At 31.7% G+C, this 57671-nt stretch carries 42 protein-coding genes and 1 pseudogene; 25 read left to right on the top strand and 18 right to left on the bottom strand.

The window, feature by feature from the left end; translation table 11 throughout:
• The 3 genes and pseudogenes from ABMY20_RS10765 to ABMY20_RS10775 form a co-directional block, all read right to left on the bottom strand.
• A pseudogene (locus ABMY20_RS10765) lies at positions 1–5053 on the bottom strand (hypothetical protein); the annotation flags it as partial.
• A 48-nt stretch (positions 5054–5101) separates the two neighbouring features.
• Positions 5102–6940 carry a PorP/SprF family type IX secretion system membrane protein gene (locus ABMY20_RS10770; RefSeq protein WP_053056712.1) on the bottom strand — a complete coding sequence of 613 codons (1839 nt, stop codon included), beginning with the start codon at positions 6938–6940 and terminating at the stop codon, positions 5102–5104.
• Positions 6941–6950: 10 nt separating this feature from the next.
• Complete coding sequence (locus ABMY20_RS10775) at positions 6951–9125, bottom strand: gliding motility-associated C-terminal domain-containing protein (protein WP_349265286.1); 2175 nt, start codon at positions 9123–9125, stop codon at positions 6951–6953.
• Positions 9126–9382: 257 nt separating this feature from the next.
• Between ABMY20_RS10775 and cmk the strand changes: the two genes are divergently transcribed.
• Both cmk and ABMY20_RS10785 read left to right on the top strand, forming a co-directional pair.
• The gene (gene cmk, locus ABMY20_RS10780) at positions 9383–10072 is read left to right on the top strand and encodes a (d)CMP kinase (protein ID WP_159490809.1); all 690 of its coding nucleotides are present in this window, start codon (positions 9383–9385) and stop codon (positions 10070–10072) included.
• 90 nt (positions 10073–10162) lie between these two features.
• The gene (locus tag ABMY20_RS10785) at positions 10163–11650 is read left to right on the top strand and encodes an NAD(P)H-hydrate dehydratase (protein WP_349265287.1); all 1488 of its coding nucleotides are present in this window, start codon (positions 10163–10165) and stop codon (positions 11648–11650) included.
• Here ABMY20_RS10785 and ABMY20_RS10790 read toward each other — a convergent pair.
• From ABMY20_RS10790 to ABMY20_RS10805, 4 genes are all read right to left on the bottom strand, one after another.
• Positions 11647–13308 carry a sodium:solute symporter gene (locus ABMY20_RS10790; protein ID WP_159611716.1) on the bottom strand — a complete coding sequence of 554 codons (1662 nt, stop codon included), beginning with the start codon at positions 13306–13308 and terminating at the stop codon, positions 11647–11649. The two genes, ABMY20_RS10785 and ABMY20_RS10790, sit on opposite strands and share 4 nt — an antisense overlap.
• 129 nt (positions 13309–13437) lie before the next feature.
• The gene (locus tag ABMY20_RS10795) at positions 13438–14199 is read right to left on the bottom strand and encodes a hypothetical protein (protein ID WP_349265288.1); all 762 of its coding nucleotides are present in this window, start codon (positions 14197–14199) and stop codon (positions 13438–13440) included.
• A 113-nt stretch (positions 14200–14312) separates the two neighbouring features.
• Positions 14313–16106, bottom strand: coding sequence for a cytochrome c peroxidase (locus tag ABMY20_RS10800; RefSeq protein WP_349265289.1), 1794 nt, complete (start codon positions 16104–16106; stop codon positions 14313–14315).
• Complete coding sequence (locus tag ABMY20_RS10805) at positions 16106–17566, bottom strand: alkaline phosphatase PhoX (RefSeq protein WP_281980254.1); 1461 nt, start codon at positions 17564–17566, stop codon at positions 16106–16108. The genes ABMY20_RS10800 and ABMY20_RS10805 overlap by 1 nt, the downstream gene beginning before the upstream one ends.
• Before the next feature lie 1648 nt (positions 17567–19214).
• On the opposite strand from ABMY20_RS10805, the gene ABMY20_RS10810 reads away from it, so the two are divergent.
• The 3 genes from ABMY20_RS10810 (at position 19215) to ABMY20_RS10820 (ending at position 22183) form a co-directional block, all read left to right on the top strand.
• A complete protein-coding gene (locus tag ABMY20_RS10810; RefSeq protein WP_349265290.1) occupies positions 19215–19424 on the top strand; it encodes a hypothetical protein in 210 nt (69 codons plus the stop codon).
• Positions 19425–19500: 76 nt separating this feature from the next.
• Positions 19501–21510, top strand: coding sequence for a tetratricopeptide repeat protein (locus ABMY20_RS10815; RefSeq protein WP_349265291.1), 2010 nt, complete (start codon positions 19501–19503; stop codon positions 21508–21510).
• On the top strand, positions 21500–22183 hold the full coding sequence (locus tag ABMY20_RS10820) for a DNA-binding response regulator (protein WP_349265292.1): 684 nt from the start codon (positions 21500–21502) through the stop codon (positions 22181–22183). The genes ABMY20_RS10815 and ABMY20_RS10820 overlap by 11 nt, the downstream gene beginning before the upstream one ends.
• An 18-nt stretch (positions 22184–22201) precedes the next feature.
• Here the strand turns inward: ABMY20_RS10820 and acs are convergent, their stop codons facing one another.
• From acs to ABMY20_RS10835, 3 genes are all read right to left on the bottom strand, one after another.
• Positions 22202–24109, bottom strand: coding sequence for an acetate--CoA ligase (acs, locus tag ABMY20_RS10825; RefSeq protein WP_281980251.1), 1908 nt, complete (start codon positions 24107–24109; stop codon positions 22202–22204).
• Between the two features lie 92 nt (positions 24110–24201).
• On the bottom strand, positions 24202–24543 hold the full coding sequence (locus ABMY20_RS10830) for a DUF779 domain-containing protein (protein ID WP_349265293.1): 342 nt from the start codon (positions 24541–24543) through the stop codon (positions 24202–24204).
• Between the two features lie 57 nt (positions 24544–24600).
• Complete coding sequence (locus ABMY20_RS10835) at positions 24601–26100, bottom strand: aldehyde dehydrogenase family protein (protein ID WP_349265294.1); 1500 nt, start codon at positions 26098–26100, stop codon at positions 24601–24603.
• Positions 26101–26301: 201 nt separating this feature from the next.
• On the opposite strand from ABMY20_RS10835, the gene ABMY20_RS10840 reads away from it, so the two are divergent.
• Positions 26302–27222 (top strand): AraC family transcriptional regulator, encoded by a 921-nt coding sequence (locus ABMY20_RS10840; protein WP_073183104.1) that lies wholly within the window; start codon positions 26302–26304, stop codon positions 27220–27222.
• Positions 27223–27268: 46 nt separating this feature from the next.
• Positions 27269–28048 carry a sulfite exporter TauE/SafE family protein gene (locus tag ABMY20_RS10845; protein WP_159490790.1) on the top strand — a complete coding sequence of 260 codons (780 nt, stop codon included), beginning with the start codon at positions 27269–27271 and terminating at the stop codon, positions 28046–28048.
• A gap of 86 nt (positions 28049–28134) precedes the next feature.
• On the opposite strand, the gene ABMY20_RS10850 is transcribed toward ABMY20_RS10845, so the two are convergent.
• A complete protein-coding gene (locus ABMY20_RS10850) occupies positions 28135–28605 on the bottom strand; it encodes a Dps family protein (protein WP_047789721.1) in 471 nt (156 codons plus the stop codon).
• A gap of 116 nt (positions 28606–28721) precedes the next feature.
• Between ABMY20_RS10850 and ABMY20_RS10855 the strand changes: the two genes are divergently transcribed.
• Both ABMY20_RS10855 and ABMY20_RS10860 read left to right on the top strand, forming a co-directional pair.
• The gene (locus ABMY20_RS10855; RefSeq protein ID WP_047789720.1) at positions 28722–29663 is read left to right on the top strand and encodes a hydrogen peroxide-inducible genes activator; all 942 of its coding nucleotides are present in this window, start codon (positions 28722–28724) and stop codon (positions 29661–29663) included.
• A 39-nt stretch (positions 29664–29702) separates the two neighbouring features.
• Complete coding sequence (locus ABMY20_RS10860; RefSeq protein WP_281980248.1) at positions 29703–30449, top strand: hypothetical protein; 747 nt, start codon at positions 29703–29705, stop codon at positions 30447–30449.
• A 47-nt stretch (positions 30450–30496) separates the two neighbouring features.
• On the opposite strand, the gene ABMY20_RS10865 is transcribed toward ABMY20_RS10860, so the two are convergent.
• Positions 30497–32389: a SulP family inorganic anion transporter gene (locus tag ABMY20_RS10865; RefSeq protein ID WP_349265295.1), complete on the bottom strand. Its 1893-nt coding sequence runs from the start codon at positions 32387–32389 to the stop codon at positions 30497–30499.
• Between the two features lie 147 nt (positions 32390–32536).
• Between ABMY20_RS10865 and pyrR the strand changes: the two genes are divergently transcribed.
• Genes pyrR through ABMY20_RS10890 form a run of 5 tightly spaced genes read left to right on the top strand, consistent with a single transcriptional unit; the run spans position 32537 to position 35687 of the window.
• Positions 32537–33091: a bifunctional pyr operon transcriptional regulator/uracil phosphoribosyltransferase PyrR gene (pyrR, locus tag ABMY20_RS10870; RefSeq protein WP_073183111.1), complete on the top strand. Its 555-nt coding sequence runs from the start codon at positions 32537–32539 to the stop codon at positions 33089–33091.
• Positions 33092–33115: 24 nt separating this feature from the next.
• The gene (locus ABMY20_RS10875) at positions 33116–34048 is read left to right on the top strand and encodes an aspartate carbamoyltransferase catalytic subunit (protein ID WP_159490782.1); all 933 of its coding nucleotides are present in this window, start codon (positions 33116–33118) and stop codon (positions 34046–34048) included.
• Positions 34049–34050: 2 nt separating this feature from the next.
• Positions 34051–34383, top strand: a complete 333-nt coding sequence (locus tag ABMY20_RS10880; protein WP_349265296.1) for a hypothetical protein — start codon at positions 34051–34053, stop codon at positions 34381–34383.
• A gap of 41 nt (positions 34384–34424) precedes the next feature.
• Positions 34425–34745, top strand: coding sequence for a T9SS type A sorting domain-containing protein (locus ABMY20_RS10885; RefSeq protein WP_073183117.1), 321 nt, complete (start codon positions 34425–34427; stop codon positions 34743–34745).
• Positions 34746–35687 (top strand): ribonuclease Z, encoded by a 942-nt coding sequence (locus ABMY20_RS10890; RefSeq protein ID WP_349265297.1) that lies wholly within the window; start codon positions 34746–34748, stop codon positions 35685–35687.
• Here the strand turns inward: ABMY20_RS10890 and ABMY20_RS10895 are convergent.
• The gene (locus tag ABMY20_RS10895) at positions 35684–36046 is read right to left on the bottom strand and encodes a CoA-binding protein (RefSeq protein ID WP_047789712.1); all 363 of its coding nucleotides are present in this window, start codon (positions 36044–36046) and stop codon (positions 35684–35686) included. The genes ABMY20_RS10890 and ABMY20_RS10895 overlap by 4 nt on opposite strands.
• Before the next feature lie 95 nt (positions 36047–36141).
• On the opposite strand from ABMY20_RS10895, the gene ABMY20_RS10900 reads away from it, so the two are divergent.
• Positions 36142–38589, top strand: coding sequence for a TonB-dependent receptor (locus tag ABMY20_RS10900; RefSeq protein ID WP_349265298.1), 2448 nt, complete (start codon positions 36142–36144; stop codon positions 38587–38589).
• An 86-nt stretch (positions 38590–38675) separates the two neighbouring features.
• The gene (locus ABMY20_RS10905; protein WP_349265299.1) at positions 38676–41045 is read left to right on the top strand and encodes an outer membrane beta-barrel family protein; all 2370 of its coding nucleotides are present in this window, start codon (positions 38676–38678) and stop codon (positions 41043–41045) included.
• Between the two features lie 58 nt (positions 41046–41103).
• Here ABMY20_RS10905 and ABMY20_RS10910 read toward each other — a convergent pair whose 3' ends face one another.
• Positions 41104–42114 carry a beta-ketoacyl-ACP synthase III gene (locus ABMY20_RS10910; protein ID WP_047789709.1) on the bottom strand — a complete coding sequence of 337 codons (1011 nt, stop codon included), beginning with the start codon at positions 42112–42114 and terminating at the stop codon, positions 41104–41106.
• A gap of 162 nt (positions 42115–42276) precedes the next feature.
• Here ABMY20_RS10910 and htpG point away from each other — a divergent pair, with 162 nt between their 5' ends.
• The 7 genes from htpG (at position 42277) to ABMY20_RS10945 (ending at position 50806) form a co-directional block, all read left to right on the top strand.
• Positions 42277–44187 (top strand): molecular chaperone HtpG, encoded by a 1911-nt coding sequence (gene htpG, locus ABMY20_RS10915; protein ID WP_349265300.1) that lies wholly within the window; start codon positions 42277–42279, stop codon positions 44185–44187.
• 93 nt (positions 44188–44280) lie between these two features.
• On the top strand, positions 44281–46095 hold the full coding sequence (locus ABMY20_RS10920; RefSeq protein ID WP_349265301.1) for a DUF885 domain-containing protein: 1815 nt from the start codon (positions 44281–44283) through the stop codon (positions 46093–46095).
• Between the two features lie 168 nt (positions 46096–46263).
• Positions 46264–47436, top strand: coding sequence for a nuclear transport factor 2 family protein (locus ABMY20_RS10925; RefSeq protein WP_349265302.1), 1173 nt, complete (start codon positions 46264–46266; stop codon positions 47434–47436).
• Positions 47437–47548: 112 nt separating this feature from the next.
• Positions 47549–48877 carry a M28 family peptidase gene (locus tag ABMY20_RS10930; protein ID WP_349265303.1) on the top strand — a complete coding sequence of 443 codons (1329 nt, stop codon included), beginning with the start codon at positions 47549–47551 and terminating at the stop codon, positions 48875–48877.
• 3 nt (positions 48878–48880) lie between these two features.
• On the top strand, positions 48881–49447 hold the full coding sequence (locus ABMY20_RS10935) for a YdeI/OmpD-associated family protein (protein ID WP_253680451.1): 567 nt from the start codon (positions 48881–48883) through the stop codon (positions 49445–49447).
• Between the two features lie 34 nt (positions 49448–49481).
• Positions 49482–50009, top strand: coding sequence for a sigma-70 family RNA polymerase sigma factor (locus ABMY20_RS10940; RefSeq protein ID WP_047789701.1), 528 nt, complete (start codon positions 49482–49484; stop codon positions 50007–50009).
• The gene (locus ABMY20_RS10945; protein WP_047789700.1) at positions 50009–50806 is read left to right on the top strand and encodes an anti-sigma factor; all 798 of its coding nucleotides are present in this window, start codon (positions 50009–50011) and stop codon (positions 50804–50806) included. Before ABMY20_RS10940 ends, ABMY20_RS10945 begins: the two co-directional genes overlap by 1 nt.
• Positions 50807–50915: 109 nt before the next feature.
• Here ABMY20_RS10945 and ABMY20_RS10950 read toward each other — a convergent pair whose 3' ends face one another.
• From ABMY20_RS10950 to ABMY20_RS10965, 4 genes are all read right to left on the bottom strand, one after another.
• Complete coding sequence (locus ABMY20_RS10950; protein ID WP_159490760.1) at positions 50916–53144, bottom strand: TonB-dependent receptor; 2229 nt, start codon at positions 53142–53144, stop codon at positions 50916–50918.
• A gap of 15 nt (positions 53145–53159) precedes the next feature.
• A complete protein-coding gene (locus tag ABMY20_RS10955) occupies positions 53160–54455 on the bottom strand; it encodes a cell surface protein (RefSeq protein ID WP_349265304.1) in 1296 nt (431 codons plus the stop codon).
• A gap of 89 nt (positions 54456–54544) precedes the next feature.
• Complete coding sequence (locus ABMY20_RS10960) at positions 54545–55105, bottom strand: DUF4331 family protein (protein ID WP_159490758.1); 561 nt, start codon at positions 55103–55105, stop codon at positions 54545–54547.
• Positions 55106–55133: 28 nt separating this feature from the next.
• Positions 55134–55784, bottom strand: a complete 651-nt coding sequence (locus ABMY20_RS10965) for a DUF4331 family protein (protein WP_073183147.1) — start codon at positions 55782–55784, stop codon at positions 55134–55136.
• Between the two features lie 195 nt (positions 55785–55979).
• On the opposite strand from ABMY20_RS10965, the gene ABMY20_RS10970 reads away from it, so the two are divergent.
• Both ABMY20_RS10970 and ABMY20_RS10975 read left to right on the top strand, forming a co-directional pair.
• Complete coding sequence (locus ABMY20_RS10970) at positions 55980–56867, top strand: TIGR01777 family oxidoreductase (RefSeq protein WP_159611752.1); 888 nt, start codon at positions 55980–55982, stop codon at positions 56865–56867.
• Complete coding sequence (locus tag ABMY20_RS10975; protein WP_047789694.1) at positions 56860–57537, top strand: GNAT family N-acetyltransferase; 678 nt, start codon at positions 56860–56862, stop codon at positions 57535–57537. The genes ABMY20_RS10970 and ABMY20_RS10975 overlap by 8 nt, the downstream gene beginning before the upstream one ends.
• The last annotated feature ends 134 nt before the right edge of the window (positions 57538–57671 follow it).

Genomic DNA, 57671 nt, shown 5'->3' on the forward strand with positions numbered 1-57671 from the left:
GGTTTTGCCAAATTCCTCCATCAATCCTAAATTGGTAATCATTATTACCTGATGTAACTTCTACACGAATCTCACCATTCCCACTTCCATCATAACATAATGTAGGTGTTAAATCAAAATCTACTGTATTTGGTTCTATAACAGGTACACTTACAGGTACACAAGTTGTACTCGCAATATTAATTTGTACGTCGTCTATAAAATTCCCTACAGTGTTATTTCCTCCAGCTGTTGATAATGCATCAAAAGCAATTATTGTGGTTGATTGCCCTACTGGAACGGTATAACTTCCTGTATAAACTTTCCAAGCGGTGTTATTTGTTTCCATGGTTTCAACAACTCCAGCTGTGGCTAAATCACCTCCTATTTTCACTGTTGCTCTATCTAAACCACTTCTTCCTCTATGCGCTACAGACCAAGTAATTATATCTCCTGGTTGTGTACAATACTCTTGGTATAAAGAAGAAACTGTATTAGCATTTAATTCTGCAAAAGAATTACCTTCATGAGCTGTCACACCATTATATCCATTATGCCAAAGCTCTATTAAATTATCAGACGCCGTAGAGTCCCAACCAGGAATTTCATCTTCATTATACCATTTAAATCTTGTTACTGTTTCTGCTGGTCTTTCAAAGCTTCCATTTTGGAACAATTTGGCTGTACAGCCACATTCGTTACAGTTTCTACTATCTCTAACCATTACAACATAATCAGTTGCTCTTGGTGGTACATTATTAAACACGTTACTAGTTTCCCAATTAGCACCTCCATCAATACTGTATTCGTATGGAGGGATTCCTCCTGTAGCAGTAGCTGTAATAGTTCCTGTTGCAATATTACAAGTTACTTCTTGAGTTACCGATGCTGCCAAGGTTAATTCTTCTGGTTGGCCTATTGTAACATTACCTAAATCAATTACACAACTTGCCACTCCTCCATCAGCTTCTCTTATAAACACATTATATGTTCCTGCTGCTAAACCTACAACTCTATAAGGGTTATCGGCTGTCATTGACCAAGTTGCTCCACCATCTGTCGAATACTCAAAACTTCCTCCTATAACGTTATTTGCTGATATTGTGATTGCCCCATTATCTGAACCATAACACTCACTATCTGTAGAGCCTACAATACTTCCTGAAAATTCATTTCCTGCATTTACCCTAACTCTAATGTCTTCTACACAACTACCTCCATAAGTTACTTCAGCGGTATACCCTCCTACCGGTACATTATTAAATACACCCGTAGTATTTGAGTTTCCGTTTAAAGTATAAGTATATGTTCCTGCAGGAGTAGCTGTTATTGTTACGTTTCCTGTACCATCACAATTATATACCATAGAACTTGTTACATTTGGTGCTGATGGTAAACCATTTATAGTTACATTGTTTAAATCTATTATACATCCACTTGCGTCTATTGCTCTTGTGTTGTATGTTCCTGCAGGGAGCCCTGTTACTGGATTATTTGCTGCTAATGTATAAGTTGCAGCTGAACTTAACTTATAATAATATGTATAATTAGGAGTACCTCCTGTTGGTGCTGTATAGGTTATAGTACCAAAGGTAGTTCCTCCAGAGGTGTTACATTCTAAATCAGTTTTTGTAACACTTCCTCCATTAAGTGGTGCTGGCTCATTTATTACTACATTAGGAATTTCATATAAACACTGATAAGAATTTTTTGATGCCCTTATATAAATGGTATAAGTTCCATCATCTAAACTATCAAAAGCACCTGTAGTGTTCCATGTAGCATTATCAATGCTATATTCTACTGCATATCCTAAATTATCTCCATTAACACTAACATTAATAGTTCCATCTGTTAAACCATTACAAGTTACATCTGTTTCTGAATGAGTAAAAGCTAATTCTGGCTCTACAGTAATTTCTACCGGGTCTGAAATTGTATAACAGTTATTATCATCAATAACAATAAATCGATATATTCCTTCACTACCAACAGGCACATTGTAGGTGTATGGGTTTGTTGCTGGTGTTAAAAACGCAGTATTAGGAATGTCTGATGGGTTTGTATATAAATCTGTTCCCTGACTCGTCCATACAGCAAAATTATAATTATTACCTGACGATGTGTCTAATGTTCCTCCACTTGCAGTTAACTGAATAATTCCGTCTGAACTTCCTGATTCGCAAGTTATATCTTTAGTTTTTAATGCTGTAAGTAATAACTCATCTGGTTCATTAATAACAATCGTTTCTGTAGCGGTACACTGAGGTGTTGTAACTCTCACTGTGTAAGCCCCACCATCTGTAACATTAAAAGTAAAATCGTTATTAGCAGTTGGACCTTCTATTCCTACTACACTTCCACCTTGTAATAATTCATATGTATAATCTCCAGAAACATTATTTACTTGAACTCTTATTTGTGCTGAATCATTAAAACACTGCATAGGTGTTGTAATGACGTCCATATCTATGTCATTTTCCTGAATATTAATAGGAGGAAAAGTATATGTACATGAAGCAGCAGACGCACTGCTTACACGAATTGAAAGGTTATAGTTTCCTGCAGCTGTTAAATTTGAAAAAACATTACTATTTTGAAAAGGAGCATTATAACCTCCTGGACCTGTTAAACTGTATTGATAACCTGCTGGTATATTGTTTACAGTAATAGACCCATTGTTACCACATAAAATATCCTGTGTAATAAAGGTAGGATTTAAAGTTGCTTTGTACACATTGAAGTAGTAACTTTTAGGGCATCTTCCATCATATAAAACATCTAATCGATATTCTCCAGCATCTGCAAAGTTTCTAGAAAATTCTCCGCTTCCTACCTCATTCCATGTACAGCCTGTATTTATATTAGGACATCCTGATTCTGTTACATCGGTACAAGAAGATTCATCCAATTTAAACCATTGTACTGTTGTAGCTGAAGAGGTATCAAATGGTAAATTAATAGTTCTAGAACCACTATCACCACATAAGTAAACTTCAGCTAACTCTTCTCCGTTACTTGCACAAGTTAATACCTGGTCTGCAAATGGTTGTAATGGATTTGGTTCTGAATTATATCCTACAACATGTATGGTTTCTTCAGCATTTATACATCCTGATGCTGCTGAAGCTATCTTATTAACTGTGTACGTTCCTTCATTAGTTACATCAAAAGATGGTACTGTAGTAGTTCCTAATAAAGTGCCTGAGGCATCTCTCCATTCGTATGATTCAAACCCTGCTCCAGCAGTTAATGTTATACTAGAACCACACATTACTTGTGTCGTTTCAAAAGAACATCCTCTTGTATCAACTAAAAAGTTTGAAGTACCAACTATACCAAAATTACAATCATCTAATCCCGAAAAACTAGGCTCATTATTAACAACTACTCCTCCTCTAACTCCTTCGTATCTGGCAAAAGCCTGATTTCTAACCTCATTAGAACACACATCTCTTAATTGACTACAGTGTGTTACTACTTGAACGTGCATACGAATATTATAAAGGGCACCTCCCTCTAAAACCATATTATCTGGTACTGAAATCTCTAATTCAGCTCTATTATCATTAGCTGCGCTTGGTGGATCGTATGCTGTTATAGATACTCCTGGAGGTAAATCTATATCAAAACGTGTTCCATCTGGAGCAACAGAGCCATTTGGTGCTGTAGTTGTCAATAAATCTACATTTTTTGGTAATCTATCTGTAATTATTGTATTTCTAGCATCATCTGTTCCTACATTCTGAAAGCTTATATTATAAAATAATTCACTCCCTAAACCTACAGGTCTACCCTGTATATCATTTCCGCTAGCATCTTCAATTGTTTTTATTAACTGTACTTTAGGCTCTATAATTTCAACCGTCATAGCATTTAAAAATGGAAAATAGGCATCTTGAGCTGTAGTAAATCTTACATCTATAGATGTTTGTCCATTAGCTATTAAAGAGTTTGCTGGGTTATTAAGGTTAAATAAATCTATATCAAACCCCAATGTATTCGTGCTTCGTGGAGTTCTTGTATTAACAAAATTGTTATATTTAGTAATAGAACTATTAAAAAAATTATTCGTTTGATTATTAGATCCTGTTGTTATATTCTCATAGTTATTCGATTGGTTTAAAATTTGAAAACTATCTCCAGTATAGGGCTTATCACCTTCTAAAGCAGCTGTAAGTAACTGAACTCTAACGGGTCCTAAATTTTTAGTTGTAAAACCAGAAAAAGTTACATCTGTATCTACAACTCCATCAATAGTAGAAAAACCGTCAAATAATGAAATGTTTTTACTTGATTCAGTATCGTTTTCATAAACAACTACCATTACCCAACCTGCTGATGAACCAAGTCTCTGTCCAACAGAATCTTGACCAAGAGTTGCTTTAACATTTGCCCCAAAATAATCTCCATTTGGGTTTCCAAGAGTTTGTACTAAAGACGTAACATCCCTATAACATACATATGGCTTTTGAGTAGCTTCTCCATCATCATAAATTATAGTTCCAGTAATATCTTGATAAGGTTGTCCCGGTATTTTAAACTTCATAGTATTGAAGTCATTATCTCTGGTGTTTACTCCATAAGATTCTTCATTCCAATTGTCATAAGGATAAATAGCAGCCCAATACAATCCTGCATATACAATCCTTGAACAACTAGGTAGGTTAAGAGTTGACATACTTGATGAAAAGGTAGTGTTATTGCCTGGTATGCCCATTACATCATCAATATCAATATAGCCTAACTTAAAATCTGTATTAGCACTTCCTCCATAATTAAAGTCATCATTTGGGCCTATGAAACTATAATTATTATCATCTATGCTTAAAATATTATTACCTACGTATGTTATATTTCCTTTAACATTAATACCTCCAACTCCTAACCTGTTATTGAATGGTGTGTCTGACAACTTATTGGCTGTAGATTTCTCTTGATTTTTTTGTATTTTTTTAGCACTCTCCTTGAGTCTTTTTGATACTCTTGCATCTTCGAATAGACTAGATTTTTCTTGTGAAAAACCAACAAGTGCATATAATACAATTATTAGTAGGGTAATTATTCTCTTCATAATATCAATTGGGGAAATTAATTAATCAAGTTCTTTTATTATATTATATTATTTAATTTGAATGATTGCTTTACGATCATAAAAAGCACCATTTAAATTTGTATTGTACATTTTAATCGCTTCCGATCTATCTGTTGTTTTAAAAATGTAGATATGCATGTAGCCTGTTTTTGGATCTACAAAATAATCTGCATCTATGTCATCGTTTCTTAATTCATCTACATTTCTATCAGCTAATGCTTTCTGAGAATTTACGTATACTCGTAAATAATATCCGGGCTCAACTCCTTCGGCCTGCATTGGATAAACCCTTGCTGGTGGTTGAGTCTTTGGCTCTTCATAACTACTAAGCTCTCCTCCTAAGGTAATTTTAACTACGTACACAGGGTCTTTAGTAGTCTTATTAACCTTTATTGTAGAATTATCTTTTTTCTCATCATTCTTTTCAAATAAACGTGTTTTATCATTAAAATCGTCTACCTTTTCTTCTGCCTCCTCTTCTTTAGCAAACCTATCTATGTATACATAGTATAATTTTTTATTAGGTTCAAATACATACTTAGCTTCAATATCTAATCGGGCCCATTTATCTATCAAAGCTTCTGCATTTTCTTTACTTCTAAATTGGTCCGAAACCACATAATACATAGTTCCTCCTCCACCAGAGCGAGTTACAGTACTCTTACGCCATGGTTTATTTGATCTTCTTCTTAATGTGGTATCTTTTGTTTGAGCACTATCTTTAATAATTACTGTATTAGTATTGGTAATTACTTTAGGAGCCGGTTGATTTTTCAGTATTCGTAATACTTCATCTATCTTTTTATTTAGTATATCAATAGAATCCTGTGCTTGTTGAATCTCGTCAGATAAATCGTTATGTTCTGGGTTTTTATATTCTATTTCTTTTTTAGGTGTTCTTTCTGGAAGGTTTACTTTAATATTTCCTGTTCTCCTCTTAGGTCGTTCTCTTGTAAACCTTTTTTTACCAAAATTATAAATAAGTCCAACTTCATTTGTTGCTGCAAAACTACTTTTTTCGTAACTAAATCCTATCGCTAAATTTTCTGAAAGGTTTATTCCAACACCAGCTGAAATTCCATATGTCTTGTCATAACCAGCTTTAACCCAACCTGCTTTAGGTAAATCTACTATAGCGCTCCCTCCAAAGCCAAAATCATCATTCCCTGGTTTTCTAGCGGTTGCTAGGAATCTTACATCAGCTCCTTCAAAAAGCCCTGATGCGTAAGTAAATTCATGAGAGTACATTAGATGTCCCGAAAATGTTTTTTCTCCAAAAGAAGTTGCCATCTCACTTTTTTTAAGATTAAAGTCTACTAAATTCTCGAAAAAGACACCAACATCAAACTTTCCAATAGACAACGTTACTGCTGGTTGAAAATTAACCACAGGATCATCTTGATAATTACTTAAAAAAGTATCGTCATCATCAGTTACTAGAACCTTCCCCCAGTTTAAACTTCTTCTACTATATAAAAAGTTAAATCCAAAAGTTAAATCCATCGTTTCATTTAACTGTAAACGATGTGCATAATTTGCTATAGCTCCAAAATCTTTTACCGACCCTACATCTTGTTGATATACAGCCACTCCTGCTCCAACATTTTCTCTCATTTTCCCTGAATACGTAAGCACATATAAACGGGGATTATCCTCAAAATCTATGTTACTGTTTCTTACTATAGCTGAAAGAGATGTTTTGTTTTCTCGTAATGCAGAAAATGTTGGCACGGTTAAAAAGCGATTAAACTTCATAAAGTTACGAGAACTGAAACTATTATATTGCTGTTCATTACCAGAAGTTTGCGCTTGTATAACAAACACATTTAATATCAATATAATAAGTAAGGTAATTTTTCTAATCATTCTAACCTTTTTAGTGTAAAACAGATATCGTTCCAGCTTTAATCAATTTGTCTTCTCTTATTATTTTATAATAAAAAACTTTTTGATTTCCTAAATCTTCTGTTGGCCAATCATTTTTGTACTCAGTTGTTTTTAAAATCTCTTTACCATTAGCATTATACAACATTACAGTTACTAGTGGTTGAAACGCATATTTGTTTGATATCTTCCATGTGTCATTTTTACCGTCTCCATTAGGAGTTAAGGTGTTGGGTACTATAATTTGATCATCTGGCTCTACAACTTCTACCGTTCTTGTTACCGAACAGTCCCCTACTTTTACTAATACTGTGTAAAAACCTAGCTCTGTTACTTCTAACTGTTCTGTTGTTGATAATGTGGTTCCTGATATACTCTCTCCTTGATACCACTCATATGACTCTCCCCCTGCTGCTGTTATAGTTGCTGAACTTCCTTCCTCCATTACCACAATCTCAGAAGGAGTTATGGTTACCGCAGAATCATCAAACATCACTACGTTTATAGGCTCTAGTTCATTATCACAACCAAAACCTGAATATTTCAACACATATTCTCCAACTTCAGTTACTATTAAGTTTTCAGGATTAGCAGGGGTAACATCATCCGTACCATCTTTAATCCATTGATACGTATAACCTGCTACTACATTATTTATTGTATAAGTTATAGAAGACCCAGCACAAAGTGAGTTTGAAGTTGATGTGCTTCTTATTTCGGGTACTTCAGCCAACTTAACATCCAGCGCTTTAGACGTTCCTGATATAGCCCCTACATTTATAGTTAAAGTATACGAACCATTATCGGTATAGCTACTTAAAAACAGTCCATCACTAGTCTCACCAGATATAGGGTTTCCGTCCAAATTCCATTGATAATTTAGCATCCCTATTTGAGCTGATGTTAGGTCATACATATTACCATCTTCTGCCTCTACCTTAACACCTACTATGCTTAACTCTGTACTTCTAGTATTACATTCCTCATAATTAGTTTCTGTTCTAATGGTTGGTTCAAAAGACGTTACATTTAACAATGTAAACTTTTCAGAATCTACTATGGCATCACATGAAGTTCCTGTACTCTCAGTTACTCGCGCATAATACACTCCTGACTCAGTGGCATTCATACATCGTTGAGTTTTTGCTGTTAAAGGAGTATCAACCTCTTTATACCATTGTATCGTTCCAGAAGATGCATCATGATTTATACATAACTCAATAGTTTCACTGGGTAAAATCACTTTAGTCAAAGCTCCTTCTGCATTTACACTAAAACCTGCTGTTGTTTGTTGTTGTAACACTACATCGTTTGACTTGGTAGTACAGGTTCCTGTATCAATTATCAAATGATACGTTCCAAACTGCCCTGTTGTTGGTGTTGTATAGATTGAAGAATTAGATGATTGTACTAATTTATTGTCTAAGTACCAATTATAGGTTAAACCTGAACGATTTGTGTTAGCTTCAAAAGTATGTGACTCATCTCCACATATTTCTACGGTTGAAGGCCCTTTAATTTGTTTAGCTGTATTATCTAAGATAATTACAGAAGATATTGTTGAAGTTACACTACCACATTTTCCATAATCAATTTTCACTTCATACTTCCCAGGTAAAGTGACCTCTAGTTTAGGTTCCGTTGTAGTGGTAAATAATACATCATCTTTATACCATTCGTAATTACCATTCTGATTAGTATTTAATATAAGTTCTGCTGATCCACTATCACAAAGTATAACGTCTTTATAATTATTTAAAACTAAAGTATCTGTTGAAAATTTATATGCTGCAAACGAATCTGAATCTGGACTGGTCATTACTGGTGAACTAGCAACCAAACGTATCTTGTAATTAGTTCCGTAAGTATTATCAGGCAATTGAAAAGTTCTAGAAAAAGTATGTGAAGAATTTTCAGTAGTTACTGTACCTACATTGATCGGACTTCCCCAATTTCCATCTGCATCAGATAATTCTATCGTAAATACATTATTGGAGTCAAAATCTGAACCCGAGTATTTAAAAACCACATTAAAATCTGTAGCTGCACCATTACAAGCATTAGAAAACTGAATCTCAGGCTTAAGCAGCGTCTGAGATACAGCACTTGTTGCACAATACAGAAGTGTCGCTAAAAGTAATAAAATGCTTTTAGTGTAATTTTTCATCTAAGGGATCCTTTAAGGGGTGTCAAATTTATAGTTTTTCTTAACAAAAACGGTATTAAAATTAACAAAATTTAACGCCGAAATATATAAAATCTATGTGTAACCCACAACTAAAGTTTAAAAACACAAAAAAACAACCAATAAAACACTACAATACAATACTTTAAAAAAAATCAACAATCTTAAACTTAACCACAAAAAAGCAACCTCGTAATATTAAAAATCCACCGTATATTTGCTATCTATTTTTTTGAATCATGACAAAGAAAATCACCATAGCCATTGACGGTTTTTCATCTACAGGAAAAAGTACTATTGCTAAACAATTAGCTAAAGAGCTTAGTTATATTTATGTTGATACTGGCGCTATGTATAGAGCTGTTACTTTATATGCTATGCAGCATAATTATATTTCTAAAAACCATTTTAACTCAGAAAATTTAGTTGCTGATTTACCTAACATTTCTCTGTCTTTTACTTTTAATGAAAAACTTGGTTTTGCTGAAATGTTTTTAAACGGAACCAATGTTGAAAAAGAAATTAGAAGTATTGAAGTTTCTAAATTGGTAAGCAAAGTTGCTGAAGTTTCTGAAATTAGAAAAAAGTTAGTTAGCGAACAACAAGAAATGGGCAGAAACAAAGGGATTGTTATGGATGGTCGTGATATTGGAACTGTAGTTTTTCCTAATGCTGAACTAAAATTATTTATGACTGCTTCTGCCGATAAACGCGCTACGCGTCGCTATAAAGAATTATTAGATCGTGGCGATAATGTAAATTATGAAGAAATTTTACAAAATGTACAAGAGAGAGACAGAATAGATTCTACCCGAGAAGATTCTCCTTTAATTATGGCTGATGATGCTATTGAGTTTGATAATTCTGACATGGGACTTAAAGAACAATTTGAACGTATTATGAGTTTAGTTAATGCTAGAATTCAATAAAAACTTCATATACTATTGATTATAATAAACCCACAAAGAATTTTGTGGGTTTATTTTTGCTTTTTTTATGTAAAGTTGTAAATTTCTAACATGGAAAATCTTCAAAAAATAATCAACGTTACACAAATACGAAAAGCTGACGAACATACTATTAGTAAAAAAGGAATTACTTCTTTTGCTCTGATGGGACAAGCATCTTTAGCCTTTGTAAAAGCTATTGAACCTTTACTAAACCGTTCTCTAAAAATTGCTATTGTTAGTGGGGTTGGTAATAATGGTGGTGACGGATTTGCTATTGCTAGAATTTTAAAAAGTAAGAAATATACTGTACAACCTTTTTTAGTTCAGTTTAAAGATGTACTTAGCTCAGATTGTGATATTAATTTTCAAAAACTTGATGATACTATCACTATAAAATCAACCAGTAGAATTCCTGATTTTTCTGAATATGATGTTATTATTGACGCTATTTTTGGTTTTGGGCTTTCCAAGCCTGTTACTGGTTTTATAAAGCATGTTATTGAAAACATTAATAATGCTAAAAAAACCATATACGCTGTTGATCTTCCTTCTGGTTTATATTGCGATAAGCTTCCTGATTCTGAAACTGTTGTACATGCAGATATAGCAGTGAGCTTTCAAAGACCAAAACTTTCATTCTTTTTTCCTGAAAACGGAAACCATGTAAAAAATTGGAAAACAGTTGATATTGGTTTAGATGAAGATTTTATTCAACAGCAGAAAAGTAACTGTTTTATTTTAAACGAAAAGATTACTGAAATTTTAATACCCCGATTACGTCAATCACACAAAGGAAGTTACGGACACGCTTTATTAATTGCAGGTTCTTATGGAAAAATGGGAGCTGCGGTACTCTCTTCAAAAGCTTGCTTACGAAGTGGTGTAGGTCTGCTAACTAGTTACGTACCAAAATGCGGGTATCAAATTATGCAATCTTCCATTCCAGAAGCAATATGCCTAACCGACGAGAATGAAGAATTCGTGACCCAACTCCCAGAAATTTTCAAATACGACATTCTCGCGATAGGTCCAGGATTGGATGTTAACGAAAAAACAACACAACTTGTAAAAAAATTAGTATCGAAAAGTAGTAGCCCGTTAGTTATTGATGCCGATGCTATTAATATTATTGCTCAAAACGAAGAATTAAAATCGTTACTTCCTAAAAACTCTATCTTAACTCCACATATTAAAGAGTTTGATAGGTTGGTAGGAAAGTCTGACACCTCAACCGAACGTTTTCAAAAGCAACTTGAGTTTTCTGCAAAATATCAATGTATAGTAGTTTTAAAAAATGCATATACTGTGATTTCTTCTCCTGAAGGAAATTTATACTTCAACACTTCTGGAAACCAAGGAATGGCAACAGGTGGTAGCGGTGATGTACTCACAGGAATTATCACAGGCTTATTAGCACAAAACTACACTCCTCTACATGCCGCTTTATTAGGGGTATTTTTCCACGGAAAAGCAGGCGATGATGCCGCTTGCAAAAAAGGATACAACGCCCTAATTGCTTCTGATATTATTGATGCATTACAAATAGAAAAAAGTTAGTTTTCTTTAGACGTTGATTGAATTAGTATTGCTAATAGCATTACTAAACCGCACCCTAAAGCATTCAACCACAAATACGGTAGCCAATCGATGTACCAAACTGCGATAATAATTAATTGCGTAATTATCGCTGCAATAAATACTGCATTTCCTTTTACAAACTTTATAAAAAAGGCTAGTAAAAAAATTCCCAACACATTTCCATAAAAAATAGAACCAATAATATTTACAAGCTGAATTAAATTATCAAATAAATCTGCTATACAGGCGACTAAAATTGCCAAAATCCCCCAACCTAGGGTAAACCATTTTGACATTTTTACATAATGCTCTTCACTATATTCTATTTTCGTATTTCGTTTGTATAAATCAATAGCTGTAGTACCTCCTAAGGCGTTTAATTCAGATGCCGTAGAAGACATGGCAGCTGATAAAATTACTGCTAACAACAAACCTATCAATCCTTTTGGTAAATTATTCAGAATAAAGTGAATAAACACATAGTCTTTATCGTTTGTTTCTACCAATGGATCTACTTTTGAAATAATAGTTTTTGCTTCTTCCTTTAGTACCTTATCTTGTTCATTAAACTCTTGAATCTGCATTACATTTTCAGGTGTTAACCCTTCAAAAATTAGCGCTTTTTTTCTTCCTTCAATAAAACGATGTTGCTCTTCTAATTTTACATATTGTTCTATTGTTTCAAGGTTGGAATTTGCTATTGCTTCTCCTGATTTTGGATTAAAATTTAACGGTGACGGATTAAACTGATAAAATACAAACACCATCACTCCTACTAACAGAATAAAAAACTGCATAGGTACTTTTAACAGTCCGTTAAAAATCAACCCTAATTGACTTTCTCTTAATGATTTTCCTGACAAGTAGCGTTGGACTTGGCTTTGGTCTGTTCCAAAATACGATAACATTAAAAATGTTCCTCCTAAAATACCTGTCCAAACCGTATAACGGTTATTTAAATCCCAAGAAAAATCAAGCACTTTCATTTTATCGGAAGCTCCTGCTATTTCTAACGCCTTAGTAAATGTTATATCATCTGGTAAATACTGTAGTATTAAATAAAATGCTACAAACATTCCTGCGAAAATTACTGCCATTTGTTGTTTTTGTGTAACACTTACCGCCTTTGTTCCTCCTGAAACGGTATAAATAATTACCAAAACCCCAATGATGATATTTAAAGTAATTAAATCCCAACCCAAAACAGCAGACAAAATAATAGCTGGCGCAAAAATGGTGATTCCTGCTGCTAATCCGCGTTGAATTAAAAATAGAATTGCAGTTAAGGTTCGAGTTTTTTGATCAAACCTTCCTTCTAAATATTCGTAAGCTGTATAAACTTTTAATCGGTGATAAATTGGAATAAACACCAAACAAATAATCACCATGGCTATTGGTAATCCGAAGTAAAACTGTACAAAGCCCATTCCGCTATGAAATGCTTGTCCTGGGGTTGATAAGAAAGTTATCGCACTGGCTTGTGTTGCCATAACTGACAAACCAATCGTCCACCATTTACTTTCGTTTCCTCCTTTTATGTAATCTTCAACATTTTTACTTCCTTTGGTTTTCCAAGCTCCATATAAAACAATAAACAATAAGGTTACCGAAAGAACAATCCAATCTACTAGCTGCATGGTTTATTTTGTATATATGTTAGTGATTATGTAAAATAACACGATGTATACTAAATTAGCCACTAAGACTAATGTATACTCTTTTTTCCATACATACTTTTTATCCATACTTTGTTTTTTATTAGTTGATTATTGTTTTGGTTTTTCGTAAAAACTATTGGCTAATGATGCTTCACTTAACAAAGGCATTTTAAACTGAATTGGTTCTCTTCCTGGTTCTGTTGGTTGCCCATTTTCATCTTTAGCATACCAAGTTATGGATTTTGGCAATAACAAACCGTTAACATTTTCCCAATCGTTATATCTTATAATTTTATAAGCATCAGTTGATTCTTTGCTAAAATAAGTAACCGTATACCCTAACCATGCCATTTGTTTTGTTTCTGGATGGTAAAATATAAAATAATTATCATCTGGTGAAGTTCCTACTTTGGCTTTGTATGAAATTTTTATTCCTGGATAGCTAACTCCTTCAAAAGTCAGCGGTTTTGTTTCTGAATACACAATGCCATCATCAGCTAATACAAAAGGCATTGCATAAAAATAAAAATATAGATTGTAATAAAACTCAGGGTTTCCTTTAAACGCTGTTGAATCTTGTTGTTGTAACCACACTTCTTTTCCATCAAACCCTAAAGAATATTCTGGTGAATTCACTACTGTTTTTCGTGAATGTAAATCTGTAGTATGTTCTTCATTTTTTAGTGTGAATGACAATGTTTTCATTTTTTTCCATTGTTCAATCCCTCCATGTTTTTCAAGAATTTTTTCTAATGTTTTCGGGTATTTTAATGTTGCTACCTCTTCTTTTTTAATTGTTTCCTTTTTAACTTCTTTTTTGCATGCTATTGAAACAAGAGCTATAGCGATTAGTACTACTATTTTTTTCATGATAATTGATTTGTTCTAATTGGTCGAAACTACCATTAGAAATTACAGTAAAAATAAAAAACTCTCTAAATATATATTAGAGAGTTTTATGTTAACTATAAAAATTGAATGAATTATTCATCCGTTAAGGCTTCCATAAAAGCTACTAGGTCTTTAATTTCTTTTTCTGACAAATTCAATTTATCTGATGGTAACGTTTGATTTGGTACTTTATATCCTAATCCTTGTCCACCACCTTTATTATAAAAATCAACTACTTGTTCTAAGGTTTCATACACCCCATTATGCATATAGGGAGCCGTTTTGGATATGTTACGAACGGTAGAAGTTTTGAAAAAGTATTTTCGTTCTTCAGTTTTAAATATATCATAAGCTCCTAAATCATCATCTAACCCTGTTTCTTTCATATTTGGAACTCCTATAGACTCTACTTCTGTTTCCGTAAAATTAGGTGGAACTGTCCCGTTAAACACAGGTGGAAAGTGACAAGTGGCACATTTTGCTTTCCCCATAAAAAGATTAAATCCGTTGATTTCAGAAGTTGTTAAAGTGTTTTCTTTATTGTTGATATTTTTATCAAACTTAGAACTAAAATCGCCTAAACTTCTAATATAATTTGCTATTGCATTTCGGATGTTAAAATCAGTTACTTTTCCATATAGATTAGCAAACGACTTTGTATATACACTGTCATTTTTTACAGTTTCTGTCAAGTTTTCTAAATTGGTATGAAACTCATTCTTGTTTTCAACAACTCCCACAATTTGCCCCTCTAAACTACCTGCTCTTCCATCGTGAAAAAAGGTTTGTTGATAAGCAGCATACGGTAAGGTTGGTGTATTTCTTTTTTGTTTTGGAAAAGTTGCTAATCCATCTGTAAAAGCCTTATCTTTAATATGACAAGTAGCACAGCTCATCACACCGTCTTTTGATAAATTCTTATCATTAAATAGTTTTCTTCCTAAAGCTATTTTTTCATTAGACATTGCCTTTTCTAACTGATGATAATCGTTAAAGAAATCAATATTAAATGTTTCTTTAGAAAATAATGAAGTGATGTTGTTGTTGAACGCCATAGTTAAAGGGAACTCTACTTTCCAATCTTCTGAGGTTTTTGCCAACAGCTCCAATTGTTTATGTGTATGATTTTTTATAAAATCATAGCGATTAAACGACTCAAAATTGCCTTCTTGTAACATTTTTTGAGCTGTCTGCAACTCATTTACAAAATCAGTATACAATTTATCTTTTGAAAACTCACTTTTATACGTATTTATAATAAAGAGTAAGGTTTCGTAGTTTGTTTTTGCTTCTAATAAAGATTGCTCTAATACTGGTGAATCAAAACCTGTTATTCCTACCAAAGCTATACGGGCAATTTGATCGCGTAACAGCCATAAAATATGATGCTTTTTTAAATACAACGTGTTGTTTGCCGCTATTAGTTTAAGTCTATTTTTGGTAATATTTACAGCATCTTTTAAAGCAATAACGTCAACCTCGTCTTCATGTAACAGTTCTTCAATAACCTGAAATCCAAAAGGGTTTCTTATTTTTATGTTTGTAGCATCTTCTTCGTCAATTCTTAAAAGATTAGGGCTATTTAAACTCTTATAATTTTCTTTATCAACAAATGATAAAATAGGCTCAATTAACTTAAACTCTTTTCTTGCTAATTTGTATTGATTAAGTTTTTCTGAAACCTCATCAACAGCATTAATTTCTTCTAAAAGAGTAATACAACTATCTAAATGGTGTGAGTAATATTCTTCAACTTTTACTACTAAAGCTTTACTATCAACTTTTGTGTAACTCGCTGTTTTTTCTTGTTTACAACTAATTATAGATACCAGAAAAAGACACATGATAACATGTGCCTTTTGTATTTTTTGAAAATTGTTTGTCATTATCTATCTAATCCTTGAACTACATATAATTGACTTCCTTCTTTTCTTGTTTCCGCTGCATCGTTTGCCATAGGGTCAGTAAATGCTCCTCCATCAGCAGGTTCCCAGCCATGATTTTGAGTAATTAATAAAAACGTATTGCTTACTCCAATAGTTTCAGAAACATCAATCATACCAGTAATTTCCCATGCTTTATCTTGATAAGACGCTCCGTAACCTTGAGCAGAAGCTGCAACCTGATCGCACTCTAACACTTTCTTTACCTCTCCTGTTTTCAAGTTGTATTGATATAAGCTAGCTGCGTGATTCTTTTCACCATCAAAATATCCGTTTGGATCTTCTTGAATATACGCATAGTTTTCTGTAACTACGATATTATCTGGACTATGGAAAGCTTTTGCTTTACCATCTAATTTATCTCCATCTAAAACACAGGTAATTTTTGCTGCTCCAGTAGGATCATTTTCATTTAACTCTACTTTATATACACGCCCATAGATAGTTCCTTTTCCTACTAAACCGTCTTTTTTACGACCTGTTACACAAAAATAAATTTCACGATTGTTTTTAGCAGAACCTCTTCTCCAATCAATATCTTCTAAACGAGAGAATCCCATCACTCCTTTTTCTTTAGCCTCTGCATCTAATAAATCGATATTCTTTTCGGTTAACTCAACAAAAGAAGCATTATAAGTTGTACCTTCTTTCATATCTACCTCATAAGTAATCCCTTCATCAGTTACCTTTAAACCATATAATTTACCTCCTTCTAAATCTCCTCTATCACCTACATACATTCCTAATTGACCTGAAGGTACTTCATTATCTGAATGATCATCTCCAATAAATACAACTGTTTTATCTGCGTACGCATCTTTACCAATTGCCACTGCATTTTCTGTAGACCATTGTCCCATAGCTGTTAACATTTTTGGAGTACTTGCTGCTGAAACATTTTTTAAAGGATCAGTTGCAAAAACCCCTTTAGAAGCTCCTCCCCATTCTCCACCAGATAAATATAATGGACCAAAACCGTGTTCTGCCTCTGTAATTAATGAACCTGAGCACTGTGCTGTACTAGCAGTAGCATTTGCATTTAAAATATATTCACCATGTACAGGCTTAAAAGTTTTATCTAATTTAATACGAGCAATTGAATAATCTGCCTCAATATTATTTATTAAAGTATAAGTTCCATCTGAATTTCTCATTAACCCAGCTCCATCTGCCATAGAACCGTATACAAAGTTTGGTGTATCTTCTAACTTATCTTCAGAAGACAATAAAGGAAAAATGTTTACTCCAGAAAACTCTGATTCTAATTTTAAAAAGTTTGGAGTTTTTGAGTGTGCTTTTAATTCAATTGAATCTCCGTGACTAGGTGTACTATCAGAATCGCAAGATGTTAAAGCTATAGCTCCGCAAACGCCTAAGAACCCTAATTTAAGTAAGTTTTTCATTATTATGTTAATTTTTGTGTTATGTCCGCAAATCAACAACACTTACTTTAAGAAGCTCTTAGCTGTAGTTTAAATCTAGCTCACTAAAAGGTTACCAACTTTAACTAAACTTAAACAACTATTTTTATTCCCACCTCTAAACACTTGTTATTAAAACACAGCTCTTAACTATTTATTAACTTACTTAACTCGTTTATCTTCTGACTATATAGCTTTTTTCTAATAAAAAAAGAGCGCCTTAAAAGACACTCTCAGTTTGAATATTTTACTTTGGTTAGAGTAAAAATCATTTTGTTTTTCTTTTTCTTCATAGAACTTTCCCTACGACGTGATATAATTCCCCATTTTATATCTTAACCTTATTGAAGGTCTAAATTTTAACCGAGACAAAAATAAGTCGTCTAATTTTCTTTTTGGTAAGTCAGTGACTTACTTTTAGTAAGTCACTGACTTACTTTTTCACCAAAATGAGGTAAAAAAGACCTCAAAAGCCAAAAATTTCGTTAAAACAGAAATTATTTAAAATTTTATATATTTGTTTTTTATGAAAAAAATGAATTTACATATAACACAAGAGCTTGTAAGCTTAACATGTAGTTTTCGTGGGAATCCTGATGAAGGAATCTTTCGAAACCGGACGTTGTATGTTAATTATAATGAAAACTCAGATATGATTTGATTATAAAACTAATGATATATAAAGCGTCCAATTAATTTTGGGCGCTTTTTTTATATTTTTTTTGAAAAATGGAATTTTAATTTAAACATACTAAAAACTCTTAATTGAACTCTAAGCTACTAACGTACAAAACGTTACAAAAACACTACTTATCTGGATATTATCCGGACAGTCCTTCTCTACCTTAATAACAACATAATTAACTGATTTACAATAACTTAAACCCAAAAAACACTTGTTTTATTGTAAAAATTTAGTATATTTGTACCATACTTATTAAGATACACTTAATTGGTATTATTAATAAATAAAAATTTAAAACGATGGTATTAACTAACATAAACAGAAGTATCAGCTTAGCTTATAGAAAAGGAGCAGATTACGGAACAAAAAAAGACAAGGATGTTTATTGTGGAGCAAAATATTTAATGAGGAGTTAGCAATTATTCTACACTTATATATAACAAAAAAGCGTCTTTTTAAAAAAGACGCTTTTTTTTATTAAAAAACACATTTTTAACAAGTTAAAACTTGTATAATTCGTTTTTTTTCATTATATTAAGAAGACAAAATAAATGCTATGAAAACATTAAAATTGCACATACTAAATGAAAAAGGACGTTTACTCATTCAACAAGAACGCTTACTAAAATCATCTTCATTATATATAATGTTGTCACTATTTTAGAATTAAAAATCAACTAGCGTTCATTTCAAAATTGCAAACGCTTCCTTTATGACAAAGTAGAATTCCCTGAAGTCTGTTGTACTCAATAGGCCTTAGTAGTAACGCATCTTCATGAATTGATGTTTCAATCAATTTAATTCTACCTACTAACCAAACACTTGGGTTAGATGACTATTGCCTCATTTAAAAAATGATGTAATACACACGAAAATTTATTTCGATGCTATACGAGCTGCACATGCGGCTAGGAAAACTATTGTCAAAATTTAAAAATTGAAATTATGAGAACTTTAAAATTTACACTACTAATAAGCACGTTATTTTTGTTAACTACAAGTTGTACAGACTTAACAGAAGATATTGTACCAAACAACAACGATAATCATATAGAGTTAGTTTATTCTATTGATATTGATAACCCTCTTAATCCACCAGTAGATGGGGATACAGGTGGTACTGGAAACGATAACGATGGAGGTAAAGGAAACTAACCTTTATCAATAAACTAAGCCTTTAACTTTTTGTTAAGGGCTTTTTTTTTAGATTTGTTTACTCTATAAAATTAAGATGATAAAAGATTTTATTCTATTTTTTTTGTTAATTATATTCTCTAAAAATTGCTTAGCAAACAACGTCGACTTTAAATTAGCTCAGAACGATAGTATTAATATTTGGATTAACAATTCCAGAAGTAAAAAATTGGAGGTTAATGACAAAAAAAAACTTCTTTTTAAGGCATATCAAAACATATTAAACTACAATTTAAACAAACCTCTTGAATTAAGTTCTATAGCTTATGAATATTATAAACTAAAAGATACATCGTTATTTAAAGAAGTTAATAATAAAGCTATAAAAAATTCTAGAAAAGGGAAAAACTATTATGCTCTAGGTGATGCTTATTGGAATTTTGCTACATATTATGTTAGAAAACAAAACTATCCTAAAGCATACTATTATTTTAATAAAGGATATGACGCTTTTGATAAAGGAAGCCATAAATATGAAAAAGGAAAAATGTTATTTGGTATGGCTCACATTAAAGGAAGGTATAGAGATTACTATGGAGGAGAAAACTTGACTATTAAAGCTATTGAAATTTTTAAACTTCTAAACAAAAACAAAGATCTTTATATTTCTTACAACCAACTTGCGTTATTGCAAGCAGATGTTAAAGAATATGATAAAGCTCTATTTTATTACAATAAATCTCTTGATTACTTTTCTAAAATAAAAGATAAAAAGAATGTCTATTTAGGAAGTTATAACAACATAGGTAATATATTCAGAGAAAGAGGTAATTATAGAGATGCAATTAAAACTTATAAAAAAGATTTAGATAAAAAAATAAAACCTCTTCATTATGCTACCCTTCTTGACAACATAGCATACACTAAACTTCTTCTAAAAGACACCACAGAACTTGAAAAATCTTTTTTTAAAGCTTTAACTATTAGAGATAGTTTAGGTAATAAAACTGCTATTTTAACTTCAAAAATTCATATTTCAGATTATTACAAATACATAAAAGATACTACTAAAGCTATACTTTATGCTAAAAAGGCTAATGACTTAGCTAAAGAATTAAAAAACGGGGGAGATTATTTAACTACTTTACAACAACTCGCCAATTTAGACACACAAAATTCTAAAAAATACTTAGATCGCTACATAGAGTTTAACGATAGTTTAATTAGTGCTGAACGTAGAATACAAAATAAGTTTACACGTATTGAGTTTGAAACAGATGAATACATTGAAGAAACCGAGCGATTAAGTCAACAACGTATATGGATTATAGTAACTAGTTTTGCTGGTCTACTAGTTCTTAGCTTACTATATTTTTTACGTGTACAAAAAGTAAGAAATGAAAAATTAAAACTAGAATCGGAACAACAAAAAGCTAATGAAGAAGTGTATGTATTAACACTACAACAACAAGCCAAATTAGAAGAAGAACGTGTTAACGAACGTAACCGTATCTCAGCAGAACTTCATGATGGTGTTTTAGGAAAACTTTTCGGTACTCGAGTAAATCTTGGCTTTTTAGCTATGCAAATGAAGCCTGAAACTCAAGAAAAACACCAAGCTTTTTTAGATGAGTTACAAGAGATAGAAAAGGAAATCAGAGATGTTTCCCATAGGTTAAGCGATAATTTTGATAGTTCAAATATTAACTTTACAACTATCTTAACCCAACTTTTAAAAGATAGAAGTACTATTGGTAATTTTTCTTATAAGTTTAACTTTGATAAGACCATTCCATGGAACGAAATTAACGAGGTTACTAAAGCTAACGTATACCGCATCATTCAAGAGGCTTTACAAAACATTATTAAGCATGCTAAGGCAAAAAATGTTACCTTAGACGCTTCTTTTAAGAGAGAAGAGCTTATTATTTCGTTAAAAGACGACGGAATTGGTTTTAATGCCGAGAAAAAGAAAAAGGGAATTGGAATAAAAAATATTACAGCAAGGGTACAAAAATTAGGTGGTACTTTAGAGTTTATTTCTAAAGAAAACCAAGGAACTACACTTGTTATTATAACCCCTTTTAATACTAAAAATGGAAAGTAAAAAGTATAACGCTTTAATAATTGACGATCATCCTTTAATATCAGAAGCTTATAAAAGTGCTTTTGCCTATATCGAAAGTCAAAATGAAAATATTTCTTTTCATATTCAAATAGCAAATAACTGTGGTGCTGCCAATGAAATTATAGAAACGTATTCTTCTTCTAATCGATCTATTGAAATTATTTTTTTAGATATTAGTTTACCCCCTCTAGAAGAAAAAGGTATTTTATCTGGTGAGGATTTAGGTTTGATTATAAACGAAAAACTTCCTGAGTCTAAAATTATTATCTCCACTACTTTTAACGATAATTACCGAGTACATAGTATTTTAAAAAACGTAAACCCTGATGGGTTCTTAGTTAAAAATGACATTACTCCCGTTGAGTTAGTTCATGCTATTGAAGAAGTACTTAACGACCCTCCTTACTACAGTAAAACGGTAATGAAAATGCTGAGAAATCAAGTGTCCAATGAGTATTTTTTAGATGATTTGGATAGAAAGATTTTGTATGAATTATCTATTGGTAATCGTGTAAATAAACTACCCAACATCTTACCCTTATCTTTAGCTGCTGTACAAAAAAGAAAACGACAAATGGCTAAAATATTTGAGGTTGACAATTCTGATGATCGTGATTTGATTTTAATAGCAAAAGAAAAAGGATTCTTATAAGAATCCCTTTTCACTATTTTACAATCTGTTATCAATTATATTCTGTACCACTTCAGGATTTAAGAGTGTAGAAACATCTCCTAAATTATCTAATTCATTATGTGCAATTTTTCGAAGAATACGACGCATAATTTTTCCTGAGCGTGTTTTAGGTACTCCTTCAGTAAACTGAATTTTATCCAACTTCGCTATCGGACCGATATGCTCCGTAATAATTTGATTTATCTCTTTACGTAAGTTATCTTGATTTCTTACCTCTCCGGTTTCTTTCAAAATCACATAACCATATAAAGCGTTTCCTTTTACTTCGTGCGGAAAACCAACTATAGCACTTTCTGCTACGGCAGGATGCTCATTAATGGCATCTTCTATAGGTGCAGTTCCTAAGTTATGTCCTGAAACAATTATTACATCATCTACTCTACCTGTAATTCGGTAATAGCCTACCTCATCACGAAGAGCACCATCACCAGTAAAATACATATTATCGAATGCAGAGAAATATGTTTCCTTATAACGCTGATGATTTCCCCATATAGTTCTTGCCATAGAAGGCCAAGGGTATTTTATACACAATCTTCCGTCAACCTGATTTCCTTTTACTTCTTTTCCGTTTTCATCCATCAATGCTATTTGAATTCCTGGTAAGGGCAACGTTGCGTAAGTTGGTTTTGTTGGAGTGATATAAGGTAAAGGAGAAATCATAATTCCACCAGTTTCAGTTTGCCACCAAGTATCTACAATTGGGCTTTTCTTTTTTCCAACATTATCATTATACCAGTGCCATGCTTCTTCGTTTATAGGTTCCCCTACCGTTCCTAACACTTTTACTGATGAAAGGTTATGGCTATCAACAAATTCTAAATTCTCTTTTGCTAATGCTCTAATTGCTGTGGGCGCTGTATAAAATTGATTTACGTTGTGCTTCTCTACAATTTCCCAAAAACGACCAAAATCTGGATAGCTAGGAACTCCTTCAAACATTACAGTTGTTGCTCCGTTTGCTAACGGACCATATACAATATAACTATGCCCTGTAATCCAACCAATATCTGCGGTACACCAATACACATCATTTTCTTTATAATTGAAAACATTTTTAAACGTATATGCTGTGTACACCATGTAACCAGCTGTGGTATGTAACATTCCTTTTGGACTTCCTGTTGAACCAGAAGTGTATAAAATGAATAATGGATCTTCAGCATCCATAATCTCTGGAACACAATCTTGATAAGCTTCTTCTAATAAAGGTGCTAACCACTTATCTCGTCCTTCTTTTAATTGAATATCTGAATTAATTCTTTTAGCAACTAATACATTTTCTATAGTAGGACAATCTTCTAATGCTTCATCTACAATACTCTTTAAATCAATAGTTTTTGTCCCTCTGTAGGAACCATCTGAAGTAATTACCATTTTTGCTTCGCAATCATTAACTCTCGTTGCTAATGCTGTTGATGAAAATCCTGCAAAAACAACTGAGTGTACTGCTCCGATTCGTGCGCAAGCTAAAACCGAAATAGCTAATTCTGGAATCATTGGTAAGTAAATACAAACTCTATCTCCTTTCTTTATCCCGTGGTCTTTTAAAACATTAGCAAACTTACAAACACGTTTGTGTAGTTCTTTATAAGAAATATGTTGAGCTTCTTCTTTTGGGTTGTTGGGCTCAAATAAAATAGCTGTTTTATCTCCTCTGATATGCAAATGACGGTCGATACAGTTTTCTGTAATATTTAGCTTTGCTCCTTCAAACCATTTGAACTCAGTTTTCTCAAAATTATAGTCCAAAACGGTATCCCATTTTTTCCTCCAAACAAAATGTTCTTCTGCTATTTCTTCCCAAAATAATTCTGGATTTCTAACGGACTTTCTATATACTTGAAAATATTCTTCTAATGTTTTTACGTGGTAGTTACTCATTCTTATACTCCTTTTTATTTTAGCTTAAGCTACTAAAATAAATCATTTTTAATTGTTTATCAATTTATTAATTCTTCTTCTTAAAACATATACTAACCTTCATCTTCCTGTTGCAATAAACGTGAATGTATAATGAAACGAACTCCTAAAGGAATTTCTAATGAAAAACTTGCTCCTCTTCCTTCAGTTACATCAATTGTTAAGTGCGTATGCTTCCAGTATTCATATTGATCTTTATTCATATAAAAGGGGACTTCATCTAACACACCTAACAGAATATCACTTTCATCTAAATACATTTCATCTTTAGGAAAAATCATTGGTGATGATCCATCACAACACCCTCCACTTTGATGAAAAATTAATTCGCCATATTGCTTTTTTAGTTTTTCAACTATTTCTTTTGCTGCATCTGTTATTGCTACTCTTTGCATATTACATTTTTTAATTATAAAATACTGAGCTTTAAAAAGCTCAGTATTTTCAAACAACTAAAAGAACCCTAACTTGTTTTTATCATACGATATCAACATGTTCTTAGTTTGACGATAGTAATCCATCATCATTAAATGGTTTTCTCTACCAAATCCTGATTTTTTATACCCTCCAAATGGTGCGTGGGCTGGATAAGCATGATAACAATTTACCCAAACTCTTCCTGCTTTAATAGCTCTTGGAATTTGATATAACTGATGTGCATCTCGTGTCCACACTCCTGCTCCTAATCCGTACATGGTATCATTTGCTATTTCTAGCGCTTCTGCTTCATCTTTAAACTTTGTCACACACACAACAGGCCCAAAAATTTCCTCTTGAAATACGCGCATCTTATTGTGTCCTTCTAAAATAGTTGGTTTAATATATAATCCATTTGCTAACTCTCCTTCTAGTGTATTAGCTTCTCCTCCACATAGCACTTTCGCTCCTTCTTCTTTTCCTATTTTAATATACGCTTGAATTTTTTCATATTGATCATTTGATGCTTGTGCTCCTACCATTGTGTTTACATCATACGGACTTTTTTGTACTATTGCTTCTGTTCTTGCCACCACTCGCTCCATAAACTTATCATAGATGTCTTCTTGTACTAAAATACGTGAAGGACAGGTACAAACTTCTCCTTGATTAAAAGCAAATAACACCGCTCCTTCAATTGCTTTATCTAAAAAAGCATCATCTTCATCCATTACACTATTAAAGAAGATATTTGGAGACTTACCTCCTAACTCCATCGTAACTGGATTTAAGTTTTTAGAAGCATACTGCATTATTAATTGTCCTGTAGTAGTTTCTCCTGTAAATGCTACTTTATCTATTCTTGGGCTTGATGCCAATGGTTTTCCTGCTTCTGGACCAAAACCATGAACTACATTAATAACTCCTGGAGGAAAAACATCGGCTATTTTTTCCATTAACAATGTTGCTGATGACGGAGTTTGTTCTGCTGGTTTTAATATTACACAGTTACCTGTAGCCAATGCTGGTGGCAACTTCCACGATAACATTAAAAGAGGAAAGTTCCAAGGAATAATTTGCCCCACAACCCCCAAAGGTTCTTTAATGTTCATTGATAAGGTATTTTGATCAAGCTCTGTTGCACTTCCTTCTTCTGCTCTAATGGCAGCCGCAAAATAGCGCCAATGATCTACTGCCAAAGGAACATCAGCATTTAATGTTTCTCGTATTGGTTTTCCATTATCACAGGTTTCTACTAATGCAAACTCTTCTAAATTTGCTTCAATTATATCTGCTACTTTATTTAGCAATGAAGCTCGTTCTGCTGCTGAACTGTTTCCCCAACTTTCCTTCGCTGCATTGGCTGCATCTAAAGCTAGTTCTATATCTTCTTTTTGTGATCTTGGATATTTTGCTATGATGCTATTATCAACTGGAGATTTATTTTCAAAATATTCTCCACCTAAGGGAGATACAAACTTCCCATTGATAAAATTTGCATACGTGTCTTTAAATTTTGGTTTCGTGTAACTCATAAAACTTTGTATTTTTGTTCTTTACTTAAATTAACCATCCCGAAATAACACTTCTCTAATTAACATATATTAAAAATGAATATTTCGTAATTTTTGTAAAATTAAAATATCATATAGTCAATATATTGAACGTATTTATTAAATTGTAACACATATCTATTATCTCAAAAAAAGGATAAATAGATTTTTGTACTATTGATTATGAACCATTTATTAAGTCGACATAAAGAAAGTAGAAAACTTACTACTTTAATAGAGAACAGAACTACGTATAATGCTGAATATGCTGAGTTGAATATTTTTGAGACTCATAAAAGTGCTGAACAGGTTTCTTTGACTTTTGATTTTCCTGTGATTGCAAGTATGCTCACTGGAAAAAAAGTAATGCATTTAGAAGGTATGGAACCTTTTGATTTTTTCCCTGGTGAATCTGTGGTAATGCCAACTAATAAAGAAATGATTATAGATTTCCCCTTGGCTGAAAAAAATAATCCTACTCAATGTTTGGCTTTAGGTATTGACTCTGATAAGATTGATGAGATAGTAGATAAGTTTAATCACAATGTTACTATAGAGCGCGAAAACAATAATTGGAAATTAAACGAAACTTCTTCTCACCTTGTTCATAATACGGATATTAATCATTTAGTTGGACGTTTAGTACATACGTTTACCGATCAAAACAAATCTAAAGACATTCTTCTTGATCTTATGATACAGGAATTGATTGTTAGATTATTACAAACGAAAGCTAAAGCTTTTATCTTAAACGATCCTTCTGACACGCTTACAGACACCCGCATTGGTATGGTTATTAAGTTTATAAAAAACAACCTCACAAATAAAGATATTACTGTAGAATTGTTAGCTAAGAAGGCTTGTATGAGTACATCTCATTTTCATAAAAAGTTTAAAAACACCTTAGGAATTTCTCCTATTGACTACATAAACTCTGAAAAAATTAAATTTTCTAAAAAACTTATAAAACAATCTAAAAACCTACGAATCTCTGAAATAGCTTACAAATCTGGTTTTAATAACATTAGCTATTTTAACAGACAATTTAAAAAAATGGAGATGATTACTCCTCAGCAGTTTAAAAAGTCTTTTATAAAAGAGTAAATCATTAACTTTTTAAAAAAAACTTTTATAGCTACATTTGTTTGATATGATGATATCTCTTTTTCTAGATGTTTTAAGTACTAATTTGTACATAGTCTTACTCTTTTTTATTGTGGCTATTCTATACTCTTCTGTCGGATTTGGTGGTGGTTCCAGTTACTTGGCTGTTTTAGCACTCACTGGCTTACTTTTTACACAAATAAGAGCTACAGCATTACTTTGTAATGTAATGGTTGTTACAGGTAATGTTTTACTTTATATGCAACAAAAACAATATAATTGGAAAAAGGTTATTCCGCTTACTTTATTTAGTATTCCTATGGCTTTTTTGGGTGGCTATTTACGAATAAGTCAAACTTTTTTCTTTATTCTTTTAGGTTTCACACTACTTTTTGCTGCTATTACCATGTGGAGTTCAAACAAAGTAGTTACCAACAGCAATAAAACTACCGATTTAAACATAGCAAAAAATGCAGGTTATGGCGGAATTATTGGTTTTATTTCTGGAATGGTTGGAATTGGTGGTGGTATTTTCTTAGCTCCGTTACTTCATTTAACCAATTGGGACACTCCTAAAAAAATAGCTGCTACAGCAAGCTTTTTTATTTTAGTAAATTCTATATCTGGATTGATAGGTCAATATGTGAACCCTGAATTTTCTATCGACTGGAAGCTTACTTCTATTTTATTAATTACTGTTTTTATTGGTGGTCAAATTGGTAGTAGAATGAGTAACCAATTCTTTAATTCCACACAACTGAAAAAAGCAACCGCTATTCTAATTGCCTTTGTAAGTATTCGGATTTTAATTAAGTATTTATATTAGCCAATTATTCATATTATTTTCTTCTACATAAAAAAAGCAACGTAAACACGTTGCTCTTTCATCCCCTAAACATAGATAACTATTTCTTAGCCTAACCAAGCATTCATCATCCACAATGTTTTTTCTTGTTCTGCAATAAAGTCACTCATCATTGAGTTTGTTCCTTCATCTTCTGCTTCATCAGACAAATCAAGAATTAAACGTTCTATTTTTAATAGTTCTGATAACGAATCAATAATTAATTTTACTGCTTCAACATCATTTGAAATATTTTTTCCTACTGGTACTTTTGATACACTAGTGTAATCTTCAAAAGTATGCAATGGTGTTCCTTGTAATGTTAAAATACGTTCTGCTATTAAGTCTACTTTTTCTTGTGCATCTGTATAAAATTCTTCAAACTTCATATGCAACTCAAAAAAGTTTTTCCCTTTAATATTCCAGTGTAAACCTCTTGCATTTTGGTAATATACTTGAAAGTTTGCTAGTAGGGCATTTAACTCTTTTACTAAGTTTTCAGTTTTTTGTTTATCTAATCCTAAAATTGTAGTTGACATATTGTTTTGATTTTAAGTTTTTTACTTTTTCTATTACAAATTTAAGGCAAGTTTTAACAGTTTTACTATAAACGTAATCGATTGTTTTAATATCTTTATCAAAAATTATTATTGAAATGACTATAACACAATTAAAATATACACTAGCCGTTGCTGAATATAAAAACTTCACCATAGCTGCAGAACATTGCTTTGTCACGCAACCAACGTTAAGTATGCAAATTCAGAAATTAGAAGAAGAATTAGATGCTAAAATTTTTAATCGTTCTAAAAAACCTATTGAATTAACTGAAGTTGGTAAGCGTATTGTAGAACAAGCTAAAGTAATTGTTGATGAAAGTAATCGTATTATTGATATTGTACATCAACAAAAAGGCTATGTAGGTGGTGAGTTTAGACTAGGAATAATCCCTACAATTATGCCTACACTACTTCCTATGTTTTTAAAAACATTTAGTAAGAACTACCCTAAAGTTCAATTAGTTATTGAAGAATTAACTACAGAAGAAATTGTTAGAAAGTTAATGGATGGTTATATAGATGCTGCTATTGCTGCTACTCCATTAGAAAATGAAGCCATAAAAGAGCGTGTTTTGTATTATGAACCTTTTGTAGGTTTAGTTCCAAGTGAACATCGATTATTTAAACAAAAGAAATTAAAAGTTGATGATTTAGAAGTTGATGATATTTTATTGTTAGAAGACGGACATTGTTTTAAAGACAGTGTAATTAATCTTTGTAGAACTAATAAAAGAAGCTCTACGCATCACTTTCAGTTAGAAAGTGGAAGTTTTGATACATTAATAAAGTTATCTAAAGACGGATTAGGAATGACCTTACTTCCTTATTTAAATACGTTGGATTTAAATGAACGAGACAAAACTCATTTAAGAGAATTTGAATCTCCATCTCCTGCACGTGAAGTTAGCTTGATTTATCACAAATCGCAATTAAAAATGCAATTGATTGAAGCTTTAAAAAGTACTATTGACAGTGTAATTAGAGGCGCTATTGCTTTTAGTGATGTAGAAATTATAAGTCCACTTCAGAAAAAATAAACCTCATTAAGCTAACATTTTAAAATAACTGACCTAGCTATGGGATGGAAAATATCATGCGTAATTATTAACTCTAACAAAGAAATAGAGAAAGAAAAACTCTTAAATAGTATCGGTTTTCATAATCTAAAAAAAATAGTTCCTAAAACGTTTGAAGAGGTTATGTTACCTCCTGGTAATACCGTTTATATTACAAAATACAAAGGAAATTGGATAATATGTGAACAAGAATTACCCATAAAATCATTTGAAGAAAATACTTCCTATGAGGAAAATACACTATCTGATTTTTTCCCTGATACAGAAATATGTTCTATTGCTCTTCAAAGCACTGTTAATTTTTGGGGATATTCTGTTACTAAAAATAATCAAAAATTAAGGGTTAAAGGAGGAACATCAGAACTAGGCACCTTTATTGATTTCGGTAAACCTCTTAAAGAGGAAGAAAAACTATTATCTAAGTCAAAAATAGATGAAAATGGAAATAGGTTTTATAATTTCGATGAATTTACTGAAGGAGAATTTACTGAAGATCAAGTAGGTGAAAATTTTGTATTTGAGTTATGTACAAGGTATTTTGGAAAGCAATTGGATTCAGATGATGAGTTATTATTTGATACTAATTTCGAAGGATATAGTTTTTCAAAAACACCTACTAACATAAGAAAAGTTTCTTCTCCTCTTGATAACTTAAATAAAAACACTCAACTAAACACGAAATTTCTAAAGTATCTATTATTTATAGTTGTAATAATCATTATACGCCTAATTCTAAAAAACACATAAAAAATCCCGCTAATAGCGGGATTTTTTATTTTTTATCGCTCTGCGATTTAAAAACTATATTCTGATAAAGGTTTTGGAAAATCTTCTGGATTTGCAGCTAAGTGATAACGAGGGTCATCTACTGCTTCTTCAATAACATCTGCAAAAATCGGGCTTGCTTTATATAACAATACCTTACAATCTTCACTTAAATGTTTTAAGGTTACCTTCTTCCCTGCTTTTTGATATTTTTCTACTAATATAAAAATAGCTTCAATAGCTGAATGGTCTGAAATACGCGATTCTACAAAATCAATTTCCACATTAGCAGGATCATTTTTAATATCAAACTTTTCGTTAAAAGCAGTAATACTTCCGAAGAATAATGGTCCCCAAATTTCGTAAATCTTAGTTCCATCTTCTTTAAAACGTTTTCTCGCTCTAATTTTTTTTGCATTTTCCCAAGCAAAAACTAATGCTGAAATAATTACCCCAACAAATACAGCAATTGCTAAATCAAAAATTACAGTTACCGCAGATACTATAATTAATACAATTGCATCCGATTTTGGAATTTTATTCATAATTCTAAAACTAGACCATGCGAACGTATCAATAACCATCATAAACATTACTCCTACTAAAGCTGCGATAGGTACTTGCTCAATATATTTATCAGCAAAAAGGATAAAAATTAACAAGGTAACCGCCATCATAACTCCTGATAAGCGTCCTCTACCACCTGCATTAATATTAATTACGGTTTGACCAATCATACCACAACCACCTGTTCCACCAAACAATCCGCTTAACATATTTCCAGCTCCTTGTGCCACACATTCTTTATTCCCATCACCTCTTGAGTCTGTTAACTCATCCACTAAATTCATCGTCATTAACGTTTCAATCAACCCAACTGAAGCTGCTAAAAAGGCATACGGTGCAATAAACTTTAAGGTATCTAAATTAAATGGCAAATTACTCCAAAGTTCTGCTAAATTCATTTTCTTAGAAATTTCATCAAAACCATTTAAACCAGCTCCTCCTCCATCTCTAATAAAATCTCCAACATTTATAGACTCTAATCCACCGAAAATAGATACAAACGTAACAATTAAAATAGCTGTTAACGCTGCTGGTACTTTTGTTGTTAATTTTGGAAGCAACCATATAATTAGCATCGTTAACAACACTAACCCAACCATAGTATATAGCTTTGCTCCTTGTAAAGTAGATTTTACTACCCCACTATCTTTTACTGAATAAAATCCGCCATTTTCAATATTATAAACAACTTTTTTTGTTTTTGCATCAAAAACTTGTGTTTCTGATTTTACAAAAACTTCCTGGTTTGTTTCATTATTAATAATTGAATTTCCTTTAATTGAAAACAATGCAGCACTTGATACTAGATCTTGTACCTCATTATCTGCAACTTTATACACCAACTCTTTCGATTCAGTTTTACGCATATTTTGACCAAAAATGTCCTTCTTATTTTCTTTGAACATTCCTAGTTGAGCTATAAAAATAACTATAGCTAAACCATTTACGAATCCCATCATTACTGGATGTGGAATTAACCGAACTAATTTCCCTAATTTAAATACTCCTGCTAACACTTGAATAACTCCCATTAAAACTACAGCTGCTAGTAAATAAAAGTATCCCATATTTTCTACAGGAGTATCAAACAGCAGTCCTTTTGCATGTCCTTCTTGTATCATGTTTACAAAAATTACAGCCACAGCACCAGCTGCCCCTGAAATTAAACCAGGTCTTCCTCCAAAAATTGCAGAAACAATCCCTACCACGAAAGCTCCAAACAAAGCTACAATAGGACTAATTTGAGCTACGAAAGCAAAAGCTACTACCTCTGGTATCATTGCTAACGATACCGTAATACCTGCTAAAGAATCATCTTTTATGTTAATCTTCTTACCTTTAATGTATTTCATCATAATTTCTAAGAGTCTTTTGTAAAAGTGCGCAAATGTAAAGATAATTTTATAGACCAAGTTTTAGGTTTCATTAAGTTTAATTTTGTCAGCGTAAATTTTTGCCTTAATTTTGAACGTTGAACTATCAAACCAATTTGGTAGCAACAAATGAGCAGAAAAACACTACTTACTTCGAAAGAAATTGAAATCATTCTGCATCGATTAGCGTGTCAGTTAATCGAGAATCACAACGATTTTTCTAATACCGTTTTAATAGGATTACAACCTAGAGGCTCTTATTTAGCAAATCGATTGGCTAAATTATTAAGAGAAGAGTATCAAATTAAAGGCCTAAAATTAGGCTTGTTAGATATTACCTTTTATCGTGATGATTTTCGCAGAAGAGAAGAACCATTAGAAGCCACCTCTACACAAATTGACTTTTTAATTGAAGGAAAAAAGGTGGTTATTATTGATGACGTATTATTTTCAGGAAGAAGCGTTCGAAGTGCTTTAACAGCACTACAATCATACGGAAGACCTGATAATATTGAGTTATTAGTATTAATAGATCGTCGCTTTAGCCGTCATCTACCAATTCAACCTAATTATAGAGGAAGACAAGTAGATGCCATCAATGAAGAAAAAGTAGTTGTGAACTGGCAAGAAACTCATAAAGAAGATACAATTTACCTTGAACCCAAGCCCTCAAAGCTTGATTAGTTATGATTAAAAAAACAAACTAAAATGAAGCAGTTAAGTGTTGAACATTTATTAGGAATTAAATACCTTAACAAAAATGACCTTGAGCTTATTTTTGAAACTGCCGCTCATTTTAAAGAAGTCATTAACCGACCTATAAAAAAGGTTCCTTCGTTACGTGATATTACCATCGCTAATTTATTTTTTGAAAATAGCACACGTACAAAGCTTTCTTTTGAATTAGCAGAAAAACGTTTATCTGCTGATGTTATTAATTTTTCTGCAGGGCAATCTTCAGTAAAAAAAGGAGAAACTTTAATTGATACTGTTAACAATATTTTGTCGATGAAAGTTGATATTGTTGTGATGCGACATTCAAATGTAGGAGCAGGAATTTTCTTATCAAACCATGTAGATGCTAAAATTATTAATGCTGGAGATGGCACACATGAACACCCAACCCAAGCATTATTAGATAGTTTTTCTATGCGGGAAGCTTTAAATAGCGACTTAAAAGGAAAGAAAATTGTAATTGTAGGTGATGTTTTACACTCACGTGTAGCTTTATCAAATATTTTTGCACTACAATTACAAGGAGCTAAAGTAAAAGTTTGCGGACCTAGTACGTTAATTCCTAGATACATTTCTAGTTTAGGAGTTGAAGTGGAAACAAATCTAAAAAAAGCTTTAGAGTGGTGTGATGTTGCTAATGTATTACGTGTGCAACACGAACGTATGGATATAAAATACTTTCCATCAACTAGAGAATACACACAACTTTTTGGTATTAACAAAGAAATATTAGACAGTCTTGGCAAAAAAATTGTCATAATGCACCCTGGACCTATTAATAGAGGGGTAGAACTAACAAGTGATGTTGCCGACAGTGATCAATCAATTATTCTAAACCAAGTAGAAAATGGAGTTGCTGTTCGTATGGCAGTTATTTATTTGTTAGCACAACAAATAAAAAGATAGTCATGAATATAACTGATAAAACTAATTACATCCTAGTAACTTCTGATGAAAGAACATTTTCTGACTTCTTTGAAAGCTTTGAAAATGAACATGTAAACCTTACAGATAAAAATTTAATTGTTGTAATTTCAGAAGAATTTAATCCCTCTAACAAAAATATTTTACTATTTTTGGAATACGCAGAAAAACATCAAAACAATGGCACATCTTTTGTTGTTATATCTAAAGATGTTACTATTGATGATTTTCCTGAAACTTTTAACATTGTTCCTACTTTAATTGAAGCAGAAGATGTTATAGAAATGGAAAACATTCAGCGTGATTTAGGTTTTTAACCTTTAATTTTAATAATTATCCATCCCCTAAACGATAATTTATGATAAAAAAAATACTTTTTATAACTTTTTTCTTAACTATTTCTGTTGCTTTTTCACAAGAAAAATCAATTAATAAGTTAATAGCATCTCCTAACCCTTTTACGAACAATACTACTATTTACTTTAATGCTAAACATAGTCAAACAGTTATTTTAACTGTTAGAAATGTACTAGGTAAAACTGTTTATAATAAAGAGCTTAAAGTGGTTAAGGGACGTAACTCTTTCCCTTTTCAACGTAATGATTTAAAGTCTGGTATGTACATTTATGCAATACAAAGTAATAAAGAAATAATTTCAAAACGCTTTGTAATCAAATAAATGAGTTTACACTTAACTGTTTTAGGTTGTCATTCTGCTACTCCAAGAGCTAATGCCTACCCTACCGCTCAATACTTAGAAATTAACAATCGTCATTTTTTAATTGATTGTGGAGAAGGTACACAACGCCAAATGCGAAAATACAAGGTTGGTTTTTCAAAAATAAACCATATTTTTATTTCTCATTTGCATGGTGATCATTTTTTTGGTTTGGTTGGACTCATCGCTACTTTTGGGATTCTAAACAGAGAAAAAGAGTTACATATTTACGGCCCAAAAGGCATAAAAGAAGTGACAACACTTCAGTTAAAAATTTCAAAATCGTGGACTAAGTACCCTATTACTTTTCACGAATTAGAATCAAAAGAAAGTGAGCTTATTTTTGAAGATGATAAAGTTTCTGTAAGAACCATTCCTTTAAATCATAGAGTGTATACTAACGGTTTTTTATTTACTGAAAAACCTAAACTTAGAAAGTTACACATTGAGAATATTCAGCAATATAACGAAATAGAAACTTGTGACTTTCATAACATTAAAGCTGGTAAAGACTTTACACTCTCTACGGGTGAAGTAATTCCTAATGAAGAGCTTACAATTGATCCTCCTAAACCTTTAAGTTTTGCTTTCTGTAGTGATACTGCCTATAAACCAGACATTGTCCCTATTATTAAAGATGTAGACTTGTTATACCACGAAGCTACATTTTTAAAAGACAGAGAAGATTTATGTGATAAAACTAAACATTCTACTGCAGAACAAGCAGCTTCTATTGCTAGTAAAGCAAATGCAAACAAATTAATTATTGGGCATTATTCTAGCAGGTATAAAAACATTAACGATTTTAAAATTGAGGCTCAAACAGTTTTTAAGAATACTGAATTAGCGGAAGCAGGGAAACGATATAGTACTAATTCTTTTCCTGTTGAAATTTTAAATTAATACTGCTTTGTTGATAGAAGTACCAAAGTACATGCTATTTCACTCTCAATACCATTTTCCTTTAACAACTCCATAAGCTCAATATTTTCGGTTCCAGGGTTAAAAATCACTCTGCGAGGTTGTAAGTTAATTATATACTCATAATAAGATTCCTGTCGCTTTGGATTTAAATATAAAGTTACAGTATCAATATTTTCGAAAAAAATATTTTCTGTTTTAATAGCTACATCTGCAACAATTCCTTTTTGTAAACCAATTGCTACAGTTTCTATTCCATTATCTCTTAGCCTTTTAATAGCTATATTCGAATATCTAGAGGATTTTAAAGAGGCTCCTAGTACCAAAGTTCGTTTTTTCATTTTCTGTTAATAATACGTTAAACTCTCTTAAGTTAAGTAACAAAGTTAGGTAATAAAGAGTCTATTAAGCATCAAAACAATTCAAAACAACAAAAATGAAAAACATATTACTAATACTTTTAGCTGTATTTACTACAAGTATTTATGCACAAATGCCTAAAAGTAGCCTACCCAAACCAGGAGTAGTTTCTGGTAAAGTAGTCGATCAAGCAACCAAGCAACCTCTTCCCTATGTAAATATTATAATCAAAGATATTGCCAAAAAAATTATTACTGGTGGAATTACTGATGACAATGGCTTATTCTCTATAAAAAATATACCTGAAGGAAATAGTATTGTTGAAGTTCAGTTTATAGGGTATAGAACATTCTCTAAACCTATTTCTGTAAGTCGTAAATCAAGCAATGTTAATTTGGGCACTATTCCTCTAGAGGAAGATAGCACTACTTTAGATGAAGTAGAAATTAGAGCAGAAACTTCTTCAGTAACTCAAAAAGTAGACAGAAAAGTTATTAACGTTGGTAAAGATTTGACCTCAGCAGGAGCTACTGCTTCTGATTTATTAAATAACGTACAATCTGTAAGTGTTGATAGCCAATCAGGTAACATTAGTTTGCGTGGTAACGAAAATGTACGTGTATTAGTTGATGGTAAACCTACCAACATTCCTGCTTCTGAATTATTAAAACAAATACCTTCATCATCTATTAAAAGTGTTGAGTTAATTACCAATCCTTCTGCTAAATACAACCCTGAAGGAATGAGTGGTATTATTAATATAATTCTTAATAAAAATGCCAATATGGGCTTTAATGGTTCTATAAATACTGGAGTTGAAGCTGGTCATTATGTTCGTTACAATGCTTCTACAAACATGAATTACAAAACAGGAAAAGTGAACTTTTTTGGTAACTATGGCTTTAGAGGTGGTGATAATTACAATTTTGGATACATTAGTAGACCTGGAGAAAATTATCAAGACTTTATTTTTCAGAATGATGATGAATCACATTTATTTAAAATTGGAGCAGACATTTATTTAGATGATAAAAACACTCTTTCGCTTTACACAACTCAAAACTGGTTTAATGTTTTTGCTAAAGGACGTGCTATAATTACAGATAATAATGGTAATTTAATTGAACATTCACCTAATACTCAAAACAATGATAGTCATAATCAAACCTATAATGTAAATTATAAACATGATTTTGAAAAAGAAGGACATAACATAGAGTTTGAAGCTAACTATTCTAAAAACAATGCTCCAAACTACTTAAATAATTACTTCTTAGAAGGTACTCAACCTGATTATTTCAATGATATTAATAATGATAGAAAAAGTACATTATTAAATTTAGATTATACAAACCCTATTTCTAAAAATGGTAAACTTGAATTAGGTTTAGAGTATCGAGTAAATAATACCGACAATGTAAACCTAACAAACCAACAAATTGTATTAGAAGATATTAATGGAAATAAAACATATAGAGATGTAGGAGATTCTTATTTTACTTATGACAGAGATATTTATTCTGCTTACATAAACTATGGTCATAAGTTTGGAAAACTATCTATGCAATTAGGTGCCCGTTTTGAGCAATATAAAATTGAAGGAAACTTTACAGGACTAGATGAAAATGGTGATGTAAAGAAAGATAAAGTTACTGATGATATTTTCAGCGTATACCCTTCTGCTTTTTTTACTTACAATCCTAATGATGCAGATCAATTTCAGTTAAGCTATAGTAAAAGAGTTGATAGACCAGGAATACAGCAAGTAAACCCTATTAGAGAATGGAGTACTCCTTTAATTACTTCTGTAGGTAATCCTGATCTTGTTCCTCAATTTACAAACTCAGTTGAATTTAATTATACAAGAAAAATAAAAGGTGGTTCAATAACATTAGGAAGTTTTTATAGAAACATCACTGATGTAATTAATAGAGCTACTTACATGGATCCTTTAGATGAAACAAACACTAGGCAAATATTAACTTTTGCTAATTTTGATGACACAGATGCTTACGGTTTAGAATTTTCTGCTAGTTATAAGATAGCAAAATGGTGGAGAGCAAATGCTAGTATGGATTATTATTCTCAAAAGCAATTTGGAACTACTGATTTAAGCGACCCGAACTCACCAACTATTGAAGTTAAAACAGATATTTTTAATGCTCGTATAAGTAATAGTTTTACAGTATCTAAAAAATTACGTTTACAATTGTTTGCAATGTATAGAGGACCAAGAGAAGACATTCAATGGAATGTTGACCCTATGAAAATGGTAAATATTGGTGCTAATTATAGTATTCTTAAAGGAAAAGGAAATATTAACCTTAGAGTAAATGATATCTTTAACGATATGAGATTTAAGTTTAATTCTGAAAGGCCTTTTGTTCAAAATGGACGTTTTAAATGGGAAAGTAGAACTGCTTATATTGGATTTAACTATAGATTTGGTGGAGGAAAAAACAAAGCTCGTGCCAGAAAACAACGTGATAATAATGAAAAGCAAGGAGGCGGAGGCTTCATGTAGCATTACATTTCTTTAATTATTTAAAAAAAACGAAGTTAAATACTTCGTTTTTTTTATTTTTAGCAGAATTTCATTCCCTTCAATATATGAAAAGATTGCTAATATTAATTTTATTCCTAAGTACTTATTTGAGCCTAGCTCAAAACCTACAGGTTACAGGAACTATTTTAGATAAAAAAAATAACCAACCAATACCCTTCGTTACTATTTCTTGTAAAAATACTTCTAACAAAATACTTACTGGTAGTATCTCTGATGAAAAAGGGAATTTTAAAATTGAAAAACTTCCAAAGGAAAATTTACTTTTAACTTTTCAATTTATTGGTTACAGAGCTTTTGAAAAGAAAATTGACTTAAAAAAGAATAGTAAAATAGGAACAATTTTACTCGAAGAGAACACCACACAGCTAGATGAAGTTGAAATACAAGGAGAAACTTCAGCCTTTATTCAAAAAATTGACAGAAAAATTATTAATGTAGGTAATGACCTAACAGCTACTGGAACTACCTCTTTAGAAATGCTTGAAAATATTCCTTCAATAGATATTAATCAACTTTCTGGAACTATAAGCTTACGAGGAAATGAAAATGTTAGAGTTTTAGTGAATGGAAAACCTTCCAACGTAAATACAGCTCAATTATTAAAACAAATACCTTCTAACTCGGTAAAAAGCGTTGAGATAATTACAAACCCATCAGCAAAACACACTCCTGAAGGTATGAGTGGTATTATCAACTTAATCCTAAAAAAGAACACCAAAATTGGTTTTAATGGTAGTATTATTGCAGGTATTAAGCACAGTAGAAACACCAAACCCGACATAATCTTAAACACCAATTACAAGGCAGGAGTTACTAATTTTTATCTAAACTATAATACTAGTTGGGGCGATTATGAAACTTTCAATAACTTAACAAGAGTAGACAGTAATCTGTCTCAAAACCTTTACTTTTTAAATAATTCTGAAAATCATAACATCAAATTTGGAATAGATATAGATCTTACAGCTAAAAGTATTTTATCTATATACACTTATCAAAATTTCGATAACAATAGTTTAATAACGAATACACTAGTAACCGAAAACAATTCTTTGACTTTTGACAATAGAAGTTTTTCTAATTACAATCAAAAAAATGAAACCTATAATGCTGATTATGTTTACAATTTTGATGATAAAGGACAGAATTTAGAGATTGAACTTAATCACTCTCTAACCAAAAATCCTGAAAAAACGACTAACGAAGAGTTTATAAATCCCAGTTCAAAAGAATATAATTATACAAATGACATTAAAGACACACGTAAACTTTGGTTGTTGAACATTGATTATATAAAACCTATAAAGTCAGGAAAACTAGAATTAGGATTTGAATTTAGAAAGCAAGATTTTTACAATCTAATACTTACCGATAGAGAAAACATAAATGATTCTACTTCTCTTGAACCTATAGGAAATACAACGTTAAATTATGATAGAGATATTTATTCAGGATATATAAATTTCAACAAGGAGTTCAAAAAAATTTCAATTCAGACAGGTTTAAGATTAGAACAATTTTACCTAGATGCTCTTTTTTCGAATACAGAACAAGGAAACACCACTTTAAAAAATAATATTTTTAGTTGGTATCCTTCATTATCAATTCTATACAGCTTTACTGAAAAAGATAAGTTACAACTTGCCTATAGTAGGAGAATTGACAGACCTTCTGCATATCAGATAACACCAATTCAAGAGTGGTTTTCTCCTCTAACTATATCAAGAGGAAACCTTAATTTACAGCCGCAATTTACAAACTCTCTAGAGCTTAATTATACTAAAACAGTCACTAAAGGTTATATATCATTCGGAACATTTTATCGAAGAACAAATGAAAAAATTGGTCGACTATTGCAGCAAGATGAACAAAATTCAGACAAAGTCATTACTTCGTTTACCAATTACGATTATGCAGATAGTTATGGTATTGAACTTTCTTCTAGTTTTAAGCCAAAAAAATGGTGGACACTCAATTCTTCTTTTGAAACGTACATTCAAGACTCTCAAGGTGTTTTAAATGGTAACTTTGAAACGGTAAAAAACACCTTAGTAAAAGGACGTATAAGCAACTCTTTTAAAGCTTCAAAAAAACTGAGCTTCCAGCTATCAGGTATTTTTAGAGGTAAAAGTAAAAACATTCAGTATTCTATAGAACCATATACTATGATTAATGCCGGAGCTAGGTTAAAGCTATTTGACGGTAAAGGAAGTATTACCTTAAGAAGTACTGACATTTTTAATAATGTAAATTTTGATTATACATCTAACACCCCTTTTATGCAAAAAGGAAAGTATACACTAGAGTACAACTCTGTCTACCTAGGATTTTCCTATAATTTTGGAAGTGGAAAAAACAAAAATAAAGGCAGAAAATACAGAGATAATAATGAAGCACAAGGAGGTATGTTTTAATAAAAAATCCGAAGTTAATACTTCGGATTTATTTATTTTATAAGTAGGTAGTCTAACATTACCAACGAATCACTACCGATCCCCAAGTAAATCCACTACCAAAGGCAGCTAACACTACCAAATCACCATCATTTATTTTTCCTTTTTCCCAAGCTTCTGTCAATGCTATAATAACCGAAGCAGCAGTAGTATTACCATACTTCATAATATTATTATACACCTTGTCATCAGATAACTGGAACTTCTTTTGAATAAATTGTGCAATACGTAAATTCGCTTGATGAGGAATTAACATATCAATATCTTCCTTTTGCAGTCCGTTTGCTTGTAATCCTTCCATAATAGCTTCTGAAAAACGAACAACTGCATGCTTAAATACAAACTGACCGTTCATATATGGATAATACGAAGTATCATCTGGGTCATTGGCCTCTATGATTTCAGGAACCCAACGTCCTGTTGAAGGCCCTTCTAGCATTAATTCTTTCGCAAACTTTCCTTCAGAATGTAAGTGAGAAGATAAAATCCCTTTTCCTTCCTCTTCCGAACGTGATAAAACAGCTGCTCCTGCTCCATCTCCAAAAATTACAGTAACTCCACGACCACGTGTAGAACGTTCTAAACCACCTGAATGATTTTCAGAACCAATTACTAAAACATTTTTATACATTCCTGTTTTAATAAATTGGTCAGCAACAGAAAGTGAATAAATAAAACCAGAACATTGGTTACGTACATCTAACGCACCAATTGTAGGCATATCTAATAAATCTTGAATTTGTACTCCACCTCCTGGAAAATATAATTCAGGACTCAACGTAGCAAAAATGATAAAATCAATATCATCTTTAGTCAATCCCGCACGCTCAATAGCTATTTTAGCGGCTTTTGCTCCCATTACTGATGTAGAATCATCAGAAGTTTTTGGATCTATCCAACGACGCTCTTTTATACCAGTTCTCTCCTGAATCCATTCATCACTCGTCTCCATAAACTGAGTCAAGTCATCGTTAGTCACTACGTTCTCAGGAACATAATAACCTAATCCTGTAATTTTTGAGTTATACATATTTTTTATGTTGATTATTCTGTAGTTAACAAATTAAAAGCCTGTAAAAGTATGAATTTTATATAATTCGTACAAAAAGTGCCATCTTGTCACTAATTCTTATTTGGTATTTTTTTTGACTATTGATTCTGCAGAAAATAATATCAATTAAAATATATACTTATGAGTAAAGGAAACATTAATGTATCGGTTGAAAATATATTTCCACTGATTAAAAAATTCTTGTATTCTGACCACGAAATCTTTTTACGTGAGTTAATTTCTAACGGAACTGACGCTACAACTAAATTAAAACATCTTATTTCAATTGGTGAAGCTAAGACAGAATTAGGCGATGCTAAAATTGAAATAAGTATCGATAAAGATGCGAAAACCCTAACCATTAAAGACCAAGGAATTGGTATGACAATGGATGAAGTTGAAAAATACATCAACCAAATCGCTTTTTCTGGTGCAGAAGAGTTCTTAGAAAAATACAAAGACGATAAAAACGAAACAGGTGTTATTGGTCACTTCGGATTAGGTTTCTATTCTGCTTTTATGGTAGCTGATAAAGTAGAAATTTTCACAAAATCATTCAAAGACGAGCCAGCTGCTCACTGGACATGTGATGGTTCACCTGAATATACTTTAGTGAAGCACGACAAGTCTGACAGAGGTACAGAAATTGTATTACATATTGCTGAAGATTCTACTGAATTTTTAGAAGAAGGTAAAATCCGTGGACTATTAACAAAATATAATCGTTTCAACCAAGTTCCGATTAAATTTGGAACTAAGAAAATAAATGATCCAGATTTTACTCCAAAAACCACTAAAGACGAAGACGGTAAAGAAGTAACTGAGCCTCACAAACAAATTGAAGTTGATGATATCATCAATAATACTGAACCTGCATGGACTAAAAAACCAGCGGATTTGGAAGATGAAGATTATAAAAACTTCTACCGTGAATTGTATCCAATGCAATTTGAGGAGTCTTTATTCCATATTCACTTAAATGTAGACTATCCATTTAACTTAACAGGAATCTTATATTTCCCTAAGTTAACGCAGAACTTGGATATGCAAAAGGATAAAATTCAATTATACCAAAACCAAGTTTTTGTAACAGATAACGTAGAAGGAATCGTTCCTGATTTCTTACAAATGTTAAAAGGAGTAATTGATTCTCCAGACATCCCATTAAACGTTTCTCGTTCATACTTACAAGCAGACGGAGCTGTTAAAAAGATTTCTGGATACATCACTAAAAAAGTAGCAGATAAGCTTTCTTCTTTATTCAAAAATAATCGTGAAGATTTCGAACAAAAATGGAACGACATCAAGGTTATTATTGAGTACGGAATGTTATCGGAAGAGAAATTCTTTAGCAAAGCAAAGAAGTTTGCCTTATACCCTACTGTTGATGATAAATTCTTTACGTTTGATGAGTTAGTTGAAAAAACTAAAGATGCTCAAACTGACAAAGATGGAAATCACATCGTTTTATATGCCGCCAATAAAGATGCGCAACACAGTTATATTGAAGACGCTAAAGCCAAAGGCTATGAAGTATTGTTGTTAGACTCTCCTATCGTTTCGCATTTAATGCAAAAATTAGAAATGGAGTCTGGCGATGCTAAAGTACAATTCAAACGTGTAGATGCTGACCATATTGACAACTTAATTAAGAAAGACGATACAGTAATTTCTAAACTTTCTGACGAAGAAAAAGAGCAATTAAAACCTGTTATTGAAGGAGCTGTAAATAATACAAGTTATACAGTACAATTAGAAGCTATGGATTCTAGTGCTTCTCCTTTCATAATTACAGTACCAGAATTCATGCGTCGTATGAAAGAAATGAGTGCTACTGGTGGTGGAATGATGGGAATGGGTAACATGCCAGAAATGTATAACTTAGTAGTAAATACGAATCACGAGTTAGTATCGGAAATATTAAATGCTGATGAAGACAAGCAAAAACAATTAGTTACACAAGCATTTGATTTAGCTAAATTATCTCAAAACCTATTACATGGTGAAGAGTTAACAAATTTTATCAAACGTTCATACGAACTAATTAAATAATAGCGAATCGTCATAGATCATTTTTAAAAACCTCTTTGTGAAAACAGAGAGGTTTTCTTTTTAATATATTTGTTCATAATCAAAAACATAACCATGAAGAAAATCTTCTTAACTATAGTAGCTACCGCTACACTTCTTACTTCTTGTAAACAAGAAAAAAAAGAAGCGGTTAACACTCCTACTCCAGAAAACATGGAGTTTAATCAGTTATTAAAAGACTATAACGAAGGGAAACTACAATTAAACCCTGTAAATGCAACTTTTGCGGGTGATAATCGTTTTAACGATCAATTTCCTAACACACTTTCTGACGAATATCAAACAAAAAGCAAGGAGTTTTACAAAAATTACAAAACAAAACTCAACAATTTTAAAGATACCGACTTAACCCAAAGTCAACAAATGAGTAAAGCTGTATTGGATTGGGATTGTGATATGGCATTGGCACAAGCTAGCTATAAAAACGACTTATTAATGCCTATTAACCAAATGTGGACAATTAACCTTACCATGGGGCAATTGGCTAGTGGTAGTAGCGCACAACCATTTAAAACAGTTGAAGACTACGACAATTGGTTAAGCAGATTAGACAAATACAATACGTGGTTACAATCGGCTAAAGAACGTATGCAGCAAGGAATCAAAGAAAATTATGTTTTACCTAAATCATTAATCAAAAAAGTAATTCCTCAATTCAAAAGCTTAACTGTTGTAAAAAAATCACCTGAAGGAATCACAGATTTTTCTGAGCATTTATTTTATGCTCCGATAAACACTTTACCAGCTGGTTTTTCTGATGCTGATAAAACTAGATTAACAGAAGCGTATACCAATATATTGAATGATAAATTAATTCCGTCATTCAAAGCTATGTATGAATTTTTAAAGACTGACTATTTAGCTGCTGGTAGAGAGAGCAGCGGTATTTCTGACATTCCTAACGGAACAGCATACTATCAACATGCTATCAAAAATTATACGACTACCAACATGACTGCTGATGAAATTCATGAATTAGGGCTAAAAGAAGTTGCTCGAATTTTATCAGAAATGGAGAAAGTAAAAGAGCAAGTTGGATTTGAAGGAAACTTAAAAGAATTCTTTGATTTTGTTCGTAACAACAAAGAGTTAATGCCATATACTGAACCGCAACAAATTATTGATAACTTTAATACTATTCACGAAAAAATGAAGCCACAATTAGAAAAATTATTTGGTAATAAACCAAAAACTCCATTTGTGGTAAAGCAAACTGAAAAATTCAGAGAAGCTTCTGCTAGCGCTGAATACAACCCTGGTTCGTTAGACGGAACTCGCCCAGGAGTTTTCTATACACCAATTCCTGACGCTACTAAATACAATGTATTTTCTGATGAAGCTTTATTTTTACACGAGGCTATTCCGGGTCACCATTATCAAATTTCATTAACGCAAGAAAATGAAGACTTACCGGATTTTAGAAAAACGTTATGGTACAGCGCTTATGGTGAAGGTTGGGCATTATATACTGAAAACTTAGGAAAAGAATTAGGTTTATATACAGATCCTTATCAATACTTTGGAATGTTAGGTATGGAAATGCATCGAGCGATTCGCTTAGTAGTAGATACAGGAATACACGCTAAAGGTTGGAGTCGTGAAAAAGCAATTCAATATTCATTAGATAACGAAGCGGAAGGTGAAGCTAGTATTATTTCTGAAATTGAGCGGTATATGGCAAATCCTGGACAAGCATTGTCATATAAGATCGGACAATTAAAAATCCGTGAATTACGCGCTAAAGCTAAAAAGGAATTGGGTGATAAATTCGATATTAAAGAATTCCACAATCAAGTTTTAGAAACTGGATGTATTCCATTAGCACTTTTAGAAAACAAAATTGACAAGTGGATAGCTTCTCTAAAATAACTTTCTAAATCTTCATAAAAAGTCCGTTCTTACTATTTAGAGCGGACTTTTTTAGTATTTTAGACCTCAATTTATTTATTATGAAATGAGCCATAAAGAATATGAAATCTATCAAAATCTCTGTTAGCGAATTACATCTGACCAATAAAAAACAATAAAAACAAACAGATGAAAAAGCTATTATACTCCCTATTTGTTACCTCATTTACTTTCGCTCAAACAAATACCGAAATTCATTTATTTGACATCAATTCTGAAAATGGACAATGGAAGGTGACCAATGGAAAAAATATTTCTAACAATGATGGATATGATAGTCAACCTTATTTTTATGATGATAATATCATCTTGTTTGCTTCCAATAGAAATGGACAAACCGATATTGTAAAATATTCTATAGATAGTGAAACTAAGAGGTTTATTAATAACACACCAAATGGAGGTGAATATTCACCTCAACGAATTCCCAAGTCAAAAGATATATCAGCAGTACGTTTAGATAATAATGGTTTACAACGTTTTTATCAGTATAACTTTAAAACGGGCAAAAGTAAAGAAGTAATTAAAGACTTAGTAGTAGCATACCCTATGTGGTATACTAAAAACCTTGTAATTTCTTCCGTAATTGTAAATGATACTCTTCAACTTTATATGAGTGACTTAAAAAAGAACACTAACATTTCAATAGCTAAACAAACAGGACGTTCATTTCATAAAATTCCAAACTCTAACTTAGTTAGTTTTATGAAACAAAACGGTAAAAAATGGGAAGTTTGGTCATTAAACCCTTTTTCTAAAGAAACTAAAAAAATCGTGTCAACAGGTAAAAGTAAAGATGTTTGTTGGCTTCCTAATGGTACACTGTTAATTGCTTATCAGAATATGATTTTTCAATACAACCCTAAAACAGACAAAGAAATAACTGTTTTTCATCAGTTTGAAAATGAGAACATCAATAATATTTCAAGAATTATGGCAAACCCAGAAGGAACAAAACTAGCAATCGTAGCAGAAGTATCTCCCAAAGCTTTGGCACAAGAACAATTAGAAGCTTATAATAAAAGGGATATAGATGCATTTTTAAAACCTTACGCTAAAGGTGTAAAAGTATATAGCTACCCAAATAAATTAGAATATGAAGGTATTGAAGAAATGCGCAAACGATATGCCCCTAAGTTTGAAACAACAAAAGATTTACACTGTAAAATTATTAGTAGAATAGTTAAAGGAAATGTAGTGATAGATGAGGAAGAAGTTACAGCAAACGGAGCTACCTTTCATGCTGTCGCCATCTATGAGATAGTTAATGGTAAAATTGCTGTGGTTAGGTTTGTAAAATAAATTTATAAGTCTAACTTTTTCACAAAGTACACTTCCACAATAAGTAAAAAGAGAATAAATACAATTTATTCTCTTTTTTGTTTTGTAATTTAGTAAGCTAAATTCCTTAATTATGAAAAAATTCATAGTACTATTCTTACTAACTTCTACAACAATATCAGCACAAACCGACACTAAAATATACGATATTATTAATGCTATTTCAGCAGATAGAATTAAATCAGATATTACTACGCTAACAAATTTCGGTACCCGTCATACATTAAGCGATACCCTTTCTAATACGCGTGGAATTGGTGCAGCCCGTCGATGGATTAAGTCTGAATTCGACAAAATTTCTTCTAATTGCAACAACTGTTTAAAAGTATTTTACCAAAAAGACTTTGTAAAAAAAGGAACTAATAGCAGAATCACCAAAGATGTTTGGGTTGTTAATGTTGTTGCTATTCAAAAAGGAACAAAATATCCTAACAATTACATTGTAATGAGTGGTGATATAGATTCAAGAATTTCCGATCCTAATAATTTCATTGATGATGCACCTGGGGCTAATGACAATGCCTCTGGAATCGCAGGAACTATTGAAGCAGCACGTGTATTAAGTAACTATACATTTGAAAACAGTATTATTTATGTAGGATTGTCTGGTGAAGAACAAGGCTTATTTGGTGGAAAAGGATTGGCTGCTTATGCCAAGGAAAAAAATTGGAATATTGTGGGGGTTATGAATAATGATATGATTGGAAACATAAAAGGTATTGATGGAGTTATAGACAACCGTACATTTAGAATCTTTTCTGAACCCGTACCTCCAACCGAAACTGAACGTCAACGAAAAGCACGTCGCTTTTATGGTGGTGAAGTGGACGGAATTTCACGTCAATTAGCACGTTATATTTATACAACAACTAAAACTTATATGCCAGAAATGAATCCGAAAATGATTTATCGCTTAGATAGGTTTGGTCGTGGCGGACATCACAGACCTTTTAACGATGCAGGTTTTGCTGGTATTCGAATTATGGAAGCTCATGAGAATTACACACAACAACATCAAGATATTAGAACAGAAAACGGTATTGAATATGGTGATAGGCTTAAGTTTGTAAACTTCGATTACGCTAAAAAATTAACCGCTGTAAATGCTATTAATTTGGCTAATATTGCTGCTGCCCCACCTTCACCTAAAAATGTAGGAATTGGCGGTATTGTTGAAGCGTCTGCTAAACTTCAATGGGATAAAGTTAATGGTGCTAAAGGATATAAAATTTATTGGAGAGATACCACATCTCCTACTTGGGATAACTTTAAATATGTAGAAGGTACTACTAAATTTACTTTAAACGGAATTGTTTTAGATAATTACTTCTTTGGAGTAAGTACTGTAGGAAAAAACGGACACGAAAGCATTGTTTCATTTCCTTCAAAAATTATACGTTAACAAATGGACGACAAACCTCACCTATATTTTAAAACGGACACAGAATGGCGTAAGTGGTTATTAGAAAACCATAACGAAAGTGATGGAGTTCATCTAATTTTATACAAAGTTAATGTAGACATACCTAGTATGCGTTGGGAAGAAGCTGTAAAAGTAGCTTTATGCTTTGGTTGGATAGATAGTACCGTGAAAAGTTTAGGCGATGGTAAAAGGAGGCAATACTTCTGCCCCAGAAAACCTAAAAGTGTTTGGAGTGCTTTAAACAAGAAATATATTAAGGAACTAACTACTTCCAACTTAATCCACCCTGCTGGAATTGCGTCTGTTGAAATTGCTAAAAAAAATGGTTCTTGGAATGCTTTAGATGCTGTAGAAAACTTAATAGTTCCAAAAGACCTACAGATTGAATTTGAGAAAAACCCCACTGCTCTTAACAACTTTCAAAATTTTGCTCCTTCTTACCGTAAGAACTACTTGTACTGGATACATCAAGCTAAAAGAGAAGCTACTAGAGTAAAACGAATTGATGAAATTATTCGTTTGTGTGAAGCTAATATTAAATCTAAATGATTTTTAGTATTTTGTACTCCAATCAATTAACTATATGCAACTAGAATCCCTCATTAAAAATTTTAAAAACAAAGATGTAAAAGCTTTTGAAAGCCTTTACGAAATGTACAAACAAAGCGTTACTGGTGTAGTTTTTAATATTGTTAGAGATCAAGCAATAGCTGAAGAAATAACACAAGATGTTTTTATAAAAGCTTGGAATAACGCAAACTCTTATTCTGAGAAAAAAGGACGTTTTTTTACATGGATTATCAATATTGCTAGAAATGCAGCTATTGATAAAACAAGGTCTAAAAACTTTAAAAACAGTTCTAAAAACCTTGATGCCGAAATTTTCGTAGATATATTAGAGAACCACGATAGCTTGGACTCTAAAACTGATGCAATTGGTATAAAAAACTTTGTAAACAAGTTAAAAGACACTTGTATCAAAGTTATAGAGCTTCTTTATTTTAAAGGCTTTACACAAAAGGAAGTTTCTGAAAGTTTAAAAATACCTCTTGGTACTGTAAAAACTAGAAGCCGAAATTGTATTAACGAATTAAGACTTATGCTTAAATAATGGCTACAAACAAACACATAGAATCTGGAATATTAGAACTATATATAGCTGGTGCTCTTTCTGATAAAGAAAATGAGCAAGTATATAGTTTGATGATGGAACATCCTGAGATTTTAGAAGAAGTAAAAGAAATTGAAAAATCAATTTCTATTCTTACTTCTCATGTTGCTCCTAAAGATGCTAAAAATTCTTTTAAAGACGTTTTAATAAAAATGTTACAAGAAAAAGAAGATTCAGCTAAAACAATTCCTTTACGAACATCTAAAAATAATTGGGTAACTTATACAGGGTGGGCTGCTGCTTTAGTAGTTGGTAGTACTTTAATTTTATCGTTAAATAAGAGTGCTAATTTACAAGGGCAAATAGACACTATTAATGAAGCTAAAGAACAATATGAAATTCAGTTAGATGAAACTAATGCTAATTTAGCTGAAAACAAAAAACTTTTAGCAGTAATAAGAAGTAAAGATATAGTTACAGTTCCTTTACAAGGACAAAAAGTATATCCTGAAGCCTATGCAAAGGTATATTGGAATAAAAACTCTAAAAATATTTTCTTAGATGTTCAAGGTTTACCTGATCCACCAGAAGGAAAAGTATACCAAGTATGGTCTTTAAAACTTGATCCGTTATCTCCAACTAGTTTAGGTACTATAGATAACTTTACTGCTAGTGATAGTAAAATATTTACTATTAACAATCCTAATGATTCACAAGCTTTTGGTATTACTCTTGAGCCAGCAGGTGGTAGCGAAACTCCTACTTTAGAACAATTATATACTCTAGGTGCAGTATAATAATCTATTTTAAAAATTAATATAGCCGCTTAAAGCGGCTATATTTTTGTTGCCATTAATCCTTCTAAAAAATGACAACTTATCAAGCCCCCCCGGACTATCATTATCTTTAAAAAGAATATCGTATGGTGGCTTTTGCAGAAAACGGAGTTCCTGGTGTAAAATGAATTTCTTCTACAGAATTTGGTTCATTTTGTAACCTTGATTCTGTAGCAAACTGTGTTTCATTCCAAGCTACATCAAAAATATTTTCTAACGCTACACCTAGTGTTATATTATTTATTTTATAGCTAATATTCGCATCTGTAACAAAATAACCTTCTGCTACTATTGAATTATCTTCATTTGCAGGTCTATCACCTATATATCTGTAATGAACTCCTCCTGAAAAGTTCTTATAATTATTTACTGATAATCCTCCTGTTACAGTCACTTTAGGAGCTAAAGGAATATTGTTTTCTCCAGACGGATCATCAACACTTTCTGCTTTTGTAAAAGTAGCATCACTATCAAAATATAACCAATCTGTTAATTGATATCTAAGACCTAAATCAATACCATAACGCTGTGATTCTCCTGAAGGTTCTACAATACCAGCATCTCCAACATAAACCAATTCATCTTCTGAAAGTAAGTACCACAATGCTGTATTTATAGCTATTTTTGAGGTTGGCTTCCAAACAGTTCCTAAATCAACACCATAAGCTCTAGGTAATGTTTTCCTATTAGGTTGTGTAGCTACTACTCTAGTATCGTTTGAATGAAAGCCTATTCCTGATTTTAAAAACCATTGAATTTTTTCATTTGGAGTATAAGTAACATTTATCTTAGGATTAACTACTACTTGTGATTCAGAAAACGTTTTGTATTCATCTAGTAAATAATCATTGTAGTTAAATTTTAAATAATCTAAACGTAAAGCTGGTGCCACCATAAATTTTCCAAACTCAAACTCACTATTTACAAAAGCATAATAGTTAGTTTGATTTACCTTTCCTAATTGAATTTGGTCTAACACTTCTTTTCTTTGAAGTGTATGTGATAACTCTAAGTTATCTACAATATCAGCACGTAAACCTGTTCCAAAGGTTAACTCTACTGGTGTATTTGATATATGGGTTTTCTTTTTAAACTGTGTATTGAACCCGAAAACATCTCTATTTTCAGTTTGCTTTATTTGATCTCCGTTCACAGGATCATCTAAAAAGAAGGTAAAGTTTGAAAATAAATTAAAATTATAATTTGAATAAAAAACATTTGAAGTTACACTAACATCGTTCTTTAAAACTTTTGAGTGTTCTAAGTTTATGTTTGTTCTTGATGTTGTTCCTCCTTCAGTATCATCAATTGAACCAAAACGAGTAATATTTCCATTATCAACTTCTCTTTGCGGTATTTGTCCAGAAGCATCCCATTTACTCGTAAAATGTGAAGCTGATAATGATAAACTACTATTGTCTTTTAAAAAGGTTCTATACTTCGTAAAAATATTAATTCGACTAAAATTCTGAGGAGATTCTACAAAACCATCTGTTTCTAAATATTCAATAGCAACATAAGCATTATCTGTATTGTTTTTATCTAACAAATTAAACATTCCTAAAGTTCTAAATGTATTGAACTGACCTATACCTACTTCTACTTGACTATTTTCTAAATATGTTTTTGTTTTAAAATCTACATATCCTGCTGTATTAAAGTCTCCTTTGCTTGCGTAATAAGGCCCTTTTCCGAAGTTAATTTTTTCGATGGTTTCAGGAATTATAAAGTGTAAATCACTATACCCTTGTCCGTGTGCATGAGAAACCATATTTACTGGTGTTCCGTCTACCGACAACGCTATATCTGTACCGTGATCAATATCAAAACCTCTTAAAAATATTTGTTCCGCTTTTCCTCCACCAGCATGTTGACCTATAAAAAGTCCTGGTACTCGTTGTAATATTTGTTGAGATGAACTTACTGGTTTTTTATCTAAATCAACTCTTACAATTGTTTGTAATGGATCTCTCTTATTAGATAATACCATCTCATCTAACAAAAAACTTTTCATTTCTAAAATAATTGTTTTTGGAGAGCTTAGATCGTCACTACCTAATTCTAAGTTGATTTTTTTGTATCCTAGAATTCCAAATTCAATAATATCTCCTACTTTTGAATTATCTAAGATAAATTCTCCATTAACTTTTGTATGTGTATGGCTGTTACTAGTAGTATTATATACATATACATTCTCTAAAGGCTTTTTGTTGGTATTTAATACCTTTCCTTTAAATTGTTGTGAAAATACATGGTAACTACCTAACAATAATGCTAAAAATAAAATCTTTGTTTTCAAAATACTGAAGTTTGGTTATATATTTAAAATTTTTTCTGTCATCAACGGACCTAACTCAAAAGAGCTGTCTAATAACTCTTCTTTTAAAGCCATAGCTTTATCATTAATTCCATTTGCTTTGTAAATTTCAGCTATATGATACTGTATTTCGGGCTCGAAAGTTTTATCTACTACATATGTATTAATTACTTCTAAAGCTTTTTTAAAGTCTTTATTTTTGTAATAATACCAGGCTAGTAAATCGTAAGATTGTGGCGTAGACCTACTCTCAATTTCTTTTTCGATGTATGATAACGCACTAGATGTATCATTAAATTCTTCTAAATATAATTTAGCTAAATGCTGATTATACATTACACCATATGAGCTATTTTTTACAGCCGATAAATATACCTCTATATTACTTTCTTTTATTGTTAAATTATTCTTAAACTCGGCTATTTCTGCCTTTAACAAATAGTAATCTGGAGAAGAATGTTCGTTACTTATGATATCTAAAATTCGGAGTGCTTCATCTGGATTTTTATCATGAGAATATACTATCCAAGTAATACCTTTTTTTGCATACGCGTTACTGTTATCTAGTTCTAATGCTTTTAAATATAATTTATAAGAATCTTTTATTTGACCATTATGTCCATAAAAGTCAGCTAAGTTAGTATAACTCCATGCTTTTAAATCTTTATTATTAGCTTCTTCTGCTTTTTTCATGGCCTTTTCCATAAAACGAATTGCTGAAGATAAGTCTCCTTTATAATCATGCCATTTAGAAACTCTTATTAGATAATCAAAGTCAGTATAATTTTCAATTTCTGCTAAGTATTCTGAAGCTTTTTCAGGTTCTCCTAACTCTAAATAAACATCAAACAACATTTTTTGAGTAGCATTTAGGTTTTCTCCATTTACTTCTGCTTTTTTTAATAATTCTAACGATTCTTTAAATCGATGTTGAGAAATATAGTTTCTTGCTAATGATCGTAAATGTGAGGCTTTGTTATAATTTGTTTTTTGATTGATTTTTAACAGCTTTTCTTCAGCTTCTATCAAATAAGAAATATTTCCTTTTTCTGAAAAAAGTAATGAATTAGCCTTTGCTATTTTACTTAAATATGGATACTGCGTTGGCTGATTGTTTAGTTTTTTCTGCCAAAAATCTAGTTCTTTTTGAGCTAACGATTCTGAAGTGGTGGTTGTACTTTGTAGATATTTATTATACTCTTCTTGGTTAGCTACCTTTGTTGTTTTTGAAGTTGTACAACTTAGTATTGTGCTGCTTAAAATAGCACAAATAATTATTTTTATAGTTTTCATTTTAGAAGGATTTTTAGTTAATAATTTGTTTAAAAATTGGTTGCTAAAAAGCAACCAATTTTAACCCCAGGAGGTTTAGTCTCCCCATTTTACCAAGGACTTGCTAAATATGGAAAAGAACTTAAGAAGTCTTTATCATTTCCATCTACATTATCATCTGATAATGTAGGATTTTCAGAAAAGTCCTCGCCTCCGAAAATCAATAATAATTCAACGGTAATTACATCATCTGCCAAAGCTCTACCTGTTAACACATTTGTTCCATCATAAAAAGTTGTTGTTCCATCTAATGAAACGGTTAATACATCGGTAGCTAAAACACCTGCAAAAGCTGCTGCATCTAAACCTAATGCGTTGGTATCTCCGTCATTTGCATATGCTGGGCTTAACGCTTTTAAATTTGTTTCAAACATTGCAGCAAAATTTGCTCCTTGTTCTGACGGTATTGTTACATTAAACGCATCTTTCATATCGCTATTTACAAATACTGTATTTACTGCTGGTCTACCCATTTGGTCTTTTTGCATGTAACTTCCCGAGAAGTCAATAGAAGCCATTGGTGGCATGTTATTATCATCATCACTACAACTTGCTAAGGCAAAGATTGATAGAATTGAAATTGCTAAGATTTTTATATTGTTAAGTTTCATGTCTTTGAATTTTAAAGTTGATTGTTTTTTACTGCTTCGTTTTAGTTTCTACCCAAGTATTAATAGTACCTGAACCTCCAATCATAGATTTTGGAACTTCTACTACAACTGATAATACATTAGTCCCAGCAAAAGTATCTGCTCCTGGATCGTTAAAACCACCTGCATTTCCAGCTATAATTTCACCGTATTGTGCAAAATCCATAAAGAAAGGATCGTCTCTAGGCCCTGCAAAAAATTGCATTCCTCCCTTACTACCAATAATAGCACTAGATCCATAAGGAGTTATAGAAACCCCATATTCTGTTCCATCTTGAGGTAACGTACTAGTTAAACCAGTAGTTGATGGATTGTATGGACCAAAAAAGTACATTTTTCCATCTCTAGGAATTGCTTGAATTACCAAGTCTTCAACATTATCACCAGTATTATCAATATTAAACTCAATTAATACATTTTCATCAAAACTTGCTGCTGCCGTAGCTGAAGGACTTAGTAATCCTTGAATATTTGCTGCAAACACAAGATTGCTCGTATTTTCTCCTTGAAAAGCGTAAAAGTCTGTAATATCACTTGAGCCTCCTGTTACATCTGGAGCATCAATGTGATCGGCTGCTAATAAGACTAAACCTATTAATGCTAAAGCACCGGCTCCAATAATTAATTTCATTTTTTTCATGGTTGTAAATTTTAAAGTTAATTACTCATTCTACCTTACTTACGAAAAAATGGTGATGACGGTTTTTATTTTTTTAACTTTTTTTTATAAAAGATTCATAAGTCTTAATTTTACTAGGTATTTGATGATTATTTTTTTTATAATCTTTCTCCTACTCTCCTCTTTTTTAAAAATGAATGTTTATTTTTGAGTACTATGGCAACTATATTAATTACAGGAGGAACTGGCTTAATCGGAAAAGAGTTAACAAAAAGGTTAACTAGTAAAGGGCATGTGGTTAACATTCTTACCAGAACTCCAAAAAAGAGTAACGAATTTCGTTGGAATGTTAAAGAAGGCTTTATTGATAAAGATGCTTTTAATAATGTAAGTTATATTATTCATTTGGCAGGAGCTGGAATTGCTGATAAACGTTGGACTAATGAAAGAAAAAAAGAATTGATTGATAGCCGTGTAAAAACAGCTTCTTTACTATTTAATAAAATACAAGAGTATCAAATATCCATCAAGAAATTTATTTCTGCTTCTGGTATTGGATATTATGGAGCAATTACTTCTAATAAAATCTATACAGAAAATGATAAACCTGAAAATGATTTTATCTCTAAAATTTGTGTAAAATGGGAGAATGCTGCTCTTCAATTCGAACAAATAGATATTCCTGTAACCATTTTACGAACTGGTGTTGTACTTTCTAAAAATGGTGGTGCATTACAAAAGATGAATACTCCTTTGTTTCTATCTGCCTTAGGAAATGGTAAACAGTATATGCCTTGGATTCACATTCATGACTTATGTGAACTGTATACAAAAGCGATAGAAGACAACGGTTTTACTGGAGTTTATAATGCTGTTGCTCCCGAACATCAGACTAATGAAAGTTTTACAAAGCTACTAGGAAAGGTTATTAATAAACCTGTACTTCCCATGAATGCTCCTTCATTTATTTTGAAAATAGCTTTAGGTGAAATGGCTTATATTTTATTAAAAGGAAGTAGGATTTCCTATGAGAAAACAAGTAATGTTTATAATTTTATTTTTTCAAACTTAAATACTGCTTTAACCAATATTTATAATGAATAACAAACTTCAAAATCCTGTTTGGCATTCGTTGTGTGAAACACATGAAAAATTTGCTATTAATTATAATAGTGTAAAGTTTTATAATCCTACTATTTGTCCTTTTGGTGCTTTTACTGAGGCTTCAAAAACAACGTATGCTCTAAATGAATATGCAAAGCTTACAGATAAATTCTTTTTAGTTTCTGAAAATAAAACACCTACTTATGACAAAGACAAAATTCTTCTATACAAAAAGATTGATGGTTGCCAAATGATACTTGAAGACTTAACTGATTTTGATATTATTGAAGAAATAATTCCGTTAACTGAAGAACATGTTGATGAAATTTATAACCTTGTATGGTTAGTAATGCCTGGTTATTATAGAAAAAGAACTTTTGATATGGGAAAGTATTTTGGGATTTTTAAGGATAACAAACTTGTTGCTGTAACTGGACAACGTATGCAAACTGATAACTTTATTGAAGTTAGTGCTGTAGTTACTCATCCTGAACATACAAGAAAAGGATTGGCTAAACAACTTTCTCAACATGTTACTAAAGAAATTTTAAAAGCTGGAAAACATCCTATTTTACATACTAATAAAGGAAATCCTGCAATTAAGCTTTATGAAAAATTAGGATATCGACTAACACGAGATATGAATTGGTGGTATTTTCATAAAAAATAAGAGTTCTCAATAAACTCCTAGATTCTTCAAGCAAGCCTTAATATTTGGTAAACTGTACTCTCAAAATGTATCAATAAAAATATTAATAGTTAAATAACCAACATAGTTGAAACAAAAAGGCTTAGGTATTTACC

Source organism: Tenacibaculum sp. SSH1-16, from assembly GCF_040104435.1.
Taxonomy (GTDB): Bacteria; Bacteroidota; Bacteroidia; order Flavobacteriales; family Flavobacteriaceae; genus Polaribacter; species Polaribacter mesophilus.

Bases quoted from the DNA above. Each gene is read 5' to 3' on its own strand.
- ABMY20_RS10960 (WP_159490758.1), bottom strand. From the start codon at position 55,105: ATGAAACTTAACAATATAAAAATCTTAGCAATTTCAATTCTATCAATC.
- ABMY20_RS10830 (WP_349265293.1), bottom strand. From the start codon at position 24,543: ATGCAAAGAGTAGCAATAACAGATGCAGCAAAAGAAATAGTTGAAAAA.
- ABMY20_RS10955 (WP_349265304.1), bottom strand. From the start codon at position 54,455: ATGAAAACTATAAAAATAATTATTTGTGCTATTTTAAGCAGCACAATA.
- ABMY20_RS10885 (WP_073183117.1), top strand. From the start codon at position 34,425: ATGATAAAAAAAATACTTTTTATAACTTTTTTCTTAACTATTTCTGTT.
- ABMY20_RS10795 (WP_349265288.1), bottom strand. From the start codon at position 14,199: ATGAAAAAAATAGTAGTACTAATCGCTATAGCTCTTGTTTCAATAGCA.
- ABMY20_RS10930 (WP_349265303.1), top strand. From the start codon at position 47,549: ATGAAAAAATTCATAGTACTATTCTTACTAACTTCTACAACAATATCA.
- ABMY20_RS10935 (WP_253680451.1), top strand. From the start codon at position 48,881: ATGGACGACAAACCTCACCTATATTTTAAAACGGACACAGAATGGCGT.
- ABMY20_RS10965 (WP_073183147.1), bottom strand. From the start codon at position 55,784: ATGAAAAAAATGAAATTAATTATTGGAGCCGGTGCTTTAGCATTAATA.
- ABMY20_RS10910 (WP_047789709.1), bottom strand. From the start codon at position 42,114: ATGTATAACTCAAAAATTACAGGATTAGGTTATTATGTTCCTGAGAAC.
- ABMY20_RS10905 (WP_349265299.1), top strand. From the start codon at position 38,676: ATGAAAAGATTGCTAATATTAATTTTATTCCTAAGTACTTATTTGAGC.
- ABMY20_RS10940 (WP_047789701.1), top strand. From the start codon at position 49,482: ATGCAACTAGAATCCCTCATTAAAAATTTTAAAAACAAAGATGTAAAA.
- ABMY20_RS10800 (WP_349265289.1), bottom strand. From the start codon at position 16,106: ATGACAAACAATTTTCAAAAAATACAAAAGGCACATGTTATCATGTGT.
- ABMY20_RS10925 (WP_349265302.1), top strand. From the start codon at position 46,264: ATGAAAAAGCTATTATACTCCCTATTTGTTACCTCATTTACTTTCGCT.
- ABMY20_RS10850 (WP_047789721.1), bottom strand. From the start codon at position 28,605: ATGTCAACTACAATTTTAGGATTAGATAAACAAAAAACTGAAAACTTA.
- ABMY20_RS10805 (WP_281980254.1), bottom strand. From the start codon at position 17,566: ATGAAAAACTTACTTAAATTAGGGTTCTTAGGCGTTTGCGGAGCTATA.
- ABMY20_RS10920 (WP_349265301.1), top strand. From the start codon at position 44,281: ATGAAGAAAATCTTCTTAACTATAGTAGCTACCGCTACACTTCTTACT.
- ABMY20_RS10775 (WP_349265286.1), bottom strand. From the start codon at position 9,125: ATGAAAAATTACACTAAAAGCATTTTATTACTTTTAGCGACACTTCTG.
- ABMY20_RS10900 (WP_349265298.1), top strand. From the start codon at position 36,142: ATGAAAAACATATTACTAATACTTTTAGCTGTATTTACTACAAGTATT.
- htpG (WP_349265300.1), top strand. From the start codon at position 42,277: ATGAGTAAAGGAAACATTAATGTATCGGTTGAAAATATATTTCCACTG.
- ABMY20_RS10860 (WP_281980248.1), top strand. From the start codon at position 29,703: ATGGGATGGAAAATATCATGCGTAATTATTAACTCTAACAAAGAAATA.
- acs (WP_281980251.1), bottom strand. From the start codon at position 24,109: ATGAGTAACTACCACGTAAAAACATTAGAAGAATATTTTCAAGTATAT.
- ABMY20_RS10945 (WP_047789700.1), top strand. From the start codon at position 50,009: ATGGCTACAAACAAACACATAGAATCTGGAATATTAGAACTATATATA.
- ABMY20_RS10770 (WP_053056712.1), bottom strand. From the start codon at position 6,940: ATGATTAGAAAAATTACCTTACTTATTATATTGATATTAAATGTGTTT.
- ABMY20_RS10880 (WP_349265296.1), top strand. From the start codon at position 34,051: ATGAATATAACTGATAAAACTAATTACATCCTAGTAACTTCTGATGAA.
- cmk (WP_159490809.1), top strand. From the start codon at position 9,383: ATGACAAAGAAAATCACCATAGCCATTGACGGTTTTTCATCTACAGGA.
- ABMY20_RS10785 (WP_349265287.1), top strand. From the start codon at position 10,163: ATGGAAAATCTTCAAAAAATAATCAACGTTACACAAATACGAAAAGCT.
- ABMY20_RS10875 (WP_159490782.1), top strand. From the start codon at position 33,116: ATGAAGCAGTTAAGTGTTGAACATTTATTAGGAATTAAATACCTTAAC.
- ABMY20_RS10820 (WP_349265292.1), top strand. From the start codon at position 21,500: ATGGAAAGTAAAAAGTATAACGCTTTAATAATTGACGATCATCCTTTA.
- ABMY20_RS10835 (WP_349265294.1), bottom strand. From the start codon at position 26,100: ATGAGTTACACGAAACCAAAATTTAAAGACACGTATGCAAATTTTATC.
- ABMY20_RS10840 (WP_073183104.1), top strand. From the start codon at position 26,302: ATGAACCATTTATTAAGTCGACATAAAGAAAGTAGAAAACTTACTACT.
- ABMY20_RS10855 (WP_047789720.1), top strand. From the start codon at position 28,722: ATGACTATAACACAATTAAAATATACACTAGCCGTTGCTGAATATAAA.
- ABMY20_RS10810 (WP_349265290.1), top strand. From the start codon at position 19,215: ATGAGAACTTTAAAATTTACACTACTAATAAGCACGTTATTTTTGTTA.
- ABMY20_RS10845 (WP_159490790.1), top strand. From the start codon at position 27,269: ATGATGATATCTCTTTTTCTAGATGTTTTAAGTACTAATTTGTACATA.
- pyrR (WP_073183111.1), top strand. From the start codon at position 32,537: ATGAGCAGAAAAACACTACTTACTTCGAAAGAAATTGAAATCATTCTG.
- ABMY20_RS10865 (WP_349265295.1), bottom strand. From the start codon at position 32,389: ATGATGAAATACATTAAAGGTAAGAAGATTAACATAAAAGATGATTCT.
- ABMY20_RS10895 (WP_047789712.1), bottom strand. From the start codon at position 36,046: ATGAAAAAACGAACTTTGGTACTAGGAGCCTCTTTAAAATCCTCTAGA.
- ABMY20_RS10890 (WP_349265297.1), top strand. From the start codon at position 34,746: ATGAGTTTACACTTAACTGTTTTAGGTTGTCATTCTGCTACTCCAAGA.
- ABMY20_RS10790 (WP_159611716.1), bottom strand. From the start codon at position 13,308: ATGCAGCTAGTAGATTGGATTGTTCTTTCGGTAACCTTATTGTTTATT.
- ABMY20_RS10970 (WP_159611752.1), top strand. From the start codon at position 55,980: ATGGCAACTATATTAATTACAGGAGGAACTGGCTTAATCGGAAAAGAG.
- ABMY20_RS10975 (WP_047789694.1), top strand. From the start codon at position 56,860: ATGAATAACAAACTTCAAAATCCTGTTTGGCATTCGTTGTGTGAAACA.
- ABMY20_RS10815 (WP_349265291.1), top strand. From the start codon at position 19,501: ATGATAAAAGATTTTATTCTATTTTTTTTGTTAATTATATTCTCTAAA.